Source organism: Pantoea sp. Morm (genome assembly GCF_016643525.1).
GTDB lineage: Bacteria > Pseudomonadota > Gammaproteobacteria > Enterobacterales > Enterobacteriaceae > Pantoea > Pantoea dispersa.
The window spans coordinates 1-56602 of the sequence record NZ_VOQX01000008.1 but is presented as its reverse complement, the minus strand read 5'-3'; the positions used below and the strand labels follow the sequence as shown (position 1 = coordinate 56602).

At 55.4% G+C, this 56602-nt stretch carries 58 protein-coding genes and 1 pseudogene; 8 read left to right on the top strand and 51 right to left on the bottom strand.

Annotation, left to right across the window (positions count from 1 at the left end; genetic code table 11):
• Positions 1-1244: 1244 nt before the first annotated feature.
• Entirely contained in the window at positions 1245-1349 is a 105-nt protein-coding gene (locus FT726_RS04895) for an integrase core domain-containing protein (protein ID WP_407075050.1), read from the bottom strand.
• 1305 nt (positions 1350-2654) lie between these two features.
• On the opposite strand from FT726_RS04895, the gene ycgZ reads away from it, so the two are divergent.
• The 3 genes from ycgZ (at position 2655) to FT726_RS04880 (ending at position 4031) form a co-directional block, all read left to right on the top strand.
• Entirely contained in the window at positions 2655-2894 is a 240-nt protein-coding gene (gene ycgZ, locus FT726_RS04890; protein WP_346302485.1) for a regulatory protein YcgZ, read from the top strand.
• A 70-nt stretch (positions 2895-2964) separates the two neighbouring features.
• Entirely contained in the window at positions 2965-3225 is a 261-nt protein-coding gene (locus FT726_RS04885; protein WP_346302484.1) for a biofilm development regulator YmgB/AriR family protein, read from the top strand.
• 545 nt (positions 3226-3770) lie between these two features.
• Positions 3771-4031: a hypothetical protein gene (locus tag FT726_RS04880; RefSeq protein ID WP_346302483.1), complete on the top strand. Its 261-nt coding sequence runs from the start codon at positions 3771-3773 to the stop codon at positions 4029-4031.
• A 186-nt stretch (positions 4032-4217) separates the two neighbouring features.
• Here the strand turns inward: FT726_RS04880 and FT726_RS04875 are convergent.
• A pseudogene (locus FT726_RS04875) lies at positions 4218-4855 on the bottom strand (class I SAM-dependent methyltransferase).
• A 386-nt stretch (positions 4856-5241) separates the two neighbouring features.
• Between FT726_RS04875 and FT726_RS04870 the strand changes: the two are divergent.
• Both FT726_RS04870 and FT726_RS04865 read left to right on the top strand, forming a co-directional pair.
• The gene (locus FT726_RS04870) at positions 5242-5757 is read left to right on the top strand and encodes a GNAT family N-acetyltransferase (protein ID WP_346302482.1); all 516 of its coding nucleotides are present in this window, start codon (positions 5242-5244) and stop codon (positions 5755-5757) included.
• 87 nt (positions 5758-5844) lie between these two features.
• Entirely contained in the window at positions 5845-6480 is a 636-nt protein-coding gene (locus FT726_RS04865; protein ID WP_346302481.1) for a DUF2268 domain-containing putative Zn-dependent protease, read from the top strand.
• A 142-nt stretch (positions 6481-6622) separates the two neighbouring features.
• Here FT726_RS04865 and FT726_RS04860 read toward each other — a convergent pair whose 3' ends face one another.
• The 4 genes from FT726_RS04860 to FT726_RS04845 form a co-directional block, all read right to left on the bottom strand.
• The gene (locus tag FT726_RS04860; protein WP_346302480.1) at positions 6623-7522 is read right to left on the bottom strand and encodes a hypothetical protein; all 900 of its coding nucleotides are present in this window, start codon (positions 7520-7522) and stop codon (positions 6623-6625) included.
• Positions 7523-7968: 446 nt separating this feature from the next.
• The gene (locus tag FT726_RS04855) at positions 7969-8571 is read right to left on the bottom strand and encodes a DUF2913 family protein (protein ID WP_346302479.1); all 603 of its coding nucleotides are present in this window, start codon (positions 8569-8571) and stop codon (positions 7969-7971) included.
• Between the two features lie 170 nt (positions 8572-8741).
• Complete coding sequence (locus FT726_RS04850; RefSeq protein ID WP_346302478.1) at positions 8742-8984, bottom strand: hypothetical protein; 243 nt, start codon at positions 8982-8984, stop codon at positions 8742-8744.
• A gap of 56 nt (positions 8985-9040) precedes the next feature.
• Positions 9041-9406 carry a hypothetical protein gene (locus FT726_RS04845; RefSeq protein ID WP_346302477.1) on the bottom strand — a complete coding sequence of 122 codons (366 nt, stop codon included), beginning with the start codon at positions 9404-9406 and terminating at the stop codon, positions 9041-9043.
• Positions 9407-9881: 475 nt separating this feature from the next.
• Here FT726_RS04845 and FT726_RS04840 point away from each other — a divergent pair, with 475 nt between their 5' ends.
• Positions 9882-11315 (top strand): DNA cytosine methyltransferase, encoded by a 1434-nt coding sequence (locus FT726_RS04840; RefSeq protein WP_346302476.1) that lies wholly within the window; start codon positions 9882-9884, stop codon positions 11313-11315.
• 29 nt (positions 11316-11344) lie between these two features.
• On the opposite strand, the gene FT726_RS04835 is transcribed toward FT726_RS04840, so the two are convergent.
• From FT726_RS04835 to FT726_RS04675, 34 genes are all read right to left on the bottom strand, one after another.
• Positions 11345-12553 (bottom strand): type II restriction endonuclease, encoded by a 1209-nt coding sequence (locus tag FT726_RS04835; RefSeq protein ID WP_346302475.1) that lies wholly within the window; start codon positions 12551-12553, stop codon positions 11345-11347.
• Between the two features lie 202 nt (positions 12554-12755).
• Positions 12756-15047: an AAA family ATPase gene (locus FT726_RS04830; protein WP_346302474.1), complete on the bottom strand. Its 2292-nt coding sequence runs from the start codon at positions 15045-15047 to the stop codon at positions 12756-12758.
• 1073 nt (positions 15048-16120) lie between these two features.
• Positions 16121-16987 carry a plasmid replication initiator RepA gene (repA, locus tag FT726_RS04825; RefSeq protein WP_346302473.1) on the bottom strand — a complete coding sequence of 289 codons (867 nt, stop codon included), beginning with the start codon at positions 16985-16987 and terminating at the stop codon, positions 16121-16123.
• Positions 16980-17051, bottom strand: coding sequence for a RepA leader peptide Tap (gene tap, locus FT726_RS27620; protein ID WP_407075049.1), 72 nt, complete (start codon positions 17049-17051; stop codon positions 16980-16982). The genes repA (FT726_RS04825) and tap overlap by 8 nt, the downstream gene beginning before the upstream one ends.
• A 214-nt stretch (positions 17052-17265) precedes the next feature.
• Positions 17266-17535, bottom strand: coding sequence for a replication regulatory protein RepA (gene repA, locus FT726_RS04820; protein WP_346302472.1), 270 nt, complete (start codon positions 17533-17535; stop codon positions 17266-17268).
• Positions 17536-17663: 128 nt separating this feature from the next.
• A complete protein-coding gene (locus FT726_RS04815) occupies positions 17664-18191 on the bottom strand; it encodes a phospholipase D family protein (protein WP_346302471.1) in 528 nt (175 codons plus the stop codon).
• A 90-nt stretch (positions 18192-18281) separates the two neighbouring features.
• Positions 18282-18794 carry a hypothetical protein gene (locus tag FT726_RS04810; RefSeq protein ID WP_346302470.1) on the bottom strand — a complete coding sequence of 171 codons (513 nt, stop codon included), beginning with the start codon at positions 18792-18794 and terminating at the stop codon, positions 18282-18284.
• Positions 18794-23932: a MobF family relaxase gene (gene mobF, locus FT726_RS04805; RefSeq protein WP_346302469.1), complete on the bottom strand. Its 5139-nt coding sequence runs from the start codon at positions 23930-23932 to the stop codon at positions 18794-18796. Before mobF ends, FT726_RS04810 begins: the two co-directional genes overlap by 1 nt.
• A gap of 8 nt (positions 23933-23940) precedes the next feature.
• Complete coding sequence (gene traD, locus FT726_RS04800; RefSeq protein WP_346302468.1) at positions 23941-26121, bottom strand: type IV conjugative transfer system coupling protein TraD; 2181 nt, start codon at positions 26119-26121, stop codon at positions 23941-23943.
• Positions 26121-26768, bottom strand: a complete 648-nt coding sequence (locus tag FT726_RS04795; RefSeq protein WP_346302467.1) for a hypothetical protein — start codon at positions 26766-26768, stop codon at positions 26121-26123. Before FT726_RS04795 ends, traD begins: the two co-directional genes overlap by 1 nt.
• A gap of 110 nt (positions 26769-26878) precedes the next feature.
• Positions 26879-27790, bottom strand: a complete 912-nt coding sequence (locus tag FT726_RS04790) for a DUF6012 family protein (RefSeq protein WP_346302466.1) — start codon at positions 27788-27790, stop codon at positions 26879-26881.
• Between the two features lie 84 nt (positions 27791-27874).
• Positions 27875-28399: a hypothetical protein gene (locus FT726_RS04785; RefSeq protein ID WP_346302465.1), complete on the bottom strand. Its 525-nt coding sequence runs from the start codon at positions 28397-28399 to the stop codon at positions 27875-27877.
• 14 nt (positions 28400-28413) lie between these two features.
• A complete protein-coding gene (gene traG, locus FT726_RS04780; RefSeq protein WP_346302464.1) occupies positions 28414-31275 on the bottom strand; it encodes a conjugal transfer mating-pair stabilization protein TraG in 2862 nt (953 codons plus the stop codon).
• Positions 31275-32681: a conjugal transfer protein TraH gene (locus FT726_RS04775; RefSeq protein WP_346302463.1), complete on the bottom strand. Its 1407-nt coding sequence runs from the start codon at positions 32679-32681 to the stop codon at positions 31275-31277. Before FT726_RS04775 ends, traG begins: the two co-directional genes overlap by 1 nt.
• Positions 32674-33066 (bottom strand): hypothetical protein, encoded by a 393-nt coding sequence (locus tag FT726_RS04770; protein ID WP_346302462.1) that lies wholly within the window; start codon positions 33064-33066, stop codon positions 32674-32676. Before FT726_RS04770 ends, FT726_RS04775 begins: the two co-directional genes overlap by 8 nt.
• A gap of 47 nt (positions 33067-33113) precedes the next feature.
• Positions 33114-33635, bottom strand: a complete 522-nt coding sequence (gene traF / locus FT726_RS04765; RefSeq protein ID WP_346302461.1) for a conjugal transfer protein TraF — start codon at positions 33633-33635, stop codon at positions 33114-33116.
• Between the two features lie 3 nt (positions 33636-33638).
• Complete coding sequence (gene traF, locus FT726_RS04760; RefSeq protein ID WP_346302460.1) at positions 33639-34412, bottom strand: type-F conjugative transfer system pilin assembly protein TraF; 774 nt, start codon at positions 34410-34412, stop codon at positions 33639-33641.
• Complete coding sequence (locus FT726_RS04755) at positions 34409-36268, bottom strand: conjugal transfer protein TraN (protein ID WP_346302459.1); 1860 nt, start codon at positions 36266-36268, stop codon at positions 34409-34411. The genes traF (FT726_RS04760) and FT726_RS04755 overlap by 4 nt, the downstream gene beginning before the upstream one ends.
• A gap of 52 nt (positions 36269-36320) precedes the next feature.
• Positions 36321-36638: a hypothetical protein gene (locus tag FT726_RS04750; protein ID WP_346302458.1), complete on the bottom strand. Its 318-nt coding sequence runs from the start codon at positions 36636-36638 to the stop codon at positions 36321-36323.
• A gap of 28 nt (positions 36639-36666) precedes the next feature.
• The gene (gene trbC / locus FT726_RS04745) at positions 36667-37107 is read right to left on the bottom strand and encodes a type-F conjugative transfer system pilin assembly protein TrbC (protein WP_346302457.1); all 441 of its coding nucleotides are present in this window, start codon (positions 37105-37107) and stop codon (positions 36667-36669) included.
• A gap of 11 nt (positions 37108-37118) precedes the next feature.
• The gene (traU, locus tag FT726_RS04740) at positions 37119-38126 is read right to left on the bottom strand and encodes a conjugal transfer pilus assembly protein TraU (protein WP_346302456.1); all 1008 of its coding nucleotides are present in this window, start codon (positions 38124-38126) and stop codon (positions 37119-37121) included.
• Between the two features lies 1 nt (position 38127).
• On the bottom strand, positions 38128-38919 hold the full coding sequence (locus tag FT726_RS04735) for a DsbA family protein (protein ID WP_346302455.1): 792 nt from the start codon (positions 38917-38919) through the stop codon (positions 38128-38130).
• 11 nt (positions 38920-38930) lie between these two features.
• The gene (traW, locus tag FT726_RS04730) at positions 38931-39587 is read right to left on the bottom strand and encodes a type-F conjugative transfer system protein TraW (protein ID WP_211729645.1); all 657 of its coding nucleotides are present in this window, start codon (positions 39585-39587) and stop codon (positions 38931-38933) included.
• Between the two features lie 10 nt (positions 39588-39597).
• The gene (locus FT726_RS04725) at positions 39598-39789 is read right to left on the bottom strand and encodes a hypothetical protein (RefSeq protein ID WP_346302454.1); all 192 of its coding nucleotides are present in this window, start codon (positions 39787-39789) and stop codon (positions 39598-39600) included.
• Between the two features lie 34 nt (positions 39790-39823).
• Positions 39824-40177 carry a TrbI F-type domain-containing protein gene (locus FT726_RS04720; protein WP_346302453.1) on the bottom strand — a complete coding sequence of 118 codons (354 nt, stop codon included), beginning with the start codon at positions 40175-40177 and terminating at the stop codon, positions 39824-39826.
• On the bottom strand, positions 40174-42780 hold the full coding sequence (gene traC / locus FT726_RS04715; protein WP_346302452.1) for a type IV secretion system protein TraC: 2607 nt from the start codon (positions 42778-42780) through the stop codon (positions 40174-40176). The genes FT726_RS04720 and traC overlap by 4 nt, the downstream gene beginning before the upstream one ends.
• 7 nt (positions 42781-42787) lie before the next feature.
• Positions 42788-43336: a type IV conjugative transfer system lipoprotein TraV gene (gene traV, locus FT726_RS04710; protein ID WP_346302451.1), complete on the bottom strand. Its 549-nt coding sequence runs from the start codon at positions 43334-43336 to the stop codon at positions 42788-42790.
• Complete coding sequence (locus tag FT726_RS04705; protein WP_211729650.1) at positions 43329-43490, bottom strand: zeta toxin family protein; 162 nt, start codon at positions 43488-43490, stop codon at positions 43329-43331. Before FT726_RS04705 ends, traV begins: the two co-directional genes overlap by 8 nt.
• Positions 43483-43809: a hypothetical protein gene (locus FT726_RS04700; RefSeq protein WP_346302450.1), complete on the bottom strand. Its 327-nt coding sequence runs from the start codon at positions 43807-43809 to the stop codon at positions 43483-43485. Before FT726_RS04700 ends, FT726_RS04705 begins: the two co-directional genes overlap by 8 nt.
• An 11-nt stretch (positions 43810-43820) precedes the next feature.
• Entirely contained in the window at positions 43821-45176 is a 1356-nt protein-coding gene (locus tag FT726_RS04695) for a TrbI/VirB10 family protein (RefSeq protein WP_346302449.1), read from the bottom strand.
• Positions 45166-45912, bottom strand: a complete 747-nt coding sequence (locus FT726_RS04690) for a type-F conjugative transfer system secretin TraK (protein WP_346302448.1) — start codon at positions 45910-45912, stop codon at positions 45166-45168. The genes FT726_RS04695 and FT726_RS04690 overlap by 11 nt, the downstream gene beginning before the upstream one ends.
• Positions 45905-46477, bottom strand: coding sequence for a TraE/TraK family type IV conjugative transfer system protein (locus tag FT726_RS04685; RefSeq protein ID WP_217550471.1), 573 nt, complete (start codon positions 46475-46477; stop codon positions 45905-45907). Before FT726_RS04685 ends, FT726_RS04690 begins: the two co-directional genes overlap by 8 nt.
• A gap of 18 nt (positions 46478-46495) precedes the next feature.
• Positions 46496-46792 (bottom strand): type IV conjugative transfer system protein TraL, encoded by a 297-nt coding sequence (traL, locus tag FT726_RS04680; RefSeq protein ID WP_211729655.1) that lies wholly within the window; start codon positions 46790-46792, stop codon positions 46496-46498.
• A 9-nt stretch (positions 46793-46801) separates the two neighbouring features.
• Positions 46802-47131 carry a type IV conjugative transfer system pilin TraA gene (locus tag FT726_RS04675; protein WP_217550467.1) on the bottom strand — a complete coding sequence of 110 codons (330 nt, stop codon included), beginning with the start codon at positions 47129-47131 and terminating at the stop codon, positions 46802-46804.
• A 285-nt stretch (positions 47132-47416) separates the two neighbouring features.
• On the opposite strand from FT726_RS04675, the gene FT726_RS04670 reads away from it, so the two are divergent.
• Positions 47417-48829 (top strand): helix-turn-helix domain-containing protein, encoded by a 1413-nt coding sequence (locus tag FT726_RS04670; RefSeq protein ID WP_346302447.1) that lies wholly within the window; start codon positions 47417-47419, stop codon positions 48827-48829.
• Positions 48830-48872: 43 nt separating this feature from the next.
• Here FT726_RS04670 and FT726_RS04665 read toward each other — a convergent pair whose 3' ends face one another.
• Positions 48873-49274, bottom strand: a complete 402-nt coding sequence (locus FT726_RS04665; RefSeq protein ID WP_346302446.1) for a relaxosome protein TraM — start codon at positions 49272-49274, stop codon at positions 48873-48875.
• A 415-nt stretch (positions 49275-49689) separates the two neighbouring features.
• Here FT726_RS04665 and FT726_RS04660 point away from each other — a divergent pair, with 415 nt between their 5' ends.
• Positions 49690-50190: a lytic transglycosylase domain-containing protein gene (locus FT726_RS04660; protein WP_249221806.1), complete on the top strand. Its 501-nt coding sequence runs from the start codon at positions 49690-49692 to the stop codon at positions 50188-50190.
• Between the two features lie 247 nt (positions 50191-50437).
• Here the strand turns inward: FT726_RS04660 and FT726_RS04655 are convergent, their stop codons facing one another.
• The 10 genes from FT726_RS04655 to FT726_RS04610 form a co-directional block, all read right to left on the bottom strand.
• Positions 50438-50830, bottom strand: a complete 393-nt coding sequence (locus FT726_RS04655; RefSeq protein ID WP_346302445.1) for an LPD29 domain-containing protein — start codon at positions 50828-50830, stop codon at positions 50438-50440.
• A 34-nt stretch (positions 50831-50864) separates the two neighbouring features.
• A complete protein-coding gene (locus tag FT726_RS04650; RefSeq protein ID WP_346302444.1) occupies positions 50865-51299 on the bottom strand; it encodes a hypothetical protein in 435 nt (144 codons plus the stop codon).
• A gap of 67 nt (positions 51300-51366) precedes the next feature.
• Complete coding sequence (locus FT726_RS04645) at positions 51367-51519, bottom strand: succinate dehydrogenase flavoprotein subunit (protein ID WP_346302443.1); 153 nt, start codon at positions 51517-51519, stop codon at positions 51367-51369.
• Positions 51520-51608: 89 nt separating this feature from the next.
• On the bottom strand, positions 51609-51983 hold the full coding sequence (locus tag FT726_RS04640; protein ID WP_346302442.1) for a hypothetical protein: 375 nt from the start codon (positions 51981-51983) through the stop codon (positions 51609-51611).
• A 709-nt stretch (positions 51984-52692) separates the two neighbouring features.
• Positions 52693-53055, bottom strand: a complete 363-nt coding sequence (locus tag FT726_RS04635; protein ID WP_346302441.1) for a hypothetical protein — start codon at positions 53053-53055, stop codon at positions 52693-52695.
• A 101-nt stretch (positions 53056-53156) separates the two neighbouring features.
• Entirely contained in the window at positions 53157-54437 is a 1281-nt protein-coding gene (locus FT726_RS04630; RefSeq protein WP_346302440.1) for a hypothetical protein, read from the bottom strand.
• 691 nt (positions 54438-55128) lie between these two features.
• Positions 55129-55335, bottom strand: a complete 207-nt coding sequence (locus FT726_RS04625) for a hypothetical protein (RefSeq protein WP_346302439.1) — start codon at positions 55333-55335, stop codon at positions 55129-55131.
• 128 nt (positions 55336-55463) lie between these two features.
• A complete protein-coding gene (locus FT726_RS04620) occupies positions 55464-55781 on the bottom strand; it encodes a hypothetical protein (RefSeq protein ID WP_346302438.1) in 318 nt (105 codons plus the stop codon).
• A gap of 87 nt (positions 55782-55868) precedes the next feature.
• A complete protein-coding gene (locus FT726_RS04615; protein WP_346302437.1) occupies positions 55869-56378 on the bottom strand; it encodes a hypothetical protein in 510 nt (169 codons plus the stop codon).
• A gap of 25 nt (positions 56379-56403) precedes the next feature.
• Positions 56404-56602, bottom strand: a 199-nt coding sequence (locus FT726_RS04610; protein ID WP_346302436.1) for a hypothetical protein, incomplete at its 5' end; no start/stop codon positions are given.

The window sequence follows — 56602 nt, the reverse complement described above, 5'->3', positions numbered from 1 at the left end:
ATAAAGCTAAGTGCGGCTGCGCCACCAGTAGTCATTATATCAAGTGTGTTTTCTTCTTTTATTTAATAAGGAAATCACCATCTCCATGAGGATATAAGGTGAAAACGGATTAAAAGTTCAGGTAATTTACGGGGTTGAACATCGCTGCATCTGTACCTAACTCCACACCGTTGGTAATCTATAATTCAGCTAAAGAACTTTTTCAGGCACCTAAAATATTACTAAACGGTTAGATAGAAAGTGTATAATTTACAGTTTTAAAAAAATGGCAATTAGTTTCATCAAGACAATAAGCATGATATGAAAATAATGTCGCTTTCGATAAAGCCCATTTTTTACATTCTTTATATGCTACTTGCGAATAAGCATAATTATATCACTTGACCTGATGATCGCCCTCATAAAATAAAGAGTGTATATTTACAATTTTTAACAACTTTATCAAAAACAGTAAGTAATTCATCAGTAGCAGACAATTCATATGTTGTAGCAGGCATCGATATTACTAATTCATTCTGATAATTTTTTTCAACTTATAAATGCTCACTTGATATTGTATCTAAACTGCCTGAGCTTCTTCTCTTCATAAGTTTTGAGGGTTATGTTTCAGGTTTCTAAGAATGTCATCAATACCATAAACCTGCAGGGCATTAGCTGCCTTGGAGGAAATTTTTTCTTCAAATGACACATTCTGTTAGACACCATTTCTGATGAGTTCATCGACTGATTTACCACTTATGCTGATGAAATAGTTGATACCAGACCGAATATAAATATTAGTTTTTAAGCTCGTAGTTTTCCTGTTATGTATAAGTTAAATCACTAAAAACGCGATATTTTGATAGTTGATTGCTCTTAAGTTGGGCATCAAATAGATTCTTTAATTAAGAAGATATATAGCATCATTTTGATTTGATTGTTTCCATGATTATAGCAACTAATGAAAACATCATTAACAACAAAAAACAGCACAACCAATTTATTTATAATTTAAGACCATACTACCTGACCTTAAGAAGTTTTAACGCATGCTTTCTCTACTGAAAGATTGTTTAATTCACATTTCATATAGATATTTTAAGTCAGCTTACAACCAAACTGACAGAACCATTGCAGATTTTAACATTCCGATTGACCTGCTCCCCTTTGATTAATACACCGCGATGTTAGTAATGTCTTCATATTGACCCTGACCCCGAATAAGATCCAGTCATAATCAGGAATAACCGGCTTCAGGTTGGTTGCTAATTCTGACAACCGGCAGATTTTTCGGCGAATTCGGATGGGGTCATCCAGCCCAGCGCCGAATGAGGGCGACTCTGGCTATAATGTATGCGCCAGGCCTCGATTTTGCATCGCGCTTAAGTATAATGTCCAGCTCCGTCAGGAGGGCATCAACGGATGTTTCCTCTTCACGCACGGCAAGAATGACTGCTGCTTCACCAATAACTGCGTGACCGGGAATGTCTTCGCTGTACAACACGTTTACACCTCGCTTAGGAAATGAATGAGAATAATTTTAACCACATCGTTATTATAGCAAATGGCGGAGCGGAATTGTTATGAGATGCATAGTTACGGCTATGGATTAATAAGGATAAATAAATTGAATCTTTTAATTTTATTATAAGTTTCTGATATATCGATGTTGAGTCTTCCATCCTGAAATAATATCTCTCATTCTGACCTGCACCCGGGTCAGAGCAGGTAACTCGTACTGGCAGAAGCACGGTGCATGCGCTGCGCATCCGATTCCGGAGGGGCGCGTCCGCCTTCAGACTACGTTACCCTGTTCAGGTTCTTTAAGCCCTGGAGCTGACCGGAAAGTTTTTTTACAATGAGTTTTCTGCAAACAATTTTAACATGCACTCTACACCTACCCTTATTTTTTGCTCAACCTGAATAATGTCCGAAGCCCTAAAATGCAGCCACTTCCACTCTGGCGCTCTACTTAAACATAAATATGCTTGATTTAAGCGGTGCTGGCCGGACCTGACACCCTGAATATCAGACGCTGGCTGTCATCTGATATTCAGTTAATCAGCAGAGTTGAGACGCAAGAAATATATGTTCTCTGGCTTTATAGAGGATGCTCCTGAATTTCAATGCGAATGACTGTTAAAGGTTCTCCGCGACTTCCCGTGGCGTAATGCCGTTCTGCCGAACGGATAGACGGGCTGCGGACTTCCAGCATGTCCGCAACTTCACGGAGCTTTTCTGCCAGGCAGGCAGGTGAAGCGGGAAGATAGGTCGGGGGCAGGGCTCTGGCCATAAGTAGCAACTCGCAGTTATCGGTTATGTACATTCTGTTTTCGGCCGACGTCTGGATTTCTTAAGAGCCTCATACTTCAGATGATGACGTTGTCAGAGTTCGCTTGCGAATGCATGCCAGCACTTTTGTAACATGTCCGAACGATGAGCATTACTGTCAGGCCGGGTCTGAACTGGCTGACAGGGAATAGTGAGACAGAGAGCACAAAAATGGACACAAATCCGTAAGATAAAAATAAATATAAAACAATGCATTAACAGAAACCACTCGGTAAACTCAAATCCCAGTAAGTTGTACATAAAAATTAAACCTGTACAAGTATGAGCTTCCGCTATAGCTTTACTTAACAAACAGGTTAAATTTAATGCAGACGAGGTAGTCGATGCGCAATAACACAGCCGGAAATCCAGAAGCAGTTAACAGCTCCGTAACTCGCCTTATCATGACCTCCACGCCAACACAGCAGGAAACGCTGGGTGAAATCGTCGTGGAAATTCTGAGCGCGGGAAAAACGCTGAACCGTAAATCGCTCTGCATGAGCCTGCTGGCTCGTGCTGACAGGGCGTCATCGGCTGAAGTAGAACAGCATTATCAGAAACTAATCGGGCTGCTCATGCGCTGATGCGCTGATGCGCTGATTAAGTTTTTAAGACTTATCCAGGAAGCAGGCAGCGATATATATAGGGCACACTATGCAAGAGCGCACGATACCTGGCGGACAGGAGCTGCTGAACTTATTCGGGTCAATGGACGAACGTTTTGAAGATGAAAAGAGAGTCTTCTGTGCTGCCGTCAGGGAATCACTGGCCGGATCCGGTGAGGTTTCGAGACGCGCCATTATCTTCTGCATTATCGGAGAGATGGAAACCACCACCGACCCTTTGCGACTCGACGTGCTCAGAAGCTGTCTTGAGATACTTGTAAGCATTGACTTTGAGCCGGATGCGCTCTGATTTACGTTGTTCACGCTACAGATTTTATCGACCAGGAAAATCATCTCGCATCAGTGCATTCTTTTCAGCAGTAACACTATTATTTCCCGGCTGCGCTCCCGTACCGCTGTGTCTTTTGCCGTTTCACTTAAACGATGAAGAGCACGGGTCAGCTCATCCAGGGTAAGTGATCTGCCTGACCTTATCAGTTCTTTAGCCACATTTCCTATAAGCTGATGTATTTCATCAGGTATCTTATGCCCGCCACTATCCACTCACACTCCGTATTCCGGTCTGGAAGAACTGTCACCTGCAGGCTCATCAGAATTAACGGCAGGTAGTGAGTTCTTAATAAAATCCATCTGACTTGGATTATCAGTTATGTACTCATATCGTATCAGCATGCCCTTTTTTTATCTTTACGGTTAGTGTGAATCACCCTGCCCCGGGTGCGGACTTGCCACGCTGCTGGTGACATATACAGAAATATCTACGGGTGTATCCGGTCTAAGCAACTACAGTCAGAGGTGAGGTTGTCATCAATTCGTACCAATGGAGGTTGAATCGTGTTGTTTCATGAAGACGAAGAAGGCCACGTCACTATTGGCGAGGCGGTACTGCAGCTGGGTCTTGCGGGAAAGGACATTACCGTCTTTTCTCTCCTGAACGAGCTGAATCATATGGCTGAGTATGAAATCAGCGTTTCCCGGCAGATGGACATTTCAGACGCCAGAAACTGGCTGCTGGAGTATGCCGTAAAAGGGGATGCTGAACAGTCTGTACCGCACCTGCAGGACTCTGCAGGCCCGAACGAAGAAAAGCACTAACGCCAGAGGACGTAGTCCGGCTCCGGCCGGAAGACGACGATGCAAAGATGACCTCATCGGTTGCGCGAAAGCGTTGACCGGCCGGAGAAACTGTCAGGGACGACACTCTCCACAACTTCACAATCTTTTGTTCTGTGTAATTGCCTTATTCAGCGTAAGCGTCTTAATCTAAGCATAAATCTGCAATTAGCTCACCGAACATACTAATGTTGCATGATCCAACCATGCGTTGTTATTGATTGAGGTTGCCAGTATTTTAAAATGTTCTTCCTGTATTTCATCAGCTAAAACCTGGAACGGTTTTAGTGTACGCCAGGGCTGCCCATCTCTTAGTATATGATATCTGATAGGATCATAAGCGGTAACACCCTCATAATGACCAGGGGTTCCACACATAGAACTAATCACCAATCGACCCTCGGGTTTAAGCAGTCTCCTCACTTCCCTGAAGAAGAGGGCTCGGGCTTCATCAATGAGGCAATGCAAACCACTGCCATCAATTATCAACTCAAACCTTGAGTCCTTGAACTGATGGATATGACAAACGTCACTGACGAGAAATTGTGCTGAGAGTCCGGCTTGCAGAAACCGATTTTCTGCCCATCTGATAGCGGTCTCTGATAAATCCACTCCCACACAGTATATCCTCGCTCAGCAAGATATTGTGCTGCCATTGCACCATTTCCACACCCCATTTCAAGCACGGCCGCTCCCGGCTGGGGTAAATATTGCTGTAAGTTGAGCCAATGGAAGATTTTTTCTTGCTGTTTTTTTGCCCTTTGATAGCCATTACCAGCCCATGCAACAGCTCCTTTTGCCCGCAAATGCCTGTAATGTCATTCATAGGGGTTCATAGTGAATACACCTTTTTTCAGTAACAATGCCGTGCACTTTATACGCCACTTATCAATATAATGACGTTTATAGTTATAATAAATGGTTGTAATGGGGATATAACATAGTTCGTTCTTTGCTCATAGCAGCCCCAGTGCCACGTATCCGTCCGCTCTGTGCCCGGGCTGTGTGAAACACCAGATAACATTTTGGTCTGGACGATGATTTCATACGATCAGCCTTTTTTTTTAAATCCATGTGACGGACTTACTGTTTATTAAAATTATACACATACAAATCAATACTGCGGGTAAGGGCTGCAATGGCGCAGAATCCTGACACATCTGTGACGCTTTATTAGCTAAAAGGAGTAAGCATGGAAGTAACAGTAGAACTGTGTCCGCTACATGAATGTGAAACCATGGTAAAAATTTTTACTGAGATGGAAGAACACTATTATGGTAAGGGCAACATTCAGGAACCTCAATTAAAGAATTACCTCCGCAATCGACTATTCAGTCAGCTATCCGGTACTCTGGTGATCAGGGCTCGCTGCGACGCTCATATTGTTGGGCTCGCGTGCTGCAGTATTTTATACCCTTCTCCCCGGTACAGTGGTCAGTTGCACGTTAAAGAGCTTTATATCTCCCGGAATGAGAGAGGGAAAGGCACAGGGAAATCTATGATGCGCTTTATTGCAAAACTCGCTCTGGAAAATGAGTGCCAAAGCAACAACTGGAATGCCGAGAAATCAAACGCCGGAGCAAACCGTTTTTATCATTCTTTAGGGGGGAGAATAAATGATGGCATTGTGAGTTATTATCTCCATGGTGAACTCCTGAGTAAACTGGCTTCCGAAAGTTCAGCAGAATCTGGCGGCTATACTGGTTAGGTTACCACATTGCCGATTATGCTTGCCGGGGTGGTCGAGAGTTGATTAAGATTCAGTCAATGACTTGCGCGTTATAGTGGTACAGAAATGCCTCAAATAACATTCCATTTTCTGAATGCTCATAAAAAACTCACCGTTCACCGTGAATGGCTTAAAACTAAACTGACTGATACTTACATACAAGCTGCAAGGTTGATGCCGACTCCTTCACTGGATGTCGTGGTTAAGGCCGGTAAGTATGTTATCCCTGAAAAAGGGCATGGAGGGTTTTGTCCTGAAGCGGGCGTTATCTACATAACTGTCGATCCTGAAAATCCCGCATTCTGCAAAAACGATGCGCACTCTATTGAACGTATGTTTGCTCATGAACTGCACCATGCTGCAAGGTGGACAGGACCCGGATACGGTTCAACGCTGGGCGAGGCGCTGGTCTCTGAAGGGCTTGCCGGACATTTTTCACTTGAGATTTTTGGTGGTGAACCTGAGCCCTGGGAAAACCTCAAGTCCGACACTATTAAGCACTACCGTTTAAAAATGCTTGAAAACTGGCATTGCACTGATTACGACCATAATGGCTGGTTTTTGGGAGCCGGGGATTTTCCAAGGTGGCTGGGATATACCGCAGGGTTCAACCTGATATCCAGGTATCTCGCAGCATTCCCCCATTTGAAAGCTTCAATGCTTGCAAACATAAAAGCTGAGGAGTTAAAGGCTTTTATATGAAGTGCAGATTCCTGATTTCTCTGAAGCCAGGCTTTTACTCATGAGCGAAAGCTGAATAGCCCACCTCTTGCTGTGGGTTCAAAGCTGACAGCGGCCTGCAATCCCGTCCGCTGCGTACCAATACTTTTAATCCGTGTACCACTCAATCTAACATTACAGGTAAGAACTCATATCTGAGTACACAGGCACGCCCCGCTTTTTCAGCGGTTCTTATTGAGGGACAATTTTCCGGGAGAATCGTACCTGCTATCAGACAAGCCTCCCCGCTGAAGTGGTAAAGATGGTTACGCAGTAAACGCTGTGCCCGGGAAGCCAGAGAGCGCCCACGAAACGCGGGAAGAATGACCTCTTCAGTAATGCGGTAACCTTTTAAAAAAGCGACATCCTCTTTTTCGCAAACGATTAGCCCGGCACGAACGCCTTGTTCTTGAACAATATATGCATTGCCTTGCATAATATGGCTCAGGAGGTCTTCGCTATTTATGGAGCACAGATGCCCGGTCAACACAGGAATTGTGGACAACGTATGCTGGTAGGCCTCAGCCAGAGCCTGTAGGCACCATTCAAAATCAGCGATTGCGGCGGTTTTCAAGGTAATGGCGTCATCATAATATTCTGGACCATTAAGCAGGCAGGACGCATATATAAGCTGATCTGTCACCCCCTGAAAAGTATGGTATCCAGGCGAGAGATGGCGAATGAGCAGTGGCTTTAACTCTGCCCACTCCCTGCTGACAGCTTTGAGTACGTCATCATCGATGACGGCGCTTGAAGCAACTATATCGATAAAAGGGGAACTAATATCTCCCCCTCTGTAACGCGCGCCCGTCAGAAAATATTGACTATTGATGCAGAGTTTTCGCTGTAAAAAATATGTCCGGGGCAATCCCATCTCTTTCCACGGAAATCGTTCCGCGAAGGTGTTGTCGAAGCATTTTTCTTCATGCCCCTCAATCCATTTTTCAAGCCAGCTACAAAGGGTTTGCTTTGACAAAGGTAGCTCTGCATATTTGGGAAGCATATACTCAAGCATCATATCCATCTGAAATAGTCCCCCGTGGCAATTCAGGCTCCCAGAGTGTCCTGTTTTTATTCATATAGCAAATGGAGTCTTTAGCTTTAATTAAGCCATACTGTTGATTTAAACAGGGTTGATACATACTCTGGGTAATAATGTGGTCTATATGTGACGCTTATTTTTAGGAGAGTGTCCGTGACTGAATAAGGCCCGGAAAGTATTTAAGCCCGGGGCCTCAACCCCGGAAAAACTCCCGCCATACTGGCCATCTGCAGAACAACCGGTGTACCCGCAACCAGATTTATCCCGTAGTTTGTTACTGATAACGGCTGTCCGGGTCTGTAACAGACAGTTCGCACCTTGACTGATCGACTGCAGGTGCTACTTTCTGGTCATTCGCCGGCTGTCGCGCCCCCGTGAGCTATCCGAATACAGCCATCATGGTGGTTACACAGCACGTGCGGCATATTTCACTCTCCACTAAAACCTTCCGCAAGCAAATGGTACAAGTCCGGATCTCCACTTTCGGCCTTCACGCGGCGCCAGCCTGAGCGGTTCAGCAGCGTATCCAGCGCTGTCAGTTCGCCGGTAATGCGGGCGGGAAGCGCAATGCGCTGCTGACCGTGCTCGTCGAAACCTGAATCCAGCCCGTTTCGGTTAAGGTAGATGCCTGAAACGGCCGGGCTGAGGCGCAGCTGACGGCGCCCGCTCCATTCGCTGCCTGCCAGCACCATGTAAATCCAGCCGGTCAGCTTAACTGCCTGCAGCGCGTGCTGTAGCCGGAACAGGTCATTCTGGGCCCTGAGGTTACCGTTACCGGCCCGCCAGAGATAATCGAGCTTACCGGGCAGATCCGCGCGCAGACCTTTCTCACGGCCCTCCCGCAGCAGCCAGCTGATGTCGCTGGCCAGCTCCTTCGGAAAGCGCCGCTGCTTCTCTGCCGTGGCAAGCCAGCGGGTCAGGAAGAGATTGTCCTGCGCGGGAGAATTAACCTGCCCGTCTAGGCGGGCCGTGTTCAGGGCAACAAGCCCGCACCAGGCTAGATGACTGACGTTAAGGTTACCTTTATCCATGAAATTTCCGTTAATGCAGTGCTCCCGGGAAGCGGAAGCATATCAGACACACAGTTTAAGTGACTGGAAGCCTTAACGTAAATGAAGAGTGCCCGTTAGACGGCAGGAAAGCTGGCTGGCTGAAGAACTATTACGGGGATAGATTCAGATATACCAACCAGCCGGCAAACTCACGATTCGTCATCCCCGGTGTCTGCATCCGGCTCTTCAGTCAGCTCCTCAATCGCAAAAAGCAGGGGCGGAGGGCACTGTCCTGCCTGCTCGATGCAGGTTCCGAGCAGGCGCATCAGCTCCAATGTCAGCTGAGTCCGGTTAATCTCTTCTCCGTCTCTGGCCATCAGCAGGCAGCACATTCCGGTCAGCCGACAGGCTTCATCGAAAAGATTGTCATTAAGATCAACATCGATTTTCATCTACTTCTCTCATGTTACAGGGTACTGAAGTCAGGAAAACAAAATGTGGCCGGACTTTACCCCCTGACGGGCTGAAGGATGCGGGCACAAAGCCGTCCGGCGACCTCATCGAGCTCTCTGTCAAAACTGGCGCGTTCAGCAGCGCTGAGAAAGCCCTGCTCACGCGCGTAGCGCGCGGCGTCCGCACGGATGCGGTCAGCATGATGCCAGATCATTTCCGTCTGCGATTCTGACAGTTTTCCTGCCTTGCGGGCAGTCCCGGCATCGGCCTGAATCACGTTGACACGCAGCGAAATATGCGACAACAGCGAGTCACTGTCGCTGCTACCATTATCAGCCCTTATAGCATGCTGCACGCTGATGTCGCAGGATGGCCAGAACGCAGAGGGTGAAACCGCTGCAGCTGTGTGACTCAACGCCATCAATATAACGCCTGATGCCAGATATTTCATATGTGCTCTTGTATGCTGAAATTGTGCAGACAGTGTAGTGGGGATTTAGCGATAAACCAGAAGTGGCGACGCTCTCCTCATGATGATCCGATTCTCAGGGCAGACTGACCTGGATAAAAAAATGGCTCCCGGAGGGAGCCATAAGCACAATCAGTTGCAGTATCATTCATATGTACCCTGGTGAGGCACACACTGATTATCGGCACGTTCCGCATGGACATAAGCGCAGCCGGGATAAAATCCTCATTCCCCCTGTTATCTAACTACCCCATGGTCTGAGTGATCCAATCAGGCGTCGTCTTTATAATTGATCCGCACCCTTACAGTGGAGAGCCAGCAGCTGACCATCGCTGAAATAACTTACTGTTTAAATATCCAGATAAATTAATTCCATCTGGGTCAGATGAGTGATACCTTTTCACCCATAAGACCCTATGGAGGCATTATGTCCGAATTTGAACTACTGGCGCAGGACCTGCTTGAGAAAGCGGCAGTCGAAGAAGAACTGCGGCGGGTAAATGATAAAAAGCTGATTGAGCAGGTACTGGAAATTTATGACCAGAAGTCTGTGGCTGAGCTGCTCAGAAAAGTCGGTAAGAACGAATGGAGCCGTGAAACCCTTAACCGATGGATTAATGGCAAGTGCCAGCCTAAATTACTGACATCCGCTGAGGAGGCGCTTCTGCGTAAAATGCTTCCGCCCCCTCCCGCTCACCATCCGGATTATGCATTCAGATTCGTTGATCTGTTCGCCGGTATAGGCGGCATAAGGAAGGGTTTTGAAGCCATTGGTGGCCAGTGCGTTTTTACCAGCGAATGGAATAAAGAGGCTGTACGCACCTACAAAGCCAACTGGTTTAACGACGAGCAGTCTCACACGTTTAATCTCGACATACGCGAAGTCACTCTCAGTGACAACGATGTCGTGTCCGAAACCGATGCCTATGCTCACATTGATACGCATGTGCCGGATCATGATGTCCTCCTCGCAGGTTTCCCCTGTCAGCCATTCAGCCTTGCGGGCGTAAGCAAAAAGAACTCACTGGGTCGTGCTCATGGCTTTGAATGCGAGGCTCAGGGCACGCTGTTCTTTGATGTGGCGCGTATCATCCGCGCCAAAAAACCGGCTATTTTTGTGCTGGAGAACGTCAAGAACCTGAAAAGCCATGACAAGGGAAAAACTTTTAAGGTCATAATGGAGACGCTTGACGAGCTGGGCTATGAAGTCTCGGATGCGTCAGATACAGGGAAAAGCGATCCTAAAGTTATCGACGGCCGGCACTTCCTTCCTCAGCACCGTGAACGTATCGTTCTGGTCGGTTTCCGCCGCGACCTGAACATTCATAAGGGCTTTACTCTGCGCGACATCAGCCGCCTGTATCCCGAACAAAGGCCGTCATTTGGCGAGCTGCTCGAGCCCGTTGTGGACAGCAAATACATACTGACGCCAAAACTCTGGGAATATCTTTATAACTACGCTAAAAAGCATGCGGCTAAGGGTAACGGCTTTGGCTTTGGCCTCATTAATCCTCAAAATAAAGACAGCGTTGCCCGCACGCTCTCTGCCCGCTACCACAAGGACGGTTCTGAAATACTGATAGATCGTGGCTGGGACATGACTGCTGGCGAAACTGATTTTGCAGATGAGAAAAATCAGGCGAACCGACCGCGCCGTCTTACCCCACGTGAGTGCGCGCGCCTTATGGGCTTTGAAAAACCTGAAGGCAGACCTTTCCGTATTCCTGTTTCTGATACGCAGTCATACCGGCAGTTTGGTAACTCCGTCGTGGTGCCGGTGTTTGAAGCGGTCGCAAAACTGCTTGAGCCCTACATCCTGAAAGCCGTTTCTGCCGGCGTTCAGGAAAAAAAATCTGACTGAAAATGTCGGCACTGTCTGCCGGCGGGTATCTAAGGCAGCTCTGCATAAAGCCCTGTCAGTTCAGCAATAAACGCCCCCAGGGTCAATAAATCAGCTCTCACCGCTTCCGGATATTTTTTATGGAGCGATGAGGGCACGACCAGCCTGACCCCTTCCTCCTGCATTTCTCTGTACTGCGCTTGTGAAACGCCTTCCTGCAGCGTAAACAGATGCATTTGTGGAATTCTGTCAGCTTCATTCAGTATCTGCCGCCACCGATCTTTACAGGTAGTTTTAACCGCCAGCATACGCAGATTTTCATCCGGATAATCCGCGTCGTGATAAGCCTCTGCAGAAGGAAAAAGAAAATCGGGTTTCTTATTACCTTCTGTGACGGCCTGAGTGGCGAAGTGTCGGAGGCCGTGCTCGATGAAAAGATGCTCCAGGTGAAGTTCAAGGGACTTCCCGGCTCTGGATTTCCGCCGGTTACTGACAGAATTGGCCAGTGCAATGAATTCATCTACTGAGCCAAATCCTTTCCGGATAATGTCCAGTACATGCAGCTCCTCGACCAGCAGAAAAATGTCGTACTCAATGCGCCGGCGATCAACAAGCTGCTCATCCGGGTCCCCGGAGTTCTTCACGTAATGGCCAGCTGCATACTGAATAATTTCACTACCGGACGGAAAGCGCAGATGCCACTCTTTGGGAATCACATATTTATGATTCACGGGCGCCTGCTGAAGAGACAGGCCGCCCAGAATCTGCCCGGCAGGTCCAGCGATAAGAGTGCCAGGAACAATTTCACCAATTGCAGTCTCAATGACATCTTCTTCATCGGGGCTGGCACATACCCATATATCTACAGCAGGGCTGTCCTGGCTCTCTTCACCAAGCCTGAAGGCAAGAAGCGTCAGGGCGCCGGTATTTTCAGGGTCCTGAAGCGGACTGCCTCTTCCCCAGCGGGTGATCCTTTTTTCATTTCGGGTTTTACCGAAATGGCGGCTGTTGTAATAGGTTGCACGGGCCTGGCTGTCCGGGCAGGCATGTGAAGATACATGTGCGGTGAGAAGAACGGAGGGATTCAGTTCCCGGGTGTGATTTATCGATGGGAAAAGCCTTTCTACGATAGCCGATGGGATATAAAGCCCTACCTGATGCCCGCCTGTCGCACCGGTATCATTGGCAGAAAGGCGCTTAATGTAGACAAAATAATTGCCGCCCGCGATATCAATTAGCCAGTTATGAAAAGCCGACATTTTTTTCCCTTACTTCCATAATCAAAACCAACATTTTCAACATTCAAAGAAAAATCAGTCAGTGATGGTTCAAGCCAGCAATCGACAAGTGATGTTGGCTTTGAATTTATTAGTAATAAAATAATGACGTTAGGCAAATTGTTGCCGAAGATTTGAGATACCCCTCAAACGTATTCCCAGCTCACAACGCCACGATTATGCGTTAAATATGGCCGCAATAAATCACTTTCAAAGCCCGCTTAGAGAAAGACATTAGTTCACCAGGGGTGATAGGTTCAAATGAGGCTTGGGGGTTCGTGTCATGATGATAGCGGCCGGCATAGTTGTTAATTTCATTTAGCTCAGAAACTAATGACTTAGCAAAAAATAACGGGTCGTTCGGTTGTGATTTATCGATCTGCGATACTACCTCTCCAAACAGATTTCCGGGAGGTATCTTCCCCGGAAAACGTCGATGCAGATATCCCTCAAGAAGCGGTCGGATCGCTACTGCAGTGTCGTGAAGCTGATGGTGTGTGCCATCTGCATATCCGCTTACTATGCGGTGATTTTTATAGTAGGGAGATTCACATTCTAAATCGACATCCAGTTTTGCCAAATCACTGAAATCTCCTGCAGAATGAATGATGCGCAAGGTTGAAATGTCCTGGGTATGAGTAGCTGGTATTTTCAAAAACTCATTTCGCAGTGTACGGACAAAGAACAGATCGTGCGCCAGAATAATGACCTGCATGCTACGAAGATAAATCTGTTTAATGATGGTGATGGTGTGGTTCCTGCGATGATTGTCCAGACTGCACATAGGATCATCAATCACGACCACTTTTCTCTCGAGGTCACTATCATGTTGCAACACAGAAATGAAGAAAGCGAAGGCTAGTGTCCTTTTATCACCTTCACTAAGCGAACTTCGGAAACTGGAAACATCTCCCGTTAATGAAATTTTCTCCCCTCTTAGTTCAATTGCATATTCAGATTTAGGCTCTCCGCCTCCGGCATAGTTATAATTAATTTCGGTAATGCGAAAGCTAGCACCAAACTTCATCAATAAATCATTTATAGAGGATTGATAAGTCCCGAGAGTCGCATCCATGATCGCATTCAGTTCACCTCTCCGCGTTTCTTTCAGTGCAGAGGCTGCTGCTTCAGCCGTTTTAGCAGTACCATAATCAGAGATTAAGCCCACCACCTCAGGAGATAAGCGCAGTCGCGTTGCTTCATACTGAGATAAAGTAACTCGCAGTGTTTCTTCATTCTTAGTTTCGAGTGTCTCTTTATATGCCTGAATCTCAAGGTTTGCGGCAGTTGCTGTAGTATTAAAAGCGGACAGCTCATCATTGATTGCAGAGACTGCATCAGCAATTTCTTTTTCATAATCACCTTGCAGCTTTGACAGAGGAGCATTTTTCTTGGTTTCTGCCAGACGACTCAATACTGTCTGCAGGTCCTGAACAGCCCCTGCAATTCTATCAAAATCAGGGAGCACAACGGCCAACTGGAGGCAATCTTTCCAGTTTTCTGTCACTAAACCTGCCTGTTCAATTTTGTTCTCGAGTAAAGCCAGATTGAAAACCCGCATTGCTGTCGTTATAACGTTTTCGAGGTCGGCAACCTGATTCAGTAAGCTTTTGTATGAGGTGTTAAAGCGCTCCCGGTATTGACGTATTAATTCAACGCCCTCCAGGCTTTGCGTACAAAAAGGACAATTATTTTCTTTAATAAAATCTAGACCGCTACTCGCCCAACGTTCAAAACCATCACTATTTATATAGTGAATGTGCGCACAGACTGCCTCTTCTGCCCCTGCACTTAGGCTGTCGTAATTAGCTGAAAGAGTTGAAATAAAATTTCTGAAGTCTGGCGCGTAAATAGGTAACAGGTGATACGCCGTACGGTTACGGATCGTTTCTACTCTCTTGCAGAGATCAAGTTCTGACTGGACGTCGGCAATTTTTGCATCAATATTTTCATCCTGAATCGGCTTTATGTATTTTGCTAACGTTACGCTTCCCCGGGGTATAGTCAGCTTTTCACTTGCCAGTTTGAGTGCTCTTTTGGCCTCATCTGCCTTACCGGATGCGTCATTAAAGGCTTCCCTCGCAGCGACTGCATCGCTGCCGAGCGCAAAACTCAGTAGCCGCTTTCTGTGTCCTGCGCTGATTTCACCACCTGAATAAACATTACGGTCAACAAAATCCAGGTCGAAAACATGCACGTCTGAGAACTTACCAGTCCATACATCATTCTCAAATTTTGCTCGGTTCCCCCGAGTGAACAGCAAATTGATATGCTGTGGGATTGTTGCCCCGATTGTTTTCCTGTGCCTAACAATTTCTGCATTTGATTCTGTGTAAGAACGCATAATAGACGCCAGCGTCGATTTTCCACGACCATTGTCAGCGTAGATAAACGTAATTTTCTTAAGAGGCATAGATGCCGCTCTTATATCTCGGAATAGGCCTACACTGGTAATTTGTTCTATTCTTTCAAGCATTTAAATTCCTTTTTTGTGCATTTTAGAGGTGGAAGAATGAGGCTGATAACTGGAATAAGACTTAGTTACAAGTGAACAAATCTTAAAGTTATTATTTATCGAATTTATAACATTTGCTTACATGATAAATAAAGTCAGATCATTAAAAAGAATGATTTGGTCAGGTTATATCAAAGCGAATGTGCAGCGCGCAGCCTGCCCCTGAATGCCGCATCAGCGGCATGGAGGCGCCAGAAAAGGTTAAGGATGGCTCTGACGCCCCATGGCGCCGTCAGCCCGGCAGAGCCGGTTACAGGCTTAAATATGGCAAAAGCCCAACCACCCCCTGACTGACGCCGTTTAAGCAGCGGCCTTTCAGGCGCGAATAAGTCAGACGGTCTGAGACGAAAGAAAGTGACCGCAGGCCTCATACCTTTCAGCCATGTCAAATGCATAGTTACAGCATCCATCTAAAAGCGACACTGTTCCGGCCCTCCGGGCCGGGGCGGCGCCGCTTTTCAGGTGGATTTCGCACTAGGTGACACCGGCGAAGCCGGCTCTGATTAGGTTGTTGTAACTACTGCCCGCCGCAGGCGGGAGCAACCTTTGCCGCTTGCGGCATTTCCGAACCGGCGCGGACTTTAGTCCGCTGCAAGGGCGTTCACTTTTACTGTCCACAGGGCAGTGGCGAATAGGTTTTATATTTAGATGTAAGTAATAACGGGTTTTTAAAAGAAAGGAGATCGGGTTTTTAAAAGGATCATCGCGGTTAATTAAAAGTTCGGGTAGCGGTTAAAAACTGTGTCGGTCAGAAGTTATGAGACTTAGTCTCTCGCAGTTAATGTGGATAACTGTAAACACCGAAACTTATCTGGGCTGACCTTTGAATTTTGTGAGATAAATCACGCTAGCAGAAGCCTTGTCACTTCCTCAAAAAACCTGATGAGCAGAATCAGCTGACTACAGACGTTACTAAGCCTCCGGAGCATGCCGGATGAATGAAAAAAGGGTCTTAAATAGGGCAGAATTTATGCTTCGCGCAGGGTTAGACCGGCGCATTAGCGCCTCGGGGTCAGATCGTTGATTCAGCCTTGTCAGGTCGTGATCAGCAGGTCATCATCCAGTCGTGTATATCGTCCGCGCGAAAGCTTCATACGCTCAGTAACGCGCCGCTCAATCTCAGCACGCACCGCATCGAGCCCGCCAAAGAAGCGGCCTTTAACAATCTCTTTGTTCAGCTGAGTACGTACAAGGGCCTCAATATCCTTACGCGTGCGCGGGGCATCCTTACGCGCACGGTGACGCTTGATGCCATGCTCGCGGCGTGATTTCTGGTATTCCCGGAAACGTTCGCGCACGAAGGCCCATGCTGCGCTGATGAGTTCGCCGGCGTCTGCACGCGGCAGGCCTTTCTTCTCACGCTGACGATTTTCCCACTCAATGCGACTCCGACGCGCGGCCGCAACAGCCTCTTCTGAGACGTCCAGCATCTGCCACATCAGCGGCGTAAACGTGATGTCGGTCGGGATATTACAGCCGATTTCTTTATCGTACTCGGTGTTGTAGGTGATGAGCTTAAGCTGCTCAAGCGTACGGCATGCGCCCGTAAAGCGCGTAATCGACAGCCGTTTTTTCTCGGTGGCGAGTCCACACCGGACACTCATGGTCGTCAGTGAAGACCCGACACGATTGGCCAGAGGATTAAAATACCAGCACATTGCCTGAAGAGAAGCTTCAAGTGCACGGATGCGGAGCACAGGAGGCCTGCGCCTGCGCTCTCCACGTGCGATAGACATGGCAATCAGGGTCTGAAACTCCACGCGCTGTGTGAAGCCGACGGCCTTCTGGCGGATTTTTTCGCAGAACGGCAGCGTTTTCTTTCCCTTTACCGGGACAAACTCCGGGTAAGGATTTTTTACCTGCCGGTAAAATGATGTGTTTTCAGATATCTGTTCAGTCACGCCATCCTGCGCTTACGTTGCACAGAAGGAGTGAGCACAGAAGGTATTGCAGTTTTCTGGGCATGTAACTATACTCCCCGCATAGAGCAACAGCTTCTATGCAGAATATGTGAGCCCCGTTAATCTTCCAGGTCGCCAAACTCAGAGATTATCGGGGTTTTCTTTTTTCTGGCCTTCAGTAATCCGTCAGCACCAGTCTCTTGCCACCTTGCGGCGTGGCCCACCAAAATTCGTTACGGTCTGCAATTTAACACTCACGCTCATGGCTGGCAATGATGTCATTCAATAACCTTGAAATTCGGGTCCGCTTCTTTGCCTAATTCCTGCTCGATAAGTGATTCAACCATTTCGGCCTGAGTCATGCCCCGCTCCGCACATAGCTGATCCAGTCCCTCTTTATGAGCGTTATGAATAAACACGTTGAGTGACTTATGCGTTTCGCGTTTGCGTGCGGTAAATTCCCGCTGCTTTTCCGCGCCGGACAGGGAAATACCTTTCCGGTAGAGCCTTTTCGAGGTTGAAGATCCCGCGTTGTCTGCTCGTGACATCTCTGCTCCCCCACAAAAATTCAGACAGAATTTTGTGGAGCATACTACAGTTCCCTGGAATCAGCGACTTAACTTTATTTCAGGCCCTCCGCGTTGGCGCGCGTGCAGGCCTGACTTTAAGAAAAGGATCAGTATGGAAGCGTGTAATCTGTGCCTTCTGACCACCTGGCATTCCAGTGCTGCAGATACTGACTGGCGACTTCCGGGGCGCTGCTGATGACCATCGCGTTTTCACTGTTCATGTGCGCAGCGGCCTGGGTGTAATTGAAGCTGCCGGTTTCGACCGTCTGACGGTCCGCCACAATGAACTTGTCATGCAGTGCCGCGAACCGGCCGTTCAGCCGGACAGGAATGTCGCCGCCCGCGAGAAGACCGATGGCCGTCTGGCTTTTACGGTTCTGATTTGCCCTTTCATCCAGCACGACGAGAACGTCCACGCCGCGCGCTTTAGCCCTGATAAGCGATCGGGCCACCTCAGGTGACGTGAAGCTGTAACCGGCCAGCCGGATTTCTGCACGGGCACTGTCAATGACGCTGAGCACCAGCGTTTCAGCGCCGCCGTCCGGTGAGAAGGCGACCCTGACTTCAGGCGCTTCTGCCCGGACAGCCGGACAAAGCAGGATGAGGCCGCTCATAAGCAGCAGGATTTTTTTCATGGGGTTTACCTCAGAGGGTCGTGAGCGTGCCGGATTTTTAATCCTGGACGCGAGGGACCGGCCAACCGCAGGGCGGCAGCCGGCAGGGTGTCAGTCAGGTTTACCGGTGATCAGCACGTTCAGCAGGCTCATGTCCGAGTACGTCTGCTTCACCAGCTGCACGCCGGCCACGAAAGCGGCCACGTTCAGCAGCGGAAAAATCCACAGGCTGATGTTGTGCAGCGCGATGCCCGTGACCGGCGGGAATATCAGCGCGATGACAATCAGACCGGCAATCACGGTGGTCAGGTTACGCCCCCGCACGAAGCGTCCGTGCTCTCGCCTCACCAGCTGCGGATGCAGCAGGAGCGTCACCGGCATCATGGCGGGGCGCACCTTCATGTCGCGCACGCGCGCCGCGTCCTCCTCCGGCAGACTGTGCACCCGGGCAAACACGCCGACGGCGTTGTCCACCGCCTGTCCGATGCCCGGAATGCCCGGGCCGTCCCCGCCCCGGCTCCAGCGCCGCAGCAGCGGTCCGGCCTCGCGCATCTCCGGCAGCCAGACCAGCAGCATCAGCAGAGAAACCGCCACGGTGGCGGTAATAAGCAGTGTCGTCATCATTACTCCAGTGTCTTCTCAGGTTTATGGCCAAACTCCGGCTCGGGTTCGCTGCGCTCATGGCGCACCACGTTCACTTCGTCATTCATCATTGCCGCGCGGTCCTCGCGCTCAGGCGACAGGTCGTAGTCGCGGTAGTCCAGCGCCTCCTCGCTCTGCAGTTCCTCCAGCGCTGCCTGGAGCGCAGCCTCGCGGTCCGCATCCCGCTCTTCGGGTGCGTTGCCAGACTCTTCGCGCAGGGGGGCGTCCGGCTCTTTCTCCTTCTGACCCAGAGCGTCCTTCAACGCATTCTCCAGCACTTCCGCCTCGCGGCGGTCCAGCTCCTCGCCGCCGGCTGCTGCATCGCGTGACTCAGCGGTGCCATCGGTGCCTGAACGTTCACTGTGGTCAGCAGCGAGCACGACGGGGCTCTCCGGGTTCTCCTTCATCAGCGCCATCGCCTCCGCCAAATCCGCGGCCTCCAGCACCTTTCCGTGCTTTTCACCGCGCTGCAGCACGATGCGCTCACCGTCCGCCGCCCCCTCATAGTGGGCGCCGGCAAAGCTGATTTCGCCTGAAGCAGGAGACACGGGCACGTGCCAGTTGCCCCGCTGGCGCCCGTGTTCATTAAGCACCGGCCAGAGCAGCTCCGGCGTTTTGCCCGCAAGAAAGCGGGCGTCAGCGGTAAGCTGCTGGTCGGTACGGTCACCGAGCCGCGTTTCGTGCACCGGCAGGCTTTTGTCCCACTGCTGCACCTCACGGCCCGCGCGCACGTCCTCCCCGCGCATCACCACGTCGTGCACGGTTTCGCGCCGTCCGCTTCGGCTTTCAACCCGCGTGGTCCAGCCTGAAAGGTTGTCAAAGTACGTCTGAACGTGCTCCTTCGCCCTTGAAAGCTGCACGTAGGTGCTGTCGAGCGCCGCCATCATTTTTCGTGCCCCCTCCTCGCCAAACAGGCCAATCAGGTACTTAACGGATGCGCCCTGCGAGCTGTACGTCGTCACGGCGTAGCCGTAGTCCATGTGACGATCGGCGTATCGCTCTGTAGGCGCGAAGCTCAGCTGCCGGTCGCCCGTATCCAGCGTAACCCGCCCGTCACCGGTAATGCCCGACACTACCGCCATGTCGCTGGCCCGCAGGTTGCGGTCGCGGTCGGTCGCCGTCAGGCGCACTTTGTCGCCGGTGCTGAACTCACGCTGCACCTCCTCAAACACCGCTACTTCCTCCTTGCGCAGCTCCGCCGGACTCATCCAGCGGTCCGGCGCACCGTCCAGCCCCTTCATGTGCACCACGCCGCTGTCCTTATCGGTCTGGCCTGCGCGCCAGTAGGACTCGCCCCGGCGCACTACGTTGCCCTCCTGCGCTCTCCAGAAAGCCTGACGGCCGAGGTCCGCGTTGCTGTTATTCACGCGTGACAGCAGCGTGACGGTGACACCGTCACGCAAATCCCCCTGCGCTTTGAGTTTTTCGTGAACGGCCCGGTTGATGCCCACCCGGTCATCGTTCAGCTCAGCCACGATGAGCGTATTGTCACGCGCCTCCGGCGTCCGCCCGGCGTAGTCATCGGCAATCATCCCGATAAGGTCCGGCTTGTCCGCCTCGCCGGGCGCCGCGTCCGGGCCGGCCGCTTCCTTGGCGAGCCGGCCACCGTCCATGACGCTGCTCTCCGGCACATAAGCCCCCCTGCTTCGCGGCACGGTGTCCGGGCTGATTTCCGCCGACACGCGCACCGCCTCGCGCACGTTTCCGGCGATGACCGCCTCCACGGCGGGCTTCAGCGCGGGGATCTGACGCACGATTTCCTTCATGACCGCCGCATCCGCCGCGCTGCGGTCGAGCGCCAGCGCGAACGGCGCGCCGGACTCCAGCGATTTGAGCTGGTCCCGGTCGCCGCTCACCACCGCGCGGCCCCCGCCCCCTGCGATAACGTTCATCAGGGCGGCCATCTGGGCGTTGCCGTTCATGGAGGACTCATCGATGACAAATACCGTGTTGCTGAAGTCGCGCGCCTGACCGGCGGCCTGCCACTGGCTGCTCTCGCTGAGGAAGCTGGCGATGGTCTGGGCGGGAATGCCCGCCCCGGAGAGTTCGCTCACCGCGCGGTGCGTGGGCGCCAGCCCCCGGATTTCAGGGCCGTCTTCCAGCGCACCGAGCGCGGCAGACACCGTGCGGAACTGCGTGGTTTTCCCCACGCCGGCGTAGCCCTGAATGGCCACAAAGCGATCGCGCGTGGTGAGGATAAGATTGCCTGCGTCGCGCTGGCCACCGGTCAGGCCCGCAGCGTTTTCCACGCTCAGGCCTGCCGGCAGCAGCGGCTTCACGCTGTTTTTGCCCTCGGCCATATGGCGAAGTACCGTCACCTCGTTGTCGAAGTTTTCCCGCGAGATAAAGAGGCCTGCCGCGCCCTGCTCGCCGCTCAGTTCCCGGATTTCGCCCCTTTCCGCCAGGCGAAGCAGCTCCTGCTCCGCGCGCTGTGGGGTGATGCGGCTGTTGTCGCTGATAACGTCCGCCATGACCCGCAGGCCGGCGAAGGTCACCCCGGTGCCGGTGGCTTTCTCGATGGCCAGACGCGTGGCGCGCTCGGGCTGCGTCATCTTCCTGGCCTCCAGCGCCCGCAGTGCGTCCGTCAGGTCGCTTTCTCCCGACAGCGACTTAATGCCCTGCGTGACGCTCACCACGGGCCGGTTTTCCTCCAGGCGGCGCCCGATGGTCGCCTCGTCCAGCGGCGTAAAGGCCATGACATCAGAGCCGCTGCGGCGCAGCATATTGACCGTGGCGTCGTTAACCTCTTTACCTGCCAGTACCGCCACCACGCTACCCTGCGTGCGCCGCGTGGCACCGAAGGACTCCGCGTAGGCGTAATCTGCATAAAGCGGCGCGTGGCGGTCGACCTTAACCGTTTCGCCCTTAGCGTTCTGCATCGTGATGACGTCCTTAAACAGCCAGCGCCCCTCCTTCACCCCGGTGACCGTGAGCCGCTCGCCGCTGCCCGCGCGGGCGCGGAGGTCTGCGGTGGCGCGCAGCTGCTCACCCTCGCGCAGCTCCAGCTTTTTCTCCCGGTAAAGCCGCCAGTGGCTGTCGATGCTGCTGATGTTGACGCCCCGGGTGGCCCCTTTATCATCCGAAAGGGTCAGCAGGTTATGCCGCTCGCTGACGCCGGTGATGATGAATGACGTCCTGTTCCCGTCATTCTCATGGCGCTCCAGCACCATGCCCGCGCGGTAGACGCTGCGGTCGTTACGGTTGGTGGCGTCCAGCCACACCGGCACCCGCGCCGTCACCTCACCCAGCACGCGGCCGAGCTGCCCCTCATCGGTCAGCACTTCACGCGTCATGCCGGTCAGCTGGTCGCGGGTGCGGGCGTTGCCCGCCTGCAGCGAGACGGGGCGGCCCTGCGCCTTCTCCTGTGCGTAATAGCGCGCCGCCACGCCGAGGCGATCCTCAACGGTATCCTTCTGCACCATCGTGACGCGCACGTTTTCACTCTTCGGTGAAGCGGTGAACTGCTTCACGCCGGCAGCGGTGAGTATCTCCGAAGCAAAGCCGGCCGCGCGCCGGGCGTGCGTATCGGTCACAAGCGTGGTGGCCTCATGCTGCGCGGCCGTTTTCAGCACGTCGTGCAGCCCGGAAGTATTGAAGCGTTCAGACTCGGCGACCAGCAGCAGCGCGCGCGCCGGCAGCTCCGCCCCGGCCATCTCCTGCGCCGTCATGAGCGTGACGCCGGGCTTATCGCCAAAGTCCTGCTGCTGGCGCTTACGCGCGGCGCCGTCGGCGGCCACCACGACCAGCGGTCGCCCGCCGTCGCGCGCCATGTCCGTCACGCTGCGGCTGAAGTCGCTGATAAACTGCGTGCCGCCGCGCACGTCGATAAGGGATACCGCCCTGTCGGCGTCGGCCACCTGCGCCAGCACGCCTTTTTCACCCGCAGGCGCCGTCAGCCCGCCCCGCTTTTCCGCCATCCCGGCGGCCAGCTGCGACAGGCGCGCTTCGTCCCGCACGTGGGTGGCGGTGGTGAACAGCGTCTGGTTCTTATCGACGGCTATCAGCTGGCCGCGACCGATGGCGTTGTCCACCGCGCTGCGCACCCGCCCGTAAACGCCGGCCTCCACCGGCACGTGATTAAGCGTGCTGGTCAGCACGTCGTCATAGGTCACGCGCACGCTCCGGGATGACAGTCGCTCAATGGCGTCGCGCACCGCCGCCTCAATCTCTGCCGGGGGCGGCGGTGTGCTGTCGCCCCGTTCTCGCTCCTCTGCCAGACGTTCACGCCGGGCTTCAACCTCATTCCGGAAGGCCTCTGTGTCAAAGCCGGTCTCTTCCAGCACGGTCTGCCAGTGTTCGCGCACGCCCTCCATGCCACCGAACTCCTTGACCTTGCGCGTATCGAGCGCCGCCATGCTCTTCTGCTTTGCGGTCGCGTCAGGGCCCACGGCGGCCAGAATTTCCTCACGGCGCGAGGAGAACGGCTTTACCGGCACACCGGTGATGTCCCACTCGCCGCGCGGGCCGGTTTCGGTAATGGGGTAGCCCTCTGGCTCGATAAGGCCGCGCAGGTGGGCGCGGAACAGCGCCCCCAGGCTGACCTGCTCCTTCCAGACCACGTCGGTAAAGCCCTGACGCCCGCTGATGTCCGTGGATAAGGTTTTCCAGCCCGCTTCTGACAGCGTCGCGTTGGCCAGTACCGCATGCGAGTGCACCTGTGGCTCCAGGTTACGGCTGGTATCGTGCATAAAAACGGCGGCGACGATGTTGCCGGTCTTCTCCATTTCGGAGATGCCGTCGGTCATGGTGCGGGTAGTGGCCAGCTTCTCAACGTCGTCCAGGGTGCGGCGCACCGCCTCGCGGTGAGATTCCACCAGGAACTTATCGCCGGTGACCAGCGCCAGCACGGACACGCTTTTGGGCGCGGAAAAGGTCAGGTCGTAGCCCGGGCGATGCTTGTTAACGTCGCCCTGCATCCGCCGGAGGTCGGTCCCGTCCGGCAGCTGACCTTCCAGCACCTGCACGAAGGTATCGCGGTTGACCGGGCCCTCAAGGCCCAGATTCTCCGCGCCCGTGCCGTACCACTCCGTAGACTGCTCGCCGAGAAAATAATAGTTATCCTCAGCGGTGTAGTAGGCGCCGGCCTTGCCGGCGCTTTTGACTGTGGAAACGGATAGCATGTGTCACCTCAGTTGCGGTCTAAACCAAAATCACCGCTTTTGTGCTTGACGATGTCCGGGGGCTGAAGTGCCTTTTCGCTTTCGCTATGGCGGGATTCAGTTGTACTAGTGGTCGATGAGGGAGAAGACGGTGGTGAAGCGGCGGGAACGGCTTCTGCCGTGGGCGCTGGCAGTGCCGTTACGCGGCCTCCGGCCTGCTGCGTCGCCGTATCGGTCCGGGTTTCCAGTGCTGCTGATGAAGCTTCTGCAGGAGCAGTCGCTGCAGCTGCAGACCCACTTCCCTGAGCATCTGCAGGAGCGGCGCCGCTGGTTTCGCTGTCCTCTTTTGCGGACGCATCCCCGAACAGACGGCCAACAATCTGGCCGGTCTGGTCATCGCTGGTTTCGCCTGAGAGCGCGGCCTCGATGTCCGGATCAAACACGTCCTGCACCTCACGCTGGATGCGACCCTCGGCGATTTCACGGTACGGCTTCCAGGGCAGCTTCATGCGCACCACCGGCCATTCGCCCGGCAGGGTGATGTAACACTCCAGGTCATTCAGGCTCTGCACGTCGGAGTAGCTCACCAGATACTCGTTGATCTCATCTTTGGAGAACTGCACCCCGTCACGGATGATGTCCACGCCGTAGCTGTACTGGTCCTTAAACTTCTTGTGACGCTTTTCACCGATTTCTTTCTGAACCCATTCGGCAATCGAGCCGCTGGGCGCACGATAGAAAATGCGGGTGTTCAGCAGGTCCCAGATGGATTTGGCGGCGTTGGTGCCGTACGTTTCCTCCATCTGGGGGAAGTTCTGCAGGCCCAGCACCGTGCAGCCGCCGAACTTACGGCCCTCGGCGCAGAACTCCGGGAGAATAGGCAGCTTGTGCAGCGACGGGGCCTCATCCAGGTAAATCCAGATGCGGCGGTTGCGGTCTGCCCTGAGCCCGAGAACACCTGACATGGTCATGTAGAGCCATGCGCTCAGCAGCGGCTTAAGCGCGTTATGGTTCTGGCCATCGCTGGAGATGAAAATCCACGGGTTATCCCCGCTAGCGTCCTCGGTGTGCAGCCAGTCGCGGATGTTAAATGGACGCTTTCCGTCCTCATCAAGGCCCTGCAGATAGCGGAGCGATCGCACATAGGTGGTCAGGATGGTGCGGATCGTCATCGCGGTTTTCTCGATGCTGCCGTCCACCAGGTTAGCGGCGTCCGTGCCTTCAAGGAACTGGCGCAAATCCGCCAGGCTGATGGACATCAGCTTTTTCAGCAGCTCGCCGATGCTGCGGTTTTTCTCCCGCGCCATGCGCCGGGCCGTGGCCACGAACAGCGAGCGGGCCGACAGCACCCAGAACGGATCGCTGCTGCCGCTGCTGTCGGGGAGCAGTGAGGTTGCGAAGTTTTCGAAGTCTCCGACGGTCCGGCACTCCTCCCACAGGTCCCAGAACGGGCAGCGCTGATCGAACGGGTTAAGGATCTTGTCCTTGTCCTGACGGTAAAAGGTGGGGATGAAGTTGTTACCCTTGTCATAGATGATGACGCGGTCACCACGCGCGCGCAGCTGCGTGAGCAGGTCGTTGATCGCGGTACTCTTGCCCGACCCGACGGTGCCGTGAAAGCCAAAGTTCTGCATTTCTGAGTCTTTCAGAATGTGCAGCCCGCAGATGCTGAGGGGGGACATCATGCCCGCCTTTTTCAGCAGCCGGTTAACTTCCTTCGGGCCGTCTGCCAGCACGCGGCCGCCGGTAATTTCACTCTCGCGCTGTTTTTCACCCTTGCGTCCGAGGTACCAGGTGATGGCGGTAATGGCGCCGATAAAGCTGAAGGCGGCAATGCCCCAGCCGTAGAAAGCCACGTCCTTTACGTGCATGCCCATCTGCACGAAATAGGGGTCGTCCATTACCTGCTGCGCGGTGTGCTTAAAGGCCACTATCTCGCCGTTGGCGCGCTCAAAGTGAAAGGTCCAGCTCCCGCCGGGGGTGCGGCCCGTGACGTGTTTAAAAGGCATAATGCACCAGCGGATCATCCAGTACGCCCCGCCGTGCACGAACTCCTGCAGGGTGAGACGCAGCAGCATCCAGGCGAAGAACACCACGACGGAGAGCAGCAGCACCCAGTACGAGGCAATATTCATGATCTGCAGGAACATGCCGATCATGTACTTCATGACCTGACCGCCCTGGGTAAAGTCGCGTGCGTTAAGACTCATCAGACGGCCTCCCTGTAGACGTAAGCCATTTCATCGAGGCTCAGGTGCCATTCGGGTGCGCTGATATCGCACGCGACGCTGAAGACGCGACGTGCCAGCGAGTCGGCTGCCGGCGTCAGGCCGTGCAGGTTATCGTGCATAAAATCCACGTAGTGCGCGGCAGTGGCGTACATCTGGCGACTGAGCGGACACTCTTCCCCCTGATGCAGGCGCTGCAAGGCGGCCATGACCAACAGGTCGCCCTCCATAATGGCCAGCTGGCGAAGCTGCTCCGAACCCGGGACCGCCTGTGTCTGTGCTTTTGCCGTGCGCAGCACGTCTTCAGGGAGAAAGTTCCAGCCCTGCGTTGTGACTGATTTAAAAATGCGGACCTCCGGGGCATCCGATGCACTTTCGCTGAATTCATAACTGGCAATGTCGGGGTCCCGGTCGAGCGTCAGGAAAGTACCGCAGCCGGTGAGCGGGTCGTAAGCCGGATTAATCGCTCCATCCCACAGGTGAAAGAGCACGGAATAAACCCGGGCGGGATCCTGCCCCGGGGTGGTTTCAAAGCGGACAAGGCTTGCCGCATCAGCGGCAAAAAAGGCGACCGGCGCGTTCGGGTCGCCGCAGGTCACGTGAGTGACGCGGATAACGTTGGCAGGCATAGTTTTCTCTCAGGGGGTCAGTCGTGGTGCGTACGTGCCCGGATGGGCTGGCGTGATGTTCCGCCTCCTCCGCCAGACGCAGGGAGCGTCAGGACGTGCGGCGGGCGGTCTCAGCAGTCAGAGACCTGAAACAGCGGCTGGTTAATCTGTTCGCTGACGAAGCGCTTGTCGGCTTCGGACATTGCCTGATAGCTGCCGGAATGACGCCGGATGCTGTCCATCAGGTTGGAAGTGTTGGTGAAAAACACGGGGCTGGCTCGCCTGACATCGTTCAGCACCGGCTCCATAATCCTTTTCCATGCCTCGGTCATTCCCTCACGCTGCAGGTCGGTTTTAATCAGTTCCGCCTGCTCACTCAGCGGGCAGACCGTGACGCCGACCCGTGGATAAAGCACCCGTAGCGTACCGGGCACGTCGCGGACGGTGCAGGGAAAGGCATCCTCCGGGGGAGGCAGCCGGTCATTTCCCCACCATTCCGTGACCAGCCGTTCAGGCTCTACGGCGGCCATGGTGAAGAACTCCGTCTGTTCACGGACGATGCCGCCGGGATCAGCACGCCGCCAGATTTCAGGCTCACGCTCGGAAGGTCTGTCGGACGCGGATACCGTCAGGCGGGGCTGACAGCTCGCCGGCGTCCAGTTCCGGGCCGCTGCGGGGATCCGGCTGTCAAATGTCGTGCGTGAGAATGCACTCCACAGGTGAATAAGGTCGGTGGCGGCCTCCCCTTCACCTGAAATATGCATATGTACCCGGTGAACTGACACGTTTCCCTGCACCGCCCAGCGCGTGATGAGTGTGAAGTCCGTTACGGGTCGGTCTGTTTCAAGCAATATTCCATATATAGCCTTATGTCCTTTCTTTCGACAGACATAGTGGAGCTGTTTATTACGAGAAGGATAACGAACTGTAATGTCATGGCCCGCACGCAAATGCAAACTCAGCTCAGGAACTTCGACATCAATGAGGTCAACAGAGATATTGGAATATTTCAAGTAATATGACGGGGTAATGTATATAAGCATTTTTACACCTTATAGACGATATTAATCGCGCCCTGTTCAAGCGCGAGAAATATGTAATGAAACCTCAGCGATACGGAGCGAGTACTATTTACTTCTAAATCCCGAAACGACCCCTACAACTCCAGATAATTGATATCTTGAAACATCAACGCTAAATATCATAATCCCTAACAAGGTTAGTATGAAATTGCCAATTACCAAGGAGCCAATACTCAATTCAGTTACCAGAGACGCAACACCAAGAATAATTATAGATATCAACCAAATAAGCCCGTAAGCATGTATTTTTTTTGCCATTATTTTAACTAGCTTTAGCTCCCTGATAGCTGGAGAATTAACCATACTAAAGAGATAGTCATAGCCGAATAAATAACCAAGGATAAATATCCAGTTCAAAGTACCAAAACCAAGCAAACCAACCCACGTTAAAAAATCAGCATTTTGGGGCATGAAGAATAGAGTCATTGCCGAGAATAAATAGAAGATTATTAAATGAAACTTCAGCCTTTTTATTGGAGAGAGAAATGAAGGGATTTCTTTATCTGAAGTTAATGCTAGCTTGGTTATCTCTTCTGTATCATGCCTGATTTCTTTATGAGTGATTTTCATTATTCACCATACTCCTATTTATTTTTTGAATCATCTAGTTTCTTTTCAAAATCCTTATATGTTTTCTCTCCAACTATGTTTAATGACGTCTCTTTCTGATGGGATTCTGCTGCTCTTTTATTAGCTGAAAACTCCTCAGATTTATCATCAAATTCATGTTTTCGAGATCCATAAGAACCATTTGCATCCACCTTACCATTTTTAAGCTCCTGCTCGGCGTTTAAAGCTCTATCTTTTACCATTGCACGTTGAGCCTCAACCTCATTATTTATTCCAGCATTAATATTATTTCTGCCCACTCCAGCGTCAATATCCCGGTTTGCATTTTCATATGCCTTCCCAAATTGAGAACCTGCTGTGTTTGCTGGTGATGAAATACCTTCACCCGTCCTGCCCGAATTCTGCTCATAATTTTCGTCAATGCGACCCTTAAGTTTCTCAGCGAAGAACTCCTGCACCAGCCCGTCACGCTGTTTTTGCACGTTCTCATCTGACGTATTGCTGAGGATGGTCTCTGCATTTTCAGGTGAACGCTGCAGCGTCCACTGTACAAACTGCTGAGTGTAATTGTCGCGAGCACCTGCGCTGAGCGTTTCCGTCTGAGATGCCATTTTCTGCAGTTCATGAGTGTGCGACTGACTGGCCGTATACTGCTCATACTTGCTGTCAGACGTAGTAATGCCAGACGAGATCTGATTCATCAGGCCGGATGCATTGTTATCCACATGCTGCCCGTTAAACGACGTGTTGTAATTACGCAGCACGTCCATGCCCTGGCTGAAGTCCTGAGATTCACGAGCTGAGAGTGTTTGGGAGTTATTTTCACCTGCTCTGCCACCTTCAGATATTTGTGAGGTTGAACCAGTTCGACCAGTTTTCTCGAGCCCACCATGAGCATCGATTTTGCCCGAGAATCCCGTCATTAACTCGCCCGTTTTACCAAATAATTGCTTACTGCTATCGAAACCAGCTTGCCCCCTTACTCCAGCATTTACAGCAAGATCACGAGACTTACTTTCCAGCTCCGAATAAGCCTGATCAAGGCTGACATGATTACGGGTGGCATAATCCTGTGCCACGTTCTGCATTCTGTTCACGCGCTCTGCATCCGTTACGCTCAGACCGGTTGAGGCGGACAGCGTTTTCGAATCGCTGTTACCGAACTGCTCATGGAACTGTTTAAGCTGCGAGCCGGTTTCCTGAACGGAATGGTTGTAACCCTGCATGGCCGATTCGGTCTGCGCCTGACTGTCGCGCACGGAACGCTGCGCGGCGCTGGCCAGATTCCTGTCCAGATGAAGATCAACAGGTAAACGGCTTGTTGCGCCAGTTGAGTCATAGACAGTTTGCCCATCCGGAGTGAAAGTTCGAGAGGCGCCAGTACCAAGCTGCAGGGTGCTCATCCCTTCGCGCAGATCACGGTTAAGGTTGGTTTTAAAGCCGTTGACGTTATCCACCTGAACGTTACCGGCGCTGAGATTCCCCGAAGCCACAGCGGCTGAGTCTGCGGCGGAAGCGCTGCTGAGCGCGCTGCCCAGGCTGGAGCTGAGGCTCGCAAAGCCCTGACCCAGCCCGGTAAATAGGCGGAACGCCAGGAACGGGATAGACAGCATCAGCCAGCCCGCAATACCTGCGGTTGTGGTGCTGGTTTCCATCAGGCGGTTCATGTTAGACAGCGTCGGGCCGGTGGCCTGAAAGCTGTTCTGCGTACTGTAGTTCACCGCAAAGTTAAAGATGGCGAACATGATGGGCCACAGCATCAGGCTGCCCATGAAGTTCAGGTAGCTCTTGATGACGGACCAGGCAATCTCACGCACGTACAGCGCCAGTATCATCACCGGGAAGATGCAGATACAGAACAGCATCAGCACGGTGTGCAGCTGCGGCAGCACTTCAGTTGCGATGGTGTAGCTCACCGCGTGCGACAGCCGCAGCTTCATCAGCGACTGTTCCGAGGCGATATCAACCATGGATGCGGTATCGTTCATGCCCTTCACGTAGCTGTTCAGGCCCCGGCGCAGGCCAGCCACCGCGATGTTCTGCAGCATGATGCTCTGGGCCGATTTACTGCTGTCAAAGAAGTAGCTGTACGAGCCGGCCAGCTGGTCGGCGTACACCGTCTGCGGAGAGGTATTTCCGGGCAGCATGCGCGCAGCGTGGCTCATAAAGGTGGTGCCCGTGTTGTTGCTCTGCGCGGTCATCAGCGTTTTCAGCTTCGGCGCCGCGTCACGGCAGAACATAAAGGTGGTGCCCGACGCATCCCGCCAGTACACACCCCGCAGCGGGCTGGGGTTACTGAAAATCACCGACTGCACGTCCTCTGACTCCATCACGTCCTGCGTGCTGTACTTGTGGTTCAGCATGATGTCCGGCACCACGCAGTTCTTGGTGTACTCCACCAGGTTATACGACAGCACCGGGTCGCGGCTTTCGATGGTGAAGCTGTCCTGCATCAGCTTGCTGGCAAACAGCATGCCTGTTTTCGTGTAGGCCCGCTCATCAGGGAAGTGAAAAATATCCTCATACGCGGTAGTCATCGTGTACCCCGTCCCGGTAATCAGATAGAGCGGCAGCGCCAGCCCCACCGGCACGTTGTCCACCCGCCCTATCGTGTCCGGTGCGGTCAGGTCGTTCACCACCACCGTGACCCGGGGCGTCAGCAGAACGGCCGTCACCATGACGAAAGTAAGCCCCCAGCCGAACATGGTCCGCAGATCGTGCGTCCGGAGGTAGGTAAAGATGCAGAACACGATCCCCAGCGTCTCCGCCACCCACACCGTGGTGCGCCAGCCGCCGTTCTCCATCATGGTGGCAACGGCGTTAAGCCCCATGGTGATCATGCCGCCGGCGCTGACCACCCAGATATCAAGAGCCATTAGTTACCTCCAAACTGGTAGTTGGACAGCACGCTGTCGGAGACAGAAGAGGAAAGCTGCTGACGCGTTTCTGACAGGCTGCGGTCGTACTCGGCCAGCCCGTTCTGCTGCACCTGAATGCGCGACACGCGCTGGCCCAGCTCGTTGCGCACCTGACGCAGGTTTTCCCGGAAGTGCTTGTTCTCTTCTTCCGTATCAAGCGTGCCCGCTGCGCCGCTGGCGGCAACGTCAATCAGCCCGTTGATGTAGGACATCACCATGTCAGCCGCGATGTATTCCGCCAGGCTGCTCACCACGCTCTGGTCCATGCCCACCGACGCGGAGTCGATGGTGTAGCGCAGGATGCGTACCCGCGTGCTGCTGATAAGCGCCCGTTCGGTGTCGGTCAGCGCGGTGTCGCTGCGGCTTTTATCAAAGATATCGTTGAGGATGTCCCGCACCCGCCCCGTCATGCCCTCGTCCTCGCTGAGCGTGAGGTCGGCAATCGTGGGCGACAGGCAGGTATCGTTGTCGTTACAGCGGTAGATTTTCTCCGTGCCGCCGTTCAGCAGCGTATTGAACATTGACTCGCTGCCGCCGCGCGGCTGCAGGAAAGTCGGATTGCCGTTCGCGTCATAAATCACCGTGCCCACCATCGACATAATGAACTCCTTGAGCGCGCGATCGTTGCTGAAGAACTGATTGAGCTTCGTGAACGTGTCCCACGTGAGGTTGCGGTTGCGCGGAATGCGCTTCTTCTCATCGTCGGTCGCCTTGTCGAACACGCTGCTGGTCTCGCCGCCGACGCCGCAGCCCTGACGTGACGCCGCCCAGTCAGAGAACACGTCGTGCTTCGTGCCGAGGTCCTGACAAATCTGCGCGCTGGCCGCCTGCGTTTTTGGCCACAGCCCGCCGACGATAGACTGCGCCGCCTGACAGGTGGAAATGTTCATGTTGTTGGTATCGGCCGCGAGCTTCTGCAGGTAATCCTTGACGGCTTTGCACTGCGGGCAGATGGTCTCAAGCCCGAGGTCAAAGGCGTATCCGGCCGCGTTGCTGAGGATCTGCTTGCCCATGATCTTGATGCTGTCGCTGTTGATGAAGCTAAAGGAGCCCAGATAGGCATCGATGCCGCCGCAGCCTGACTTGATGTCCGGGAGCGTCACCGAAATCAGCTGAATGTTGCGCACCGGGGTACGGATAAACAGGTTTCCGCCGGTCAGATAGCCCGCAGACTGACCCTGCCAGGCGGCGGCCTGCGTGTAGTTGCCTCCGCCGCCGCCCATGTCGTTAAAGAATTTGTTGATGTCGTTCTGCACGTCAGCAGAAGCGCCCGCAGAGGACAGCAGCAGGCCGAGGCTGAGAGCAGCGGAAAAGATGCGGCGCATGGCGTCATTCCTCGTAAAGTCGGTTACTGAATCAGTCATGGCGGATGAACTCCATCACGACTGACGAGTGCGGGTCCGGTAACAGCGCCGGAACCAGCCCGGCACGTCTGGCCATCGTGCTGATCAGCAGGAGCACGTCGGTGGTATCCGGGAGGCTGATTTCCTTATGAGAAAGCCGGAGGTCGTCGTCGCTGACCGGGGGAACGCTGATTTCGCCCTGCCAGATGGTCAGGCAAAAAGGCGAGTGTTTCTCCCGGTGAATCAGCAGTTCGGTAACGGAACAGCCGGCGCGGTAGCAGGCCACCTCAATACCCGACAGGCCGGAAAGCACGCCCATCAGATCACTGACGATGGCGTCACTGCTGGCGTCAGGCATTACCCTGAAAGTGGCCGAAACGCTGAATAAATTTGGTCTGTTGTTCATCACAGCACCCCCAGACGCACGGCCAGCGCAAAGGATTCATCCAGGCGCTACTTCAGCGCCTCCTCACTCATTTCCCCCTGCGACAGCGGGATGGTGACCAGCGACTGCGTATTGATAATGAAGTCCGTAGGCGTCGCCTGCGGCAGCTCCGCAAAGAAGTCCTTCAGGATGCCGTCATTCACCGGCATGACCTTCGGGAACACCGCATCGCCCTTACCGTCAAAGCTGTAAACGAACACGCCGATGCCGGTCTGCTCTGACACCGACTTCAGGGTCGGGTTGAAGCGGTGGCAGTACGGGCAGTCCGAGCGGACGAAGTGCACAATCTGCCAGTGGCCCACGTCCACGCGCCTGCCGTCGCTCAGCTGAAACCACACGGATTTTCCCGGCGTGGCGGGCTGCGGGCTCTCCGGCTGAGCGGTGGCTTCCTTCTGCGGCGGGGTCTGTGACTGTGCGGGAGCTTCTTCCCCGGACTTGGCCTGCTCCAGGCGGGCAATATCATCAATCGTGCTGGCCGTCGCCAGCAGGGGAGCCAGCAACAGCAGTGCGGCAAACAGTTTTGCAATCATGGGTTAATCCTCGGGCTGGAAGTCGGTAACGATGTTGAGCATGCGGCGCGCCAGATCGTCCTGGGTGATGAAGCCATAGGCCAGCGGCTGGTATTTCTTCGTGCGCGGCTCCACCAGGTAAATGGCCGGGAAGTGCTCGATTTTCATTTTCTCGGCCTGCCCGGCATTCTGGCGGGTGTCCGGCAGGTCCGGGCTGGCGCGCCCGTCAACGGTGACGGGGATAACGGTCAGGCCATACTGCTCGCTGAACTCCTTCACTACCCCGCCGAGCCGGTTGTCGAGCGGCTCGTTGCCGCGATAAAAGAAGAACACGCCGTAGCGCTGGTTCACGTAGCGGATGGCCGCCTGCTGCTTCTGGCGCTGCTCGGTGTACTGGATGTTGGCAGTGCCGTTGTAGAACGGGTGCTTCAGGCTGTAGTCCAGTTCCGGGTTGTCCAGCAGCACCTTTTCCCACCGGGAGGCGAACATGCTCGCCTGATTGACCATCCAGTCCTGCACGATTTTGTAGCGCCGGATGTTCTCAGAGGAGGGGTGCAGCATCGCCTCGTTCATCAGGTTGTCGCGGAACGCCTGCAGCCGCTTCATCTTCTGCGTGGGCGTTTCCTGCGGGGCCGGAGGGGGCGCTGCAGGCGGCTCCTCCTCATCCTTTTTCACCGGCTCGTTGTACCAGTACCAGCCCACGGCCGGGTCGTAGTTATAGCCGTCAGGCTTTTTATCTTCCGCCGCGTGCAGCGGCAGCGTCGCCAGCAGCAGCGACAGGCAGATGATTTTTTTCACGGCTGGTCTCCTGACTTCAGGCTGTTCTGGATATCGGACTGAATGCGGTCCTGCAGGGCGTCCTCATCGGGCAGCTTCACGTTGGTGTTGAGGTCGTCGTAAAAGTCGCTGAAGTCGATATGATCAAACTTGATGCCCTGCAGCTCGGCGATTTTGATGCCCCGGCAGTCGGGGTCGCTCGCGGAACCAAAGCTGATGCCCAGCTGGTCCCGGCGGCCCTGCTCCTGCACGATGCGGGCAAGCTTGCTGTCAAACACGCAGTAGCCCTCTTTCTTCTGCAGGCAGACGCCGAGCACCTTGCGCGAGCAGTACGAGCCGACCTTCACGACCAGCTTTTTCTCCTTGCCGGTGCCGATCTCTTTCTCCTCGGTGTTGCACTGTGCAAGCCCCGCATCCTGCCCCCAGCCGCCGCTCTTGCAGCAGTTGCTGAAGCCCGCCGCGCTCTGGCGGCAGGACATGCCTTTACCGGTAAACGCCGTGACCTGATTGGGGTCGATGCCGTTGACGTCCTGCCCGTAAGCGGCCAGCGCCGCCAGCTGCGAGACGGCCTCCTCAAAGTTCTGGTTCTCTCCGTTATGCATGGCGGCGCAGCTGCCGTCCGAGCAGTAGAACTCCGAGCCGCAGATGTAGCCGGTGCTCTTCACGGTGTGCGCACACTGGTAGGTCAGCTTGCTGTAGACGCAGTAGTTGCCGATTTTCTGCGTACAGGTGCGCGTGCCCTCGCTGCAGTTCGGGTCATCGATGTAGGCCTGGCAGGTGTTGGTGTCGTCTTCGTAGAGATTCCACTGCGTGGTATAGCCCCAGCAGTCGCTGTAAACGCTGTAGGCCTGTCCGCCCACGGTAACCGAGCGGGTCCCGCCCGGGTCGCTGCAGACCTCGCTCATCTTCACGGCGTCGCCCATGTCCGCCGGACAGCTGTTGGTCCACTCAATGCCCGCCTGCACGGTGTCGCGCACGCCCTGCATCGGCAGCGTGACGCGCCAGACTTGCGTGCCGTTTGCCGCCGTGCGAATGACTCCGTCACGGCCGCTGCTCAGGCTACCGTCTGTGTCGTAACGCAGAAATAACGACACGACCTGCCCTTTCGTCACGTTCTGGGTAGGGATTGTAAACGTACCGCTTCGGTTAGGTTTTCCTTTTACCGTGGTGCCTAGCGCCTGAATGGAGTACCAGAGGCGGTTGGCCGACTCGCCGTGATAGGACGGGTCTTTCGGATACAGCTGCTCCCACGTGCCACTGCTGATTGTGCCGTCATCCGGAACCGTAAAGTCATACCTGACCCAGTAGTTCTCAACCATAACCGGCGAGGCGTTTGCGGCATCGAGGACCAGTTGCGTACTGTAACTTTCCCGCGAACCGGTGGTGACGATGGTGGCCTTGCGGGTGCAGGTCTGTGACAAGCTGGAGGCCAGCTCGCAGGCGTGCGTTGTGTACGTGGTTTTACTCAGCTCCTGCGCCACGCACTGGCTGCCGTTCACGCCGGTAATGGCGTCGGCGCTGTTACGGATTTCGTCGCTGCGCTTCATCATGTCGGAGTCGTAGCTCAGCTTGTCGGCCGGGTTATTTACGTAGGACTCGCGGGCGGTCTGCCCGAGGTCGGACTCCGTAAGCTCCGTCTGGCCCTTCACGTCTATGTTGGTCGACGTCTGCGTCGGGTCGCTGTAGAGGTCGCGCTGCGGCGCGTCCGACGAGTAGTTTTCAAAATAGCTGCCGGGGTCGGCGCTGGTCGTGCCGTTTGCCGATTTACCGGCGCTGACGCCCTCCTGATTGGAGGCGTCCATCGATGCGGCCAGCGCGCCGGCAGAGAGGCAGGCCAGCAGCAGCCCCTGCAGCAGGGAGCGTATTGGTTTGTTCATCAGAGTGTCCGGAGAGAGGGAAAGAGGGCCCGCCGCAGCGGGCCGGGTAGACTCAGTCGCAGCGGGTAAAGCTGGCGTTCAGCTTCTGCTGATACTCCGCTTTATCCATCGATCTGAGGCTCAGCAGCGCCGCATAGTCACCGTTCTGAGAGGCAATTGCTCTGAGCTGGTCCGCACTGTAGCCCTCACCGCAGGCTTTGCGGTGCGCGGCATTAATATCCCCGAGCACGCTGGCCACATCCGGGTCGCCACTGTGACTGACTGCCTGCAGGTACGCCTCGCCGTCAGCCGGGGTGCCTGTCTTTGCCAGTGCATCGCCGGATATAGCAACTGCAGCCAGTAACAGGCCGGTTAACATTCTGCTTTTCATTGTTACCTCACTCACTGAGATCATGCTGTCACTCCCCATCTGCTTTAGCGCGGCACTCACCGCGCTGATTGATCATGTCCAGCGCCTGACTGAGCGCCACGTTGCCGTACACGATGTCAAAGTGCTCCCCGCACTTCTTCACCAGCGCCGGGACCTGCTTCACGCCGTAGCGGTCAAAGCGCACGGGGTCAATCTGGATGCCGCGTACCTTGTAGGTGGTGATCAGGTTCAGCATGTACTTTGCGGTCTGATCCATGTTGTCGTTGATAAGCCCCCGGAAGTAGACGGGGATGTTCTTTGCCTCCGCCGCCTTCATCAGAAGCGCAAGCTCCTTATCCGGCAGCGAAGACGACAGGAAGTACGCCGTTTCATTTTCCGTGCTGCTGACCTGCGTACCGTCAGCGGCCAGCGCCGGCAGGCTGCTGACCAGGCAGGCGCCGTAAAGCAGCGCCGCGTTCAGTGATTTCATGTGTGCCTCGCTTACATCACGCAGTTGCGCTTTTTCCAGATGAGGTAGCCGTAGTTCTTCTTGCTGGTCGGCATTTCTTTACCCGTCTGCCACAGCATCACGTTGCGCCCCAGCGGGTGGCAGGACGCCACGTCCGGGATGGTGTTCACCATCTGATAGCGGTAGCGGCTTTTCGGCAGAATGACGGACGGATACTCGTAGCAGACCGCAACGTCGTACGGCACGGTGTCGAGAATGAGCCCCTCGCGGTGCAGCTTGAAATCCATGCGCTCGGAGAGCAGCACCGAGCTGTTAAGCCCGCTGGACTCGTTCACGATGTTGCCGGTGAACGGGTACATCGAACCGTGTGATCCGGCACACCAGAACAGCGCGTCAATCGGGCGACTCACGCCGGAGGCCACCGCATCCGCCGCGCAGGCCATCTGCGCAATCGGGTTGGCGAACAGCATCACCTCGGGGTTAAGGAACAGCGCCAGGTTGTCGTTCTGCCAGGTCGGGTCCAGCTCTGACAGGTAGCCGATGTCGTACTCGCCGCCCTGCAGGCACATCTCGGAGGTGATAATGCTGAGCCAGGAGATCAGCGGGTACTTGTACCAGTGGACGTGATAGAAGGTGCCGGGGTGCTCGTTTGCCGTCTTGGTGCCCGTGCCGGTGCCGGTGTCAGGGATGTTGATATTGAAGCCGCCCATGTTCACCATGCAGCCCGGGGAGCGCGTCACGTCGGTCATCGCGAACGGCTCCCAGTACCCCACCGCCACGCCCATGCGCTCAAAGATGGGCGGCGGAACCGGACAGAACTGAATGGGCGACGCGGGGTTATCGGTATCGGGCAGCGTGCCGGCCGAGACCTGCACGCTGCCCACGCTCATCGGAAAGATGCACTCCCAGCACACGTCGGTGATGGGGTTCACCCAGCGGCCCTCGCAGGTGAGGGCCGTATTGCCGCTGCTGCTGTCAGCCGCCAGCGCGGGCGCGCAGAGCCACACCGAGAGCATGAGGAGCGCCGTTCGCCAGACCATATCAGCCCCCTTTCTTCACGCCGCCGCGTGCTTTATCGACGGCGGCCTGCAGCGCATCCAGACTCGTTGCCCCCGGGATGACGCTGACGTTGTCAGCGGTCGCACCTTTCACCGGCATAATAAAGAAGGCGGGCGTGCCCTGAATGCCGAGGCGTCTGGCCAGCGCGTTGTTGGCCTCCAGCGCTTCGCCCATTGCCTCGACCTGCGCCTTCGGCGTCGAGGTAATGCCGGCCTTCACGGCCGCGCTGCGAATGTCCGCATCCAGCAGTTTGCCTTCGTTATGTCCGGTGGCGTACAGCGCTGCGTGATAGCGGTGGTACACCTCTGCCCCGCCCGTTTTGTACAGCGAGAGACCGACCTTTGCCGCCTGAATGGAAGCCGGCCAGCGGCTGCCGAAGATAGGCCATTCCTTATAGATGAAGCGCACGTCAGGATTGTTGCTGATGAACTGCTCAACGGTCGGGGCGACTTTGGCGCAGTAGATGCACTGATAGTCAAAGAACTGAATAACCGCGACGTCGCCTTTCGGGTGCAGCACCGGGGCGGTCGGGTCGTTCAGCAGCGCGTCCTGGTTGTCGAGCGCGGCGCCCGCCGCCGACGCCATCTGTTTGTTCTGCGCCTGCGCCTGCAGCTTCTGGCTCATTTCAATCAGGATTTCCGGGTGAGCGCGCAGGTAATCTGCGGCCACCTGACCAATCTGCGCCTTCTGGGCGTCGGTGAAGGTCTCTGCATCCGCCAGAGCGTGGCCCGCAAGGGAAAAGGTCAGGGCGGTGGCAAGGATTAACTTTTTCATGTCTGACTCCGTTAGCGGTCAGGAAGACCGAATTCAGTAATAAGGAAGCGTTTCTGACCGGGCGCCTGCTTCACTTCCGCAGGAACCTGGGTGATGCCGAATTTCTTCGTGATGCTGCCGGTCTGGTCGAAGTAGACCCGGCTGCCGAGGGCGTCTGCGCTGTCGCGCACGTTGCCGTTCACCAGGATGACGCGCGAGGTGGTGGTCTGCGGGACCTGCTGTTTCACCCAGGCAATCTGACGTTCGTCGTCGGCGTCAATGAAGTAGAGGGTCTCGTCGAACACCGGAATGACGTCAAACGGGTTCACCTTCTGCCCCTTATGGGCAAACACGACGCCGTTCTGATCGGCGATATCGCGCTGCACCGTAAAGGACGGGTCGAACAGGCGGCTGCGCGTCTCCCGCGCGGTGGTGATACCTTCCACCGGCGGCGGCCGCATCGCCTCGTCCTCCACCTTCTTCTGCATCTCCTGCTCAATTTCCGCCTGCGACTTACCGGCAAAGTGCTGCTCCAGGTTCCGCTTCAGCACGGTGATGAGGTTGTGCTCGCGGATGTCCCAGGTATCGCCAAAGGTGCCCAGCTCAGCGGCCCCGGCTGCCTGCGACAGCGAGAGGCTGAGCAGAAGCAGCGCGGCCCGGCACTGACGGGGGTAAGGAATGCTGTACATATCCGCTCCTTCAGGATGTGTGCGGTTTTCTGATCCGGCGGCAGGCCGCCTGTGCGGACTCGGTCTGCCGGAGCGTGTCGGCCAGCAGCGTCGATGGCGTATCTGCGCGGCTGCAGAGCCTGCGGTAGCGGAGCTTCAGCGCGGCGCAGCGGATGTGCGCCTGACGCCAGGCCAGCATTTCCGGACTGAGTGTGTTTTTCATCGGGAGGCTCCCGGGTTGGGGTGATCGGGCAGGGTTACTGCTGTGAGCCGGCCTTCATCAGCTCCGCCAGGCGTGCCTGAATTTCCGGGGTCGCATCCGGGAGGCCGGTGACGACGGCAGGGCTGACCAGGATGGCCGCGCCGTGCTCGCTGGCATATTCACCGGTGGCGGTGGTGACGCTGCGGTCGAAGCGCGACAGCAGCGCGTGGCGCTGCTCTTCGGTCAGATCAAGCTTTGCCGCCTGCCGGATAAGCGTGTTGGTGGTGCCCTTCATGTCGAAGGTGACCAGCTCCGGCGGCTTAAGCCAGAAGAACCAGGCCGCCGCGCAGGCGCCCGTGCTCAGGACCACCGACAGGGCGCAGCCCGCAATAAGGTGTTTGCTGTTCAAAGTTGCATCTCCCGCAGCATGTGGATGATGTCGCGCTTGTGCGCGTCGTTCTCGGCCATCTCAAAGAGAACATCTTTAATGTCCGCCCCTTCGCGCAGCCGCTGCTCGCGGTAGGTGAAGTCGTCGCCCTTTGAGGAAAACAGCGCGTCGCTCAGCGGATCGAGAATGAGACGGTGGAAGCTGGAGTACTCACCGACGCTCAGCAGGAACGAGCTGTAGCGCGCCTGTTTCGCCGGCGGGAACTTACGAATCAGCTCCCATTCAAGCTCGCTGAACGCGTGCGGCTCCTCCTTCTGGAAGGTGGTGAACGACTTGGCGTCCTGCATACACGTGAACTTGAACGAGCTGTTGTCGTAGGCCGCGAGCGCCGCCGTGGACAGGTTCTTATCGCGTATGGCCTGCGTGACCGTGCCATAAGAGCCGTTGTGACGGCGGGCGGTACGGTAGCCCTCCTCGATGAAGTCTTTGATTTTCTTGCTGGAGCCGCCGAGCAGCTTCCAGCCCTCATCAATGATGTTCATCTTCCGCTGGCTCCTCGGCGTGGTGTACATCATGTTCTCGTTCCAGATCATGATGGTGAACAGAATGGCCGAGAGCAGATCCTGCTGCTTGCGCAGGTCGCCCAGCTCGGTGACCACGAACTGCAGGTCAGGCTTGAGCGTGGGTTCTGACGAGTTGAAGAAATGGCCGTAAATGCCCCGCGTGCTGTATTTGCTGAGCAGCGTGGTGATCTCATCAATACGTCCGCCAATCAGCGACGAGTGTTCACGGGTGATTTCCGCCTGCCGCGCCTTCAGGTAGTCAATGACGTGGTCGATGCGCATATCCTGATGGTATTGCGGCCATGACTCGGTGATGGCTTCGAGAATCAGTGATTCGTGCACCTCATCGAGCAGGCCGTTAGGGCTGGCCAGAATGCACAGCTGATCGCGGATACGCTCGGCGGCGAGGGTGATGTTCGTGACGTTGGCAAACGGATTGAACCGCAGCGACTCGCCGTTAATGTAGGTGCCCCCTAGGCTGCTGCAGGCCGCCTTATAGGAATCCCCGATGTCCTGCACCGCCACCGTACCGCCCTTGTCGAGCACCGAGCGCGCAATGGAGTTGGCCAGCACCGATTTGCCCGCCCCTGAAGTGCCCGACATAAACCAGTTAAAGTTGGTGTTAGGCAGGCTCTCATCGAACACGTCGATAAACGCGACCTGATTGCGGTAGCTCGGAATGAGGATGCCCGAGGCGCACAGCTTGTTATCGCCGATGACCGGCATCAGGTTCACCGCGTGGAATGTTTCCGAGCGCTGGATGGCGCCGGTCTTGCGGCAGTCGCCGCGCAGCTTTTTGTCCGTCATCGCAAAGGGTACGGTCGCCAGCAGGTTGCGCAGCTGCATAAAGTCCGCGCGCACAAAGCGCAGCCCCTGCGCGGCGCAGGCGTTGCGCGCCTTTTCGGTGTAGCGCGACGTCAGGTCATCGTCATCCGGGCAGAACAGCGTCAGCCCGCAGAAGTAGCTGGTCAGCGACGTCTGGTTGGCCAGCAGCCGGGTGCGGGCGTCGCTCCACTCCGCGTGCTGGCGTTTGGTGGCCGGAATGTACTTGGCGTAACTGGTGTTCACGCGCGAGTCCAGCGCCAGAAACTTCGCGTTGGCCTCCCCCTGGCTTTTCATCTGGTCCTCGGTGGTGAGCACCATCGTAAAGATGAAAGGGCACGGAATGCCGTTGGTCGGCGACATCAGGTCCTGAATGATGTTGCCGTTCTGCCACAGGTAGTGCTCCTGCGGGTTGGTGTCGAGGTTCAGGTTCACCATGCGTGCGGCAAAGGGCCGGCTCTGACGATCGCTGCCCTCGATGCGAATGTGCGAGGGCTTTACGCGCCAGGACGTGGTGCGGTCTACGAACTGCGTGCTGAGGTCCGCCGACGGGTCATAGTTGCTGTCGTAGCGCTCAAGCCGCGCCGGGTCGTGGTTCAGAAACTCGCGCAGCACGCTGCTGAATTCGGTCACGCCGATGGCGGAGGACCAGATATCCGCCGCGTTAAGGGCGTTCAGGAGGTTGCGCCGGACGTCGCGCACGCGGATAAGGTCCGTGTCGGTAACGTTCTTAACCGGCGTCGCCCAGATGAAAAACAGGCGGTAGTCGCGCAGGGTCAGCGGATGATCAAGACCGTTGCCGTAGGTGTAACGCGCGCCGTTCAGGTAAAAGCGTGCGGTAATGTCATTACACTCACCCGCGCGGTGCCCCTGCCAGGCAAAGTTTTTCAGCCCGTGCTGAACCTGCTCTTTAACCGCACGACTGGAGACCAGCATCACCTGCAGCGGAATATCCCGGGGCGCCACGTCGCGCAGCAGGTACTCCAGGCTGTCGGCGAGCTTTTCGTTGGCGCCGATAAGCGGCTGCGACTCCACCACAAATCCCACGGACGTTTTGTTAACCCAGATCTGACTCTCGCTGTCGTAATCCTTATAGGGCAGCAGGTCCCGGATGTGCGGGAAGTCCATTTCCTGCAGCTTTTCCCGCGTCTCGCCGGTGGTGTCGCGCTCGCCGAGGATCCCCGCCACCGTCTCCACCACGTTCAGGGGGTCAAAGCGCAGGCCTTTAGGTAGTTTCATGCAGACCTCACATCAGAATGCCGTTCCAGTCGCCGTGACCGGAAACGCTGTAAATCACCTCCCCCATGTGGACGCTGTTGTCCGGGGAAACGTAAGGTGCGATCCAGATGCGCGCCACGCCGTCGGGACGGCGAAACGCGGCGGACGGTTCCGGGAAGCAGTGTGCCGCACTGCAGTAAGCCGTCTGGTTACCCGCAGGACCCAGCGCGCCGTTATCACGCGTGAAAGGGCGTACCGTGCCGGCTGACGCCACGCGCACCGGTATCCCCTCGCGCCAGTTCTGTCCGCTGCCCGGCGCTTCGCCCTGCGGATCCAGCCGGATGTTGCCGGTATCAATCAGGCGGTAGTCGTCGAGGCGGATGCCCGCGCCGGTCATGCCTGCACCGGTTGCAGCGGGAGCGTTACCGCTGCTGCCCGCAGACATATCGTCGGCCTGCGACATCCAGACGCCGGTATCTTTCGCCGGCTTATCAAACTCAAACTCGCTGTTCATGCCCGCGCAGCCGCTGAGCAGAGCGGCCAGCGCAAAGGGGGTGAGGAAGCGTACTTTATTCATGATTTTCTCCGTCTTCAGGGGGAGTCAGAAACGGCTTGTACAGATTCATCATCAGCGTGCTTTTCCCGGCGCCGGTCTGTCCGGTGACCATGTAATGTGCAGGCTGAGCACCCTGTTCAGGTGACGTGTCGCGTTCATCAAAGGGGTTATTCATGGTGATCTCCGTTGAGGTCAGTCACTTCGGTAAAGTCGATAAAGAGGTCGCCGTTTTTGCCGCTGGTGCCCAGACGGGACAGCAGCCCCAGCGCAAAGGTGTCGCCGGGGGACACTTCCAGCAGGCGGCGCAGCGTTTCGCCAAAGAGCGCCACGTAGCCGTCATCAGGGATGAGGCCGGGCTTGCAGTAGAGCTTCTTGACGCCAAAGCCCATCGCCTGCAGCCCGGCGACGCGGCCGTCCGCCTCACGTCCAAAGCAGGTCACGTTGCGTTCGGTGAACACCATCCAGCCACAGTGCTCGGCGTGCGCCATACGCATCTTGCCCGCCGTCATTGCGCCACGCCCTGCGGGGTCGCCCGCTGCTGTCCGCCGTTGCCGCTGACGGGTGCCACAAAGTCGTTCACGTTCAGGCGGGTGGCATCCCCCAGGCGCCCGACCAGGTCAGGCGGCAGGCCGCTGTTGCCCCGCGCCTGCGTCTGCGTATCCTGCGATTCGCCGCCGGTACGCTTCTGCTCTTTTGCGAGCTTCGCTGCCTCCTCGTCCTCGATGAACTTCGCGCGGAAACCTTCGATAAACACCACCTCCACGCGGTTAGCCGCGCCAATCGGGATGATGGGGTGATACTGCTCGGCGCGTTCGATGTAGTAATCGGCCAGCTTGTCGGCCGCTTTGCCCACGCCACCGCCAATCGCCCCGCGCGCCACCTCACCGCCGCTGATGGAACTGGTGGCGCCAATACCGGTGACCGTCTGACCCACCTGCGAGGCGCTCTGACCGAGCCCGCCCAGCGCACCGGCGGTAAACGCCAGCCCGAGAATTTTTCCGTTGCGCATGACCGGCACGCCCTTGATGCCGTTCTTGCCGTAAAAGGCCACGTGCCCCTTAACGGCCTGATCGATGTGCTTGCCGTCGATGATGCAGGAAAGGCGCTGCAGCTGGACGATGGCGCGTTCGCTGGAAATATCGCCGTAGGCCGCTGCCGTCACGAAACAGTTGTCGAGGTGCACCAGCTTGTTGTTGCCCGGCAGGTGCGCCAGCCCCTTGAGCTTGAACTGCATCGGGACGAGATTGTTTTCGCCGCGCACTGAGGCGTTAGCGTCCGCGCCCTCAATGACGATGGCGTCAGAGAAGGTGCCGGTGGGGACCCAGAAAGAGGTGTCCTTTGCCTTTGGCTCAAACTGCGAATAGTCGAACGTTGCGCTGTCAATCTGCCCCGGCTGCGGCGCCGGAGGTGAAAAAGCGTATTCGGCACGCGGAGGCGCATTGCCGCCGGCCTGTGCGGACGCGCCCTGCTTTGGCGGATTCTGCTGTTCCTTCAGCTTGTCCATCAGCTCGCCCACGGTCTTCTGCAGCGACTGGTTGTTGCTCATCACGTCCGACATCTGGTCCTTCAGTGATTTAAAGTCCTTCTGCATCCCGGCCAGCTGCTCGCGCGCCTCCTTTTCACGGTTCTGCGCGCTGACCAGCAGTGAGCCCTGCCCCGCACCGTCAAACGAGTTGGTGACGGACCCGCCGGTCAGGTTGGGCTCGGCGGCAGTGACCTCCGCCTTGTCCGCCTTTTTCGACGCGTGTCCGGACGCGCCCCGGTTGGCCAGCCAGAGGCCGACGATAACCAGCACCACCGCCCCGGCAATGTAGGTCATCAGCCGGCGCTGCTTGCCCTGGATGAGACGGTTAATATTCATCGGCGCCTCCCTTCGTGCGGAACACGGTGATGACGGAAACCTTCGCGCCCGGCTCCAGCGCATCCAGCTGCGGGTGGAACGCCACCGCCATCACGCCCGGGCTCCAGAAGTAGCGCTCGCTCAGTCGCAGGCGCTGCGACGACAGGCTGGTCAGCTCCGTGCGCACGATGCGGACGCGGTCACCCTGCCAGGCCGTCACCGGACGCAGGGCAAACGCGCTGCTTACCGCCCCGCTCACCGGGACGTCGGTGTTCTTGCTGAACACGTAGCCTTCAGGCTTGCGGTTGTTGATAAAGCGGCCCACCAGGCCGCTGATCAGCGCGCTGTAGGTGTCCTGCTTCTGCTCGAACGCCCGCGCCTCTTCCGTGCCCTGCACCTCGCGGTTATCCACCGTCAGACTCAGCCCTGCCCGCTTGCCAGGCGTGGCCTGCAGAGAAAACGCAAAGCCCGACGCCGTCTGTACAAACAGGGTGAAGGGCTTATCGGTAACGGTGGAGAACACAATCGCGCCTTCCGGCGTGGGCGATTTGGCGCTGATCACGCCCTGCGCGGCCTGAACGCTGAGGATGCGGTCGTCGCTGACGCGCAGGTAGTTCGGGTTGTTGTTGCTCACCGCCGCGTTCACGCGGGCGCCGGGGTTCAGGGTCAGCTGTTCGGCTGAAGCCCGGTTCATCAGGGCACCCGCCAGCAGAAAGAGAAGCAACGCGGCAGCGGACGGGGCAAGGGTTTTAAGCATCGGGAACCTCCAGGAACGCGCTCCAGCAGAGACGGTTATTGCGGGTGTCCGTGCGGATGCGATAGTGCTTTTTAACAGGACGGGCGTCGTGCAGGCCGTAGTTGAGCTGCAGGTCGCCGCTGATATCAACGATGCCTTTATCAGGCCAGACGCCAAAATCTTTGGGATAGAACACCGACCCGCCGCTGTTGCCCTTTACGCGCGAAGCCTCGTCGGCCAGCACGCCCTTCAGGGCTTTATCCGCGCCGTCGCAAGCGGCGGCGAGCAGCATTTCGTGGCTCGCATCCGCGTTGCTGTCGGTGATGTTGAGGCGAAGGTTCAGCCACGCCAGCGCCATCAGGCGCAGGTAGCGGGCGTCGCCGCGCTCTCCCGTGAAGCTGAACGGCGTGTCGGCGCCGTAGGGCACCACTATGGTCTGCCGGTTGCTGACGAGCTGATTCATCAGCGCCCGGTTATCGCTGTAAATGCGCCAGCAGAGGACCAGCGCAAGAATGGTGATAACGAGCAGCACCATAATGGCCACGGCCATATTGCGGTTGCCCGCAGAGCGCAGCTTGTATTCCATGATTTCTCCGGTAGGGGGTCAGGCGACCCAGTGCCGTTTGTAGCTTTCGGGCAGGATGCCGATGAAAAAGCGCATCACTGAGGTGGGCAGGCACCAGTACGCGAGGTTGAGAAGATACTGAGATCCGCGGCCTTTCTTGAGGTGACGTATTCCAACCACGGCGGCTAAGAGCGTGGGGCCGAAAATCCACATGTTGAGAAAGATGGCCAGCAGTGCCAGCGGCACGTAGACAAAAAACTCATCCGGTGGAAGCCCCACGAAGCGCCTTTGCTCGGAAAACGTAGCCGCATATTGAAACCGGTTACGTTTTTCCATAAGCTCGGCTTAAGTTGGAATGATGCCGAAGGCAACGTTAATAAACACCATTACCGCAGCAATGCCCCCGAACATGGCCAGGTTCTTTGTCTTCACGTAGGTGAAAACGGCCGCAAGTATCTCAATTATATAAAGAATCCACACCACGGTGGATCCACTTCCGAACGTATCCGAGATGGTTGTTTTACCGCCTGAGAACAGGTCTTCAGCGTGTGCCTGGAAGGCCGGAACGGACAGGATCGCGATGGAAGAAAGCAGCGTGAGACGATTCAGTTTCTGCCACGCTACCGCCCCTGCCTTGCGGCAGTACTTAAAGCACGTAGTTAATGCGCCCTTCATAGGTAAATTCCTTGGTTAGGGTTATAATGATCAGTCGGTTAAATTATCCCGTTCAGCTGCCGATAAGGCAGTAAGTCAAATTTTCAGTTGTCCTGTTACACCTCCTTTACGGATTAAGCAGAAAGCTACAGAAACTTACGGTTTCTTAACTGGCTGACGCTTTTTTACGCTCACAGATCCCCAACTTCAATATAAGTTATTGATCTTACTGATCTATTTATTTTATCGTAAAGAACGAATCCGCTTGTACACACAGATAACTGACTGAATAAAGTAGAGAATTGAATGACGCTGCCAGCAGAATTAATGCTTCATATGGCCAGTCCGGCAGGGATAGCTGCGGCATTTTTTAAGACAAATGATGAGGAATCCTTATGGAAGCTGACTCAGGAAGCCCTTTTTCATTACGCGCGGGACCCCGGATGGTTTGAGGTTGAAGCGATGGGACACCGGTGGTATGCCTGCCGCGTGGTGACCATTCCCTTTCTGATTTACCTGAGCCGTCGCATACCCGGCAGGCTTGCAGCAGCCTTTTCGGAACGGGCCCGCACATTCATTCGCAGTGATACTTGCCGGGCAGATCCGGAAATCTGGATATTATTAAGCCAGGAATTTCTGGCTCCCCTTCCCCGGCCGGGCGTTAATTTATGGCAGGCGGGAAGGCTGAAGGCCGGATTAGAAAAATCGGTCATGGTCACCGCTCAGGATGCGCCGGATGAGGCTGTTATAAATAACCCCATACTGACGGGCAGTCCCGTCAGACTGACCGGCGGAGTACAGACAGAAATAATAAGCAAACAGGAAGCGCCGGCGCAGGGATCATTAACGGATGAGGGTGAAAAAAACGAAATTAACCCGCCATCAAAAGGACGAAAGAAACGCTCGGATTCGCCTGATGAAGATAAAGTTCTGCAGCTGCTTCTGCAGGGAAGACGTGTAAAAGAAATATGCGCTGAGATTAAGTGCTCTGAGGCCTACGTGTATAAGCTGATAAAAATCCGTCGCGGAATGTCCGCCATGGAATATCGATGGCTGCAATGGCAGATGGTCTCCGATATGTATCATGGCGAGCCAAAGAAAACGCTTAATCAGATAGAAGAGGCCTGCGGATTAAGCCGGGCGGCGGTATATAATGCGGTCAAAAAAATCGCCTTCCGTGATGGCCTTGTACTCTTCGAAGAAAAGCGCGACAGAAAGCTCAGTAAAAAAGACGTTGAGGTTATTAAGAAAAAACTCGCCGAAGGAACCCTGAGAAAGGATATTCTCAGTGAATTCAGCATTACCACCGATACCCTGATTAAATACGTGGGTCACAGCGATGATTATCGCGTGATTCCGCCTGAAGTTTATGAAAGTGTAGTCAGGCTCAGGATGCAGGGTAAGACGCTTCAGGCGACCGCAGATATTCTCGGGGTCAGCATTGGAGTAGTTAAAAAAGCGTGGAAAGAAAAAAAGAACGCGCCTGAAACGAAGAAAATGCGGGTTAAATATGACAACCGAAATCCGCTTTCCAAACGAGACAGGGATCAGGCTGTCAATGCCGTTCTGAAGGGTGGACACACGCGCGTGCAGATTTATAAGCAGTACGGTATAAATGCGCTGACGCTGCGTCGTTATATCCGGGCGGCTCAAAAGGAAGAGGAAGAAAAGCTTCGCAGAAAGGAAGCTCGCGAGGCTAAAAAGAAGAAAGAAGATTGATTTCGGGTAGAACAGCAGGGCCGGATTTCGGCCCTCAATAGCATTACTTGAAATATTCCTGTAATTTCCCTGCCACTCGCTCATTAACTGCCTTGACCCATTCTGGATCTAACATCATCTCGTTTTTAACAACTTTACTGGGATCGACTGTTTCCTTTTGTATGCCGAAAATGGCGTCAGTTATGAATCCACTAACAAGAACATTTTTAGCAATAAACTCAAGTTTCTGATCAAGTGTCTTCTCGGAGGCATCTTTACTGATCTTATTTTCATAAACACGAAGACCGAGTTTGAACATTTCCATCACAAAAGCAGAGCGATTAGCAGTTTCTCGTGACTCTCCATCTTCAAGTCTTTTCTCGACGTGATGATCAACCTTCTCTATTAATGAAAAAGGAACGGTGAGATTAACTCTGTTGGTTTTGGATCTTGCAGCCTCTGACATATTATTCCCTCGATTTAATAGTATGTGTAAATAGTGACCATGCTTAGCTTCAACAACTGGATGTAACACTCCACTGAAAACAGAGGGTCAAAAAACCATCATTATTGAACACTGCGCAGTAACTCAGAAGGGTATATCAAGTGCCTGCGTAGACACAAGTTATAACTTTGTATGTATAAACCACTGATTTTATTATAGACACTACAAAGTTACACCCGAAACACAGTTCAGGTACTTGCTAAGCACTGTGTAGCAATCCCTTCACTGGCTAATGTTTCTACAAAATTTAACTAACTCACTGTTTTTGAATGTATAATATTGCATAAATAATTTTGCGAGTGGTGTGTAAAAAACACTTTCTTATGATATTATTGGATGTACCGGCACCCCCGAACTTTTCAAATCAGGAGCGGCAATGCGCTTATTTATGTGCGCTGCGGCCCTGCTGGCAACAGGCATTTTAAACGCCAGCGCGCGCGCAGACTGCTTTATTAATGCAGGGCAATGGTATTCCATCGATCCCGATTATCTACGCGCTATAGCGTGGCAGGAATCCCGCTACAACCCCCGGGCGGTTAATACGAATGTCACCAGTAACGGAAAACCCGGCAGCAGCGATTACGGCCTTATGCAGATTAATTCCGTTACCATGCGGGGATTGCAGAAAGAGTACCCCGGCCTTAACCGGGATAAGCTGATGTCCGATCCGTGCCTGAATATTTACATCGGCGCGATGCTGCTGCGCCGTAATTTCAATCAGTACGGCACGAACTGGCTGGCGGTCGGCATGTACAACGCGGGGATGAAAAATATCCCGGTCACCATTCAGAACCGTTACAATTACGCTATGCTCATTGACGGTCATTACAAAGGTATCAAGGCAGGTAAAATTCCGCGCGTCGCCTTTCCGCAATGATATAGCCGATGCGGGTCAGAAAGATTTAAATACGCATTCATTACCTGAACGCAATAATAAGTCCGGAATTTTCCTGATGATTTGGCCTTTAAGGCAGGAGCAATTTTTTTCAGTGGCGCGGTGCGGGCTATCAAGGAATAAAGATCCCCACCCTCAGCAAACAACGATGATCCGGATGCACTCACGATTAAAAATAAAAGAGCATGGCAGGAAGGGTAAAAAAAGGAGCCCGAAGGCTCCCGACTGACTACTCAGTGGTAACTGACAAAATTTTATTGATTTCACCCTGCACACCGCCCCCGTGTCCAAAGTAGTCCGGTCGGACGTTGTAAAGTTCTCCGGCGTTATAACGGGAAAGCGTAATTTCTTCGTCGCCAATCAGGTGATCATATTTCACCTTGAGGATCCCGATGCCTCTTTTTTTCATACTGTCCGAATACTCACGGTCCACAAAAACGTAGCCAACGCCGCCATAAATTTCATTGAACGGCGAAGAACAGGAAACAGACATATCCTGCATGCCGTCAAAATAACTGTCGCGGTATTTACCCGTAATACTTTTAACCTGCTCTTCGGTCGGACCGTCCGTCCAGTTCACGCTGACGCTGTCATAGCCGCGTTTTCTGACTGAAAACTTCACCCCCGGGAACGCTGCTTTAAGCTCGCGGCGTAAATTACCGGTGACCTGTACGGCTCCTTTTTTTTTCCTGCGACAACTGAGAATATTCAGGTGCTGACTTCAGCCGCTCACATTCTGCCTTAAACTGCCGGGCTTCTTCTTCACTCTCCTGCCTGCGGCGCTGCTCTTCTTCCTCTGCATTTTTCAGTATTTCTGCTGTTTCCGCTGGCGATTTAATTTCATCGAATATCTGCCACTGTCTGCCGTACAGAATGCTTTCAGGAAGGCCACGCGTAATATCGCCGTTTTCAAAGGCAATATTAAAGGTCGCATTTCCACCGTACGAAACCACGCCAGAAAGCGATCCCACTGACGCCGGGTTCTGCTCGCCCTGGATGGACACAATAACGCCGCGACCGCGATTATAAAGAATCGAATAAACGACCTGACCGGGAACCAGCGCGCGCTTCATTGTCTGTGACATGTTCATGTTCTGTACCTCTGCTATGCGTGTAAAGGTTTCTGCTGGCCACCTCTCAGGAGGTGGCCCCTGCGAGTTATTCCGGGGTGACGGCCTGCAGCTGATGCACCAGCCGCATAAAACGCGGCCACTGCCTGAAGGTCATCGCGGGCACGTGTACGCCCTTTCCGCCCCTCAGCCCGTATACAAAGGCGCGCGCCTGTGCGAGGATGTCGCTGTCAGAAATCATAAAACTCTCCTGAGTTGTTGTTTTTGATGGGTCCGGCGGCGCTAATACGCCTGACCGTGAGGAAAGCGGGGGTTAAGGCCCCGCTTTTTTTACGCCTGTTGTCCGCCCGTCCGGCCTTTCGTAAGCCAGTCTTTGAGACGGCTGCACGCGTTGCCCCACAGCACATCCCCCGCCTCGCCAAAGCCGTCATGCACAATGTGCGCAGCCTCAACCAGCGCCCGCATGGACGCCTGCGGCAGCATGTTCCCGACCTGTGTCCGGTAAAGCGCTTCCATCAGGTCATGCAGGGAGACATGCAGAAATTCGCGCATTTCCGCACGGGTCAGCTTCATGCCGCTCAGCGCATTCAGACTGGCCAGATTTTCCGCCACCTCCGCACTGAGGCCCGGGATCGGGTCGCCCTTCACCCATGTTTTGGGAGATTCTGGCGTGGCGGTGTTGACGTTGACGTTGTGTGTGTTCATGGCATTTCTCCTCTGAGGTGGGTTGTCATGTTTCGGTCGATCCAGTCGCGGCGAAGGGCAAAGGAGCATCGACGAAGAGAGGGCATAAAGGGGCGACGGCAAAAAGTTTTTGCGGCACCTGGCAAAAAGTTTTTACCGGCGTGCATTTCACCCCTTTCTGCACGAACCGGCGGTGCAACGAAAAGCCCTCCGCGCCTGGAATGGCCGGAACAGCGCCACCGCGCGCGAAAACGGCATGAACACAACCCGGACGGCTCTACCGGTCCGGCCCTCAGCGGCCACGGCTTTTTGTGGCCAGTGAACGCGCGGGCGCCCGCCCGCTGCAGGGGTTGACTCTCAGCCATCAGACCCTAGCCGTCAGGCCCGGAACGCGTCCCTTTGCGGTCCGGCGGAGCTTACCGGCTGTGCCGGTTAGCGCAGTAGGGCTCGACGACCCGGCCTGCCGGGGAGCCGAAGGGGGCCATGGTCCGTGACCTTATGGGGGTGGTCATTCAGGGGAAATTCCGGCAGAAGAAAAAGCGAAAGCAGAATGACTGCAGCAGGAAGAAAGGAAAGAAGACGCAGAGAAGATCAGCCCCCGGGAGAAAGCGCAGGCGAAGGGTGAGAGCCGGTGCGTCAGCACCGGGTTTTTCCGGCCCGCAGGGCCGCCCGCCTTTTGCCGCCCTGACTGACGCATACGGGACCCGCAGGCCCCTTTATGACTCGTTGGTCACTCCTGCAGCTCAGCCTGATAATGCATCTCCGCGAGGCTGACCAGCGATGCAAACGTCACGCCCTCTCCGGTAATGCCTTCCTGTTCACACAGGTGCATCAGGTTGGCGATCAGGTCCTGAACCGCCGTAAACGCATCATCACCCCGGCCATCGAGGCCGGTCCTGCGGGCAAATACCCACAGCGCTTCCGCCGCCGTGGTCGCCCTGTCCGTATTGCCCCAGATAAGCGCGGGTCGCTCTGTTCCCTCTGCCGTCGCGGCAATCTCTTCAATCACGCTCATGGTGACGGGTTCATCTGACCCGCTGATGGCGGGGTTTACTGGTTGTGTATCCGGTGACAGAATGGGTCCTGTAGACATATTGATCTCCTGCAAGTGGATCGGTGTTTCTGTGAGGCCCCGTGTTCGTCGCGGAATTCAGGGGCGGGAAATGGCAGGGTTACCCTGCCTTTTTCTCTGGCTCAGCGCTCAGCCAGGCTGACCTCAAGGTGCGCTTTCAGCGACGCTTTCACCGCCGCCCAGGTGCGCTCGCCCTCATCACCAAACTGATCGCGCAGTATTTCTCCCGTCAGCAGCCAGGCCGATACCACCGGTGCCGGTAATCTTGGCTTAGAAGCAGACCAGTCGCTGACTGCCCCGCTGACGTGGTTCGCCATGCTCAGCCCCACGCCGTACATCAGCTCATACCGCTCATGGCTGCTGCACCCGGTTTCTCTGTCGCTCAGGGACACCAGAAACGCCATGTCCTCCGCCATGAACTTCGGCAGCCCCTTCACGCTGAGGCGGTGTGACCATGTTTTACGCACCGGGCGCACGAAAGCCTTTACGGCGGCTATCACATCGGGGTGCCCCTGCCAGGCGTCATCCGCTATTCCGGCCGTGATGGCCTCAGCGCTGACCCGCAGCTGCTTCGCCGTTTCAAAGTTGTCCCATGCGCTTTCCTGTGCGGCATCGCGCAGCAGCGCTTCCTTTTCTGACGCCAGGCGGCTGATTTCTGCCGGGCTGGTGACGTGCGCGTTCCACTGCAGACTGACGGCGTCGCCCGTCAGCACTTTCCTTTGCTGGTCATCACGGATAACGATGGTGCGCGGTAAGAAACTCACCGGGCCCATGTCGCGCCCGAAATCGCTGTCGAACCCGCATTCGTCAGGCGCGCGCGGCTCCCACTCATCTTCAAGCCATGCGGCGGCGGCCAGCTCCATGGCTTCGGCTACCGTCCAGGCGCGTCCCAGATGAATACTGCCCGCACGCCAGAAGGTGCCATAAGCCGGATCATCCTCCGGGTATTCGGTTTCCCCGTGCACGTCAACAGAGAACGGCTTTTCCTCTTCAGTCCAGCGGGCGATTAATCCGCTGCGTGCCGCTTCTGCATCTGCCTTACAGCCCGCCACGTCATACGGCAGCAGCATCTCTTCCCGCTCCCAGGCCCGGCCATCAAGCTTCACCGCCAGTTTTTTCACCGCGTTCACCATGTCATACACGCGGGACGAGTTAATTGCGCCCATATCTGCCAGTGATTTCACAATGTCAGCCGCATCCCACGGACAAAAATCCAGCTCCGGTGAGCTGACTTCAACCCCGGCCCGGTTCAGTGCGTGATACATCATCAGTTCGCCTTCAATTCTGGCCAGAGATACAAGCAGGGCCTCCTTGCGGACGAGCCAGTACCCCGACGGGGTTTTCACCCATGTTTTGGGAGATTCTGGCGTGGCGGTGTTGACGTTGACGTTGTGTGTGTTCATGGCATTTCTCCTCTGAGGTGGGTTGTCATGTTTCGGTCGATCCAGTCGCGGCGAAGGGCAAAGGAGCATCGACGAAGAGAGGGCATAAAGGGGCGACGGCAAAAAGTTTTTGCGGCACCTGGCAAAAAGTTTTTACCGGCGTGCATTTCACCCCTTTCTGCACGAACCGGCGGTGCAACGAAAAGCCCTCCGCGCCTGGAATGGCCGGAACAGCGCCACCGCGCATGAAAACGGCATGAACACACCCCGGACGGCTCTGCCGGTCCGGCCCTCAGCGGCCACGGCTTTTTGTGGCCAGTGAACGCGCGGGCGCACGCCCGCTGCAGGGGTTGACCTCAGCCATCAGACCCTAGCCGTCAGGCCCGGAACGCGTCCCTTTGCGATCCGGCGGAGCTTACCGGCTGTGCCGGTTAGCGCAGTAGGGCTCGACGACCCGGCCTGCCGGGGAGCCGAAGGGGGCCATGGTCCGTGACTTTATGGGTTTAATGATTCAGGAGAGCAGCAGCGGGAAGAAAGGAGAGAAGACGCAAAGAAGATCAGACCCCGGGAGAGAGCCGGTGCGTCAGCACCGGGTTTTCCCGGCCCGCAGGGCCGCCCGCTTTTAACCGGCTGAAGCCGCTGCCAGCCGCAGTTCTGAACGTTAAGCAAAAAAAAAGCCCCTTGCGGGGCTGTGGCGTACGTCCGGTCACTCTCAGGAGTAGCCCAGGCCTTTCATTATCAGCACGGTGATCGTCGCGACGGCGCCAATCATTCCGGTTGAAACCGCCACGGGATACCAGAACGTTTCGCGGTTCAGCTTGCCCGCCTCTGCGTTCAGTTTCTGCGTCTCCGCCATCAGCTTGGCGATCTCCGCGTTGATTCGGTTAGTATTCAGTTCGTTCATATCGGTTGCCGACATCCGTCAGTTCTCCCTCTCGGGCAGGGCTGCAGCCTTTCTGCACCCTGCTGTCAGTATATCCCGCCGACCTGTTACGCACCACGTCAGCGGACAAAATTCAGTCAATCCGGCTAACTGCCCGGCAGGTTTCAGCTCTGCAGCCAGCGGTTCGTGATTGTGCCGGGTATCACCCTGTAGCCTGTATCGAACTCCAGAACGGCCACGGGCCAGCGGTCGCGCATATAAATACGTAAACCTTCCGGCTCGTCGGTAGGTTCATCGAGCACTTCACACATGCCCAGTTCTTCCCAGGGCACGGCACTGAATCCGGCAAACGTTCCGGCACTGCAGATATAGGCGTACAGATCCATAAACTGCGCGGCGGTCAGGGGATCCGGGGGCAGCGTGCCCTGCGCAGAAAGGTTTACAGCCGGGCTGGCGTATGGGAGGATGCGCGTATCAGACATAGGGTTAACCTCTTTCATGTTTTGATGAAGGCCGGCGCGTGTGGCTTCACGACCGACCGTTAAGGGAGCAGGCTCAGGCCTGCTTTTTTAATGCGTTTTTTCTGCCGCCATTGCCAGCACGGCACCCAGCACCAGATCCGCATGCGCCTTCCAGGCATAATCCCTGCACTCGAAATAACGTCCGCGAATGTGCGCAAAAATGTGCGTCACCTGACCCGAATACATCTCGCTGGATTTAAACGTCTCGCCTGCCGGGGATGAGCGCCAGTCCAGCGGTGGCATCACGTTCAGCTGATCGTTCCAGCGCGTTTCGCTGATCTCCTCCCATGGCCTGAACAGGCGGGTGCAGTACATCGCGTCGGCCTGGTCTTCCGTCATCAGCGCCATGTCCTCATACTGCATCTGCAACTCTTCCAGCGTCTCAAACGTGCTGACTGAAACGATGCTACCGTCATTCAGCGCTATCGCTTCGCCGAACAGCCTGCCCGTTTCCACGCGCACAAAAACCAGGCTTTCAGCCGACGGGCTTTTGCCCTTCACCCATGTTTTGGGAGATTCTGGCGTGGCGGTGTTGACGTTGACGTTGTGTGTGTTCATGGCATTTCTCCTCTGAGGTGGGTTGTCATGTTTCGGTCGATCCAGTCGCGGCGAAGGGCAAAGGAGCATCGACGAAGAGAGGGCATAAAGGGGCGACGGCAAAAAGTTTTTGCGGCACCTGGCAAAAAGTTTTTACCGGCGTGCATTTCACCCCTTTCTGCACGAACCGGCGGTGCAACGAAAAGCCCTCCGCGCCTGGAATGGCCGGAACAGCGCCACCGCGC

What these genes read in the sequence shown, in the direction of transcription:
- ycgZ (WP_346302485.1), top strand. Translation starts at nt 2,655, where the DNA reads ATGCGCAATAACACAGCCGGAAATCCAGAAGCAGTTAACAGCTCCGTA.
- FT726_RS04885 (WP_346302484.1), top strand. Translation starts at nt 2,965, where the DNA reads ATGCAAGAGCGCACGATACCTGGCGGACAGGAGCTGCTGAACTTATTC.
- FT726_RS04870 (WP_346302482.1), top strand. Translation starts at nt 5,242, where the DNA reads ATGGAAGTAACAGTAGAACTGTGTCCGCTACATGAATGTGAAACCATG.
- FT726_RS04865 (WP_346302481.1), top strand. Translation starts at nt 5,845, where the DNA reads ATGCCTCAAATAACATTCCATTTTCTGAATGCTCATAAAAAACTCACC.
- FT726_RS04860 (WP_346302480.1), bottom strand. Translation starts at nt 7,522, where the DNA reads ATGGATATGATGCTTGAGTATATGCTTCCCAAATATGCAGAGCTACCT.
- FT726_RS04855 (WP_346302479.1), bottom strand. Translation starts at nt 8,571, where the DNA reads ATGGATAAAGGTAACCTTAACGTCAGTCATCTAGCCTGGTGCGGGCTT.
- FT726_RS04850 (WP_346302478.1), bottom strand. Translation starts at nt 8,984, where the DNA reads ATGAAAATCGATGTTGATCTTAATGACAATCTTTTCGATGAAGCCTGT.
- FT726_RS04845 (WP_346302477.1), bottom strand. Translation starts at nt 9,406, where the DNA reads ATGGCGTTGAGTCACACAGCTGCAGCGGTTTCACCCTCTGCGTTCTGG.
- FT726_RS04840 (WP_346302476.1), top strand. Translation starts at nt 9,882, where the DNA reads ATGTCCGAATTTGAACTACTGGCGCAGGACCTGCTTGAGAAAGCGGCA.
- FT726_RS04835 (WP_346302475.1), bottom strand. Translation starts at nt 12,553, where the DNA reads ATGTCGGCTTTTCATAACTGGCTAATTGATATCGCGGGCGGCAATTAT.
- FT726_RS04830 (WP_346302474.1), bottom strand. Translation starts at nt 15,047, where the DNA reads ATGCTTGAAAGAATAGAACAAATTACCAGTGTAGGCCTATTCCGAGAT.
- repA (WP_346302472.1), bottom strand. Translation starts at nt 17,535, where the DNA reads ATGTCACGAGCAGACAACGCGGGATCTTCAACCTCGAAAAGGCTCTAC.
- FT726_RS04815 (WP_346302471.1), bottom strand. Translation starts at nt 18,191, where the DNA reads ATGAAAAAAATCCTGCTGCTTATGAGCGGCCTCATCCTGCTTTGTCCG.
- FT726_RS04810 (WP_346302470.1), bottom strand. Translation starts at nt 18,794, where the DNA reads ATGATGACGACACTGCTTATTACCGCCACCGTGGCGGTTTCTCTGCTG.
- mobF (WP_346302469.1), bottom strand. Translation starts at nt 23,932, where the DNA reads ATGCTATCCGTTTCCACAGTCAAAAGCGCCGGCAAGGCCGGCGCCTAC.
- traD (WP_346302468.1), bottom strand. Translation starts at nt 26,121, where the DNA reads ATGAGTCTTAACGCACGCGACTTTACCCAGGGCGGTCAGGTCATGAAG.
- FT726_RS04795 (WP_346302467.1), bottom strand. Translation starts at nt 26,768, where the DNA reads ATGCCTGCCAACGTTATCCGCGTCACTCACGTGACCTGCGGCGACCCG.
- FT726_RS04790 (WP_346302466.1), bottom strand. Translation starts at nt 27,790, where the DNA reads ATGCTTATATACATTACCCCGTCATATTACTTGAAATATTCCAATATC.
- FT726_RS04785 (WP_346302465.1), bottom strand. Translation starts at nt 28,399, where the DNA reads ATGAAAATCACTCATAAAGAAATCAGGCATGATACAGAAGAGATAACC.
- traG (WP_346302464.1), bottom strand. Translation starts at nt 31,275, where the DNA reads ATGGCTCTTGATATCTGGGTGGTCAGCGCCGGCGGCATGATCACCATG.
- FT726_RS04775 (WP_346302463.1), bottom strand. Translation starts at nt 32,681, where the DNA reads ATGACTGATTCAGTAACCGACTTTACGAGGAATGACGCCATGCGCCGC.
- FT726_RS04770 (WP_346302462.1), bottom strand. Translation starts at nt 33,066, where the DNA reads ATGAACAACAGACCAAATTTATTCAGCGTTTCGGCCACTTTCAGGGTA.
- traF (WP_346302461.1), bottom strand. Translation starts at nt 33,635, where the DNA reads ATGATTGCAAAACTGTTTGCCGCACTGCTGTTGCTGGCTCCCCTGCTG.
- FT726_RS04755 (WP_346302459.1), bottom strand. Translation starts at nt 36,268, where the DNA reads ATGAACAAACCAATACGCTCCCTGCTGCAGGGGCTGCTGCTGGCCTGC.
- FT726_RS04750 (WP_346302458.1), bottom strand. Translation starts at nt 36,638, where the DNA reads ATGAAAAGCAGAATGTTAACCGGCCTGTTACTGGCTGCAGTTGCTATA.
- trbC (WP_346302457.1), bottom strand. Translation starts at nt 37,107, where the DNA reads ATGAAATCACTGAACGCGGCGCTGCTTTACGGCGCCTGCCTGGTCAGC.
- traU (WP_346302456.1), bottom strand. Translation starts at nt 38,126, where the DNA reads ATGGTCTGGCGAACGGCGCTCCTCATGCTCTCGGTGTGGCTCTGCGCG.
- FT726_RS04735 (WP_346302455.1), bottom strand. Translation starts at nt 38,919, where the DNA reads ATGAAAAAGTTAATCCTTGCCACCGCCCTGACCTTTTCCCTTGCGGGC.
- traW (WP_211729645.1), bottom strand. Translation starts at nt 39,587, where the DNA reads ATGTACAGCATTCCTTACCCCCGTCAGTGCCGGGCCGCGCTGCTTCTG.
- FT726_RS04725 (WP_346302454.1), bottom strand. Translation starts at nt 39,789, where the DNA reads ATGAAAAACACACTCAGTCCGGAAATGCTGGCCTGGCGTCAGGCGCAC.
- traC (WP_346302452.1), bottom strand. Translation starts at nt 42,780, where the DNA reads ATGAAACTACCTAAAGGCCTGCGCTTTGACCCCCTGAACGTGGTGGAG.
- traV (WP_346302451.1), bottom strand. Translation starts at nt 43,336, where the DNA reads ATGAATAAAGTACGCTTCCTCACCCCCTTTGCGCTGGCCGCTCTGCTC.
- FT726_RS04705 (WP_211729650.1), bottom strand. Translation starts at nt 43,490, where the DNA reads ATGAATAACCCCTTTGATGAACGCGACACGTCACCTGAACAGGGTGCT.
- FT726_RS04700 (WP_346302450.1), bottom strand. Translation starts at nt 43,809, where the DNA reads ATGCGTATGGCGCACGCCGAGCACTGTGGCTGGATGGTGTTCACCGAA.
- FT726_RS04695 (WP_346302449.1), bottom strand. Translation starts at nt 45,176, where the DNA reads ATGAATATTAACCGTCTCATCCAGGGCAAGCAGCGCCGGCTGATGACC.
- FT726_RS04690 (WP_346302448.1), bottom strand. Translation starts at nt 45,912, where the DNA reads ATGCTTAAAACCCTTGCCCCGTCCGCTGCCGCGTTGCTTCTCTTTCTG.
- FT726_RS04685 (WP_217550471.1), bottom strand. Translation starts at nt 46,477, where the DNA reads ATGGAATACAAGCTGCGCTCTGCGGGCAACCGCAATATGGCCGTGGCC.
- traL (WP_211729655.1), bottom strand. Translation starts at nt 46,792, where the DNA reads ATGGAAAAACGTAACCGGTTTCAATATGCGGCTACGTTTTCCGAGCAA.
- FT726_RS04675 (WP_217550467.1), bottom strand. Translation starts at nt 47,131, where the DNA reads ATGAAGGGCGCATTAACTACGTGCTTTAAGTACTGCCGCAAGGCAGGG.
- FT726_RS04670 (WP_346302447.1), top strand. Translation starts at nt 47,417, where the DNA reads ATGACGCTGCCAGCAGAATTAATGCTTCATATGGCCAGTCCGGCAGGG.
- FT726_RS04665 (WP_346302446.1), bottom strand. Translation starts at nt 49,274, where the DNA reads ATGTCAGAGGCTGCAAGATCCAAAACCAACAGAGTTAATCTCACCGTT.
- FT726_RS04660 (WP_249221806.1), top strand. Translation starts at nt 49,690, where the DNA reads ATGCGCTTATTTATGTGCGCTGCGGCCCTGCTGGCAACAGGCATTTTA.
- FT726_RS04650 (WP_346302444.1), bottom strand. Translation starts at nt 51,299, where the DNA reads ATGAACATGTCACAGACAATGAAGCGCGCGCTGGTTCCCGGTCAGGTC.
- FT726_RS04645 (WP_346302443.1), bottom strand. Translation starts at nt 51,519, where the DNA reads ATGATTTCTGACAGCGACATCCTCGCACAGGCGCGCGCCTTTGTATAC.
- FT726_RS04640 (WP_346302442.1), bottom strand. Translation starts at nt 51,983, where the DNA reads ATGAACACACACAACGTCAACGTCAACACCGCCACGCCAGAATCTCCC.
- FT726_RS04635 (WP_346302441.1), bottom strand. Translation starts at nt 53,055, where the DNA reads ATGTCTACAGGACCCATTCTGTCACCGGATACACAACCAGTAAACCCC.
- FT726_RS04630 (WP_346302440.1), bottom strand. Translation starts at nt 54,437, where the DNA reads ATGAACACACACAACGTCAACGTCAACACCGCCACGCCAGAATCTCCC.
- FT726_RS04625 (WP_346302439.1), bottom strand. Translation starts at nt 55,335, where the DNA reads ATGTCGGCAACCGATATGAACGAACTGAATACTAACCGAATCAACGCG.
- FT726_RS04620 (WP_346302438.1), bottom strand. Translation starts at nt 55,781, where the DNA reads ATGTCTGATACGCGCATCCTCCCATACGCCAGCCCGGCTGTAAACCTT.
- FT726_RS04615 (WP_346302437.1), bottom strand. Translation starts at nt 56,378, where the DNA reads ATGAACACACACAACGTCAACGTCAACACCGCCACGCCAGAATCTCCC.